This window comes from Sulfitobacter sp. (genome assembly GCF_036961165.1).
Classification (GTDB): Bacteria; Pseudomonadota; Alphaproteobacteria; order Rhodobacterales; family Rhodobacteraceae; genus Sulfitobacter.
In genome coordinates this window covers 1-43,655 of the sequence record NZ_JBALVJ010000033.1, presented here as the reverse complement: position 1 = coordinate 43,655, position 43,655 = coordinate 1, and the positions used below count along the sequence as shown (strand labels likewise).

Genomic DNA, 43,655 nt, shown 5'->3' with positions numbered 1-43,655 from the left:
GTTCGGGTTGGATACATCTTAGCACGCTGTCCAATTTTGCCGGACCACTTCAGGTTATTGACACCGATCCTGCGGGCATCCGAAAGCTTACTTTTCCTATTAGTTGCGAGTCATTAACTTTGTAATTCCCTGAGAAAGTCAGCCCTGCAACGTCAGCTCCTGCAATTCTTCCGTCTCTGAACACGAACATAGCCATTCCTTGTCCTGCCGCACCGGTCAAGTATGCAGTGTAAATTCCCTCAACTTCGCTCATTCTTAGACCTTACATCCATCCACTAACTATCTACTGGCAATTGGCGAAAACATATGCTGGCATTGGTGGGATTGAAAGACTTTAAGCAGATTAGCCCTTGGTGGTCGTTTTGAGCATCCTCGAAAAAGCTGGCATTCCTGCTTCGCGCATAATAAATCGATGTTGGCTCATTCCTACCGTTAGCTGCGCAAAGCACCAAGGTCCGGTTTGTGCCGCGATATTGCATCACATTTGTTCAAGGAGCTTTGCGGTGTGACGCGATATTATATGCTCTAAACTCGCGCAAATTTATGCGCGCATGAAACAGCCTAAGCCCCTGATATCTGGTGAACGAGGCGCAACGTTCCGCGCTTCCTACAACTTTATAAATAAGGCCCCCAGATAAAATCTGGACGCCAACTGTGTCCTATAAGTGAGAATGCGTCACGCCAAGCGTGGCGGTTTTTTCATGTCTGGCAGGACGTCGCCCAATAAAAAAAACGCCCCTAAGGGCGGTTTGGATATTCTCGCCAATTGAAGTCGGTTCAGGTCGTTTGGCCCATCATGCGCAACAAGTTACCCAGTCCGCTGGCTCCGGCGGGGCGGCGACGCGTTTTTTCACGCTGCGTGGTTACTGTTGCCAGTACCCGCTTAACAGCATTCAGACGCGCAAGCGCTCCTTGGCCGCCGGCGCTTGCTTGCATGCTTAAAATCTTTGTCTGTGTCTCAAGCGCGTTCGCGATGAGATCCAACTCGTCCTGGCTGACTTCCAGCTTCTTTGTCTTGTCGGTCATCTGCTTCGTCCTTCATATGTCTGGGGCAGATAGGCATTTATGAGTATATACGCTAGAGGGTGTCGTTCAGTTTCACGTGAGTGAGCGAAATATTTCGCGATTTAGCAGTTTCAACGCAAAGCTTTGAAAAGCGCAGGAAATATTAATGCTTTTCTCACGCCCAAATTAGTCTTTTCGTCCATCACGGGCAAAACGCATTTCTGTGACCGCTTTGTGAGCGGGTCGACACACCTGTGCTTGGGGGATATGGCGGCCCAAATGTGCAGCATGGAAGGGCGGTGAAATGGTTTCGTCTTTTGTACCGGGATTTTTGCTGAGTCTTTCGTTGATCGTGGCGATTGGTGCGCAGAACGCATTCGTTTTGCGTCAGGGGTTGCGGCGCGAGCATGTGTTCTGGGTTTGCTTGACCTGTGGGCTGTCGGATGCGGTGTTGATTGCTGCGGGGGTGGCGGGGTTTGGCGCGCTCGCCGAAGCCGCACCGTGGTTCGAAACACTGATGCGCTACGGCGGGGCGGCGTTCTTGATCGTCTACGGCTGGCGCAATGCTGTCAGCGCGTGGCGTGGGGGCGAAACTTTGCAGGCAGACAGCCATGCACCGGCATCCTTGCGCAAAACCGTTCTGACCCTTTTGGCTCTGACTTTTCTCAATCCGCATGTGTATCTCGATACGCTGGTGCTGCTCGGCTCTATCTCGGCGCAGTATGAGGAACGGCTTTCATTCGGGGCAGGCGCTGTGCTGGCCAGTGTCGTATTCTTTTTCGCCCTAGGCTATGGCGCGCGTCTGTTGCAGCCGATCTTTGCGAAACCGCTAAGCTGGCGCGTATTAGACGGTATTATTGCCTTAACGATGTGGGCCATCTCGGCGTCGCTTCTTTTTAACTAAGCCCTTGCATAGGTTCGCGTATTGCGGTCATCTCGCGGCATGGCAACACGCGATCCCCAACGTTCATTAGTCGGCATCTTTTGGATGCTTGTGACCGGTGGCTGCTTTATCATGGTCACTGCATTGGTCAAAACGATGGGGCCGCGTCTGCCTCCGGGCGAAGCTGCGTTTCTTCGCTATGCGATGGGCCTTGTTTTTCTGCTGCCATCGCTCGGCGCTTTGCGAGCAGCGCACCTGACGCGCCGCCAATGGACATTGTTTTCCTTGAGAGGGATCTTCCATGCGGGAGGCGTCATCTTGTGGTTCTACGCGATGGTACGCATCCCGATCGCCGAAGTGACCGCGATGAACTACCTCGCGCCGATCTACGTGACCGTTGGAGCCGCTCTCTTTCTGGGGGAACGCTTGGCCGCGAGGCGCATTGTCGCTGTGGTATTGGGGCTTGTCGGGGCGGCTATCATCTTGCGGCCCGGATTTCGGGAGGTCAGCTCGGGCCATTTGGCGATGTTGATTGCGGCGTTTGTCTTTGCGGGCAGCTATCTGGTGGCCAAGGTTCTTGTCGACGAATTGAAGCCGGGCATCGTCGTCGCGATGCTATCGGTTTTTGTCACGATCGGTCTGGCGCCCTTCGCGATCGCCGACTGGATCACACCGACGGGCCAAGAGTTGTTGTTTTTGGCCGCGGTTGCCGTTTTTGCCACGGCTGGGCACTATACAATGACGCTAGCCTTTGCGGCGGCACCTATGACCGTGACGCAACCGGTCACCTTTTTGCAGCTAATCTGGGCGACCTTGTTGGGCGCAATCTGGTTTGCCGAACCTGTGGACATCTGGGTGGTGATTGGTGGTGTGGTCATCCTTAGCTCGGTGACTTTCATCACATGGCGCGAGGCCATGCTAAGGCGGCCTGTTACACCGGATGCCTCAGCGACGAAGGGCTGATTTTTTATTGATTGACGGATCAATATAAAGCCTTCAGGTTCCGTGGCATGATTGAACAGCCTCGATTCTCATGCCGAAGCTAGGGATGGAACCTCTGCGCCGTGCCTCTTTGGTGCAGGCCACGATCGCGGAAATCGGGCGGGCGCAATCGCTTGACGTTACTGTGGGCCAGATCGCGAAGACGGCTGGAATGTCCACCGCCCTTGCGCACCACTACTTCGGCGGCAAGAACCAGATCTTCCTTGCTGCGATGCGGCACATTTTGGCGGAATATGGCGAACAAGTACGCCATCATTTGGCTGGTGCCAAAACTCCACGCGCCCGGGCCGATGCCATCATCATCGCAAGTTTTGACCAAACCTGTTTTGCGCCTGCAACGGTAAGCGCATGGATGACGCTTTATGCCGCCGCGCGCACACAGCCAGAAACCCAGCGCTTGCTGACGATCTATCAGTCACGTCTGCGCACCAATCTGACCCATGCCTTGCGCTCGATCAGTGACACGCCGCAAGCCCATGCCGAAGTGGTTGCAGCCTTAATTGACGGGCTTTACCTGCGTGCGGCCCTGTCGGACACCGGCTCGGGCGACGCCGCCTGTCAGGCTGCCCTCGATACCCTCTCTCATTTATTGGATACCCCCGCATGAGCCAGCCGAATATCCTGATCCTGATGGTTGACCAGCTCAACGGGACGCTGTTTCCCGATGGCCCGGCTGACTGGCTCCATGCGCCGAACCTCAAAAAACTTGCTGCGCGCTCGACCCGTTTCAAGAACGCCTATACTGCCTCTCCGCTTTGCGCGCCGGGGCGGGCGGCGTTTATGTCCGGCCAGTTGCCAAGCGCCACAGGCGTCTATGACAACGCGGCAGAATTCACGTCCAGCATCCCGACATACGCGCACCATTTGCGCCGCGCGGGCTATTACACCTGCCTGTCAGGAAAGATGCATTTTGTCGGCCCCGACCAATTGCACGGTTTCGAAGAGCGTTTGACTACGGATATCTACCCCGCTGATTTCGGCTGGACGCCGGATTACCGCAAACCGGGAGAGCGGATCGACTGGTGGTATCACAACATGGGCAGCGTCACAGGTGCGGGCGTGGCCGAGATATCTAACCAGATGGAATATGATGATGCCGTCGCCTATGAGGCCACGCGCAAGATATACGAGCTGTCGCGTGGGCTGGACAAGCGCCCGTGGTGCCTGACGGCGAGCTTCACCCATCCCCACGATCCTTATGTGGCGCGCAAGAAATACTGGGACCTCTACGAGGATTGCGAACACCTGCTGCCCGAGATTCCCGCCATGGACTATGATGCCCACGACGCCCATTCCAAGCGTATCTTTGACGCCAACAACTGGCGTGATTTCGACATCACCGAAGAAGATATCAAACGCTCCCGCCGTGCCTATTTCGGCAGCATCAGCTATCTCGACGACAAGATTGGCAAGATTTTGCAGACGCTGGAAGACACGCGGCAAGAGGCGATCATCGTGTTCGTCTCCGACCACGGCGATATGCTGGGCGAGCGTGGCCTGTGGTTCAAGATGAGCTTTCTTGAAGGCTCGTCCCGGGTACCCATGATGATTGCAGCGCCGCAGATGGAAGCGGGCCTGCTTAAGACACCGGTCAGCAATATCGATGTCTGCCCGACCCTGTGCGAACTGGCAGGCGTAGATATGTCAGAGATTGCAGAGTGGACGACAGGCACCAGCCTTGTGCCGATGGGGCAGGGCGTTGAACGGACCGATCCTGTGGCGATGGAATACGCAGCCGAGGCGTCTTATGCGCCGATGGTTTCGTTGCGTTATGGCAAGTGGAAATACAACCGCTGTGCGCTGGACCCCGACCAGTTGTTCGATCTTGAGGCTGATCCGCATGAGCTGCGCAATCTGGCAGAGGTGCCCGCGCATGCAGGCACACTGACGCAATTGCGCGCCAAATCGGAGGCCCGTTGGGATCTGGATGCCTATGACGCTGACGTGCGCAAATCTCAGGCCCGCCGCTGGGTGGTCTATGAGGCGCTGCGTTCGGGCGGGTACTATCCGTGGGACTACCAGCCTTTGCGCGATGCCTCCGAGGCGTATATGCGCAACCACATGGACCTCAACGTGCTCGAAGAGAATAAACGCTTTCCGCGCGGAGAGTGACAAATACCGGCAGCCCCGTTGGGTGCAGGTCTGCTGGGCATAAGAAAGCACCCGAAACAACCAATAGGGACGAAAATGTTAACCTCAATCATCTCCTTTGGAGCGATCCTTGCCTTCGCACTGGTGATCTTCTGCACCATCAAATGGTGGAATTTGACGCTGACGGGGACACAACCTGTGTCGCTGTTTGTGTTCATCGCCATCCTCTTCACGTCCGGCCTTGATGTCGGGCTGATCATGTTCCCTCTGGCGTTCGATTTCCCGCTTTACGCGGACACGGCGACAGAGCCTGCCTATGGCTTCACCAATCCGCTGGCGCTCGAGTTCGGCTTTTGGGGCTTTTTGATCTGGGCCTTCTACTTCCTGACCACATTCTACTTCTGTGCGATCGAACCGCGGGTCAAGTTCTTTGAAATTCCGGCCGTTAAGCTGCTGAACAACGTCGTGATCATCACGACCTGTGCCTTCACTGGCGCGTTGTTCCTGATCTACATGCCATACTATATCGCCGAAGTAGGCGATGGCGAGACGATCCTGCCGGTCTTCTACGTGATCTGTTTCCTTGTGATCCTCGTGGCGGCCTTCAGCTCGACTGACATCAAGTTCGTCAAAGTCCTCTCGGTCAGCTCGACCTTCTTGTTCTTTGCGCTAATCCTCTACATGTACCTCAATGCGGGCATGACAGTGGGTGATCTGGCGTCTTCGGGCAGCGATATCGGTGGTTACTTTACCAACCTGCACAAGTTCATCATCCCGCTGACAGACTACCACGAGTTCTACCTGTTCTGGTGGTTTGCGTGGTCCATCATGATCGGCCAGTTTGTAAGCCGCTTTGTGGGCGGTCTGAAGACATGGCAGCTGCTTGCGTCGCTGTTGATCTTCCCCTCCATCCCGCTTGGTCTGTGGTTCTCCGTTCTCTACTTCTACCACCTCAACGGGATCGGGACTGCTGGTTTGCCGAACTGGGCAATGACCATTGTTGGCATCGTGTTTGTGATCAACTCGTTTGACTCGCTGATCCGTCTGTACACGGACAACCTCAACCTCACGACAGAGCGTTTTGGTACAGTGTCCTATGTGCTGGCAAATGCGGTTGGCCTGTTTGTGCTGACACTGCTGTTCCAAAGCCAGTGGTTGCAGATCCAGTGGGTCGGCACCTTGGTGATCGGCATCTACCTCGCCGCTCTTGCCTATATGTTCTTCGTAAAACGTCACAAACTGTCCATCCTTGATGGGCAGGCCGCGCCGCTTAACTAACGCGTAGCTTCTGAAACCAAAGGCCCCGCGCGGATACGCCCTACGGGGCCGCATCTGACAAGAAAGAAACTCATGAACACCCAACCTACCGCCAGCCATTTCATCGACGGCGAATATGTCGAAGACACCGCAGGAACACCGATTGAGGTGATCTATCCTGCCACCGGTGCCGTCATTGCCACTGTCCATGCCGCCACGCCCGCGATCATCGAGCGTGCCATAGCCGCAGCAAAAAAGGCGCAGCACAGCTGGGCCGCGATGACCGGCACCGAGCGCGGCCGTATCCTGCGCCGCGCCGCTGACATTATGCGTGAACGCAACCATGATCTGTCAGTCCTAGAGACCTACGACACCGGCAAGCCGTATCAGGAAACCTCCGTTGCGGATGCGACTTCTGGAGCGGATGCGCTTGAATATTTCGGTGGCATGGCTGCAACCTTGACGGGCGAACACATCCAACTGGGCGAAGATTGGGTCTATACCCGCCGCGAAGCGCTGGGCCTCTGCGTTGGTATCGGCGCATGGAACTACCCCACGCAGATCGCTTGCTGGAAAGGCGCACCGGCGCTGGCCTGCGGTAACTCTGTTATCTTTAAGCCGTCCGAGACAACGCCGCTGTGCGCTTTGAAAGTGGCCGAGATTCTGCATGAAGCGGGTCTGCCTGCTGGACTTTATAATGTGGTCCAGGGCTTTGGCGACGTCGGGGCCGCACTTGTGACCGACCCGCGCGTTGACAAAGTTTCCCTCACAGGCTCGGTGCCAACTGGCCGCAAAGTTTATGCCGCAGCGGCTGCCGACATGAAGCACGTCACGATGGAGTTGGGCGGTAAATCCCCCATGATCGTGTTCGAGGACGCAGACATTGAAAACGCAGTCTCCGGCGCGATCTTGGGCAACTTCTACAGCTCTGGTCAGGTCTGCTCGAACGGGACGCGCGTGTTCGTCCACAAAGACATCAAGGAAGCGTTCCTCAAGCGTTTATCCGAGCGTCTGGCAAATGCGGTGATCGGTGACCCGATGGACCCCGCGACCAGCTTTGGTCCGATGGTTTCCAAGCAGCAGATGGACATCGCGCTGGGCTATATCGCCAAAGGCGAAGCAGAAGGTGCGCGGCTGGTTTATGGCGGCAAGGCCATCGAGGGCGAGGGTTTCTACATGCAGCCCACGGTTTTCGCTGATGTCACCGACGATATGACCATCGCCCGTGAAGAGATTTTCGGACCCGTCATGGCGGTGCTGGATTTCGAGGACGAAGCCGATGTTCTGGCGCGCGCCAATGACACAGAATTCGGTCTGGCCGCCGGTGTATTCACCCGCGATCTAAGCCGTGCGCACCGTGTTGCGGCAGGGTTCGAAGCGGGTACGTGCTACATCAACACCTACAACGATGCGCCCGTCGAGGCGCCTTTTGGTGGGGTGAAAGCCTCTGGTGTGGGTCGCGAGAACTCCAAAGCGGCGATTGAACACTACAGCCAGATCAAATCCGTCTACGTGCGGATGGGTGATCTGGAAGCTCCCTTCTAGCAGGGGGCGTGACCTGCCGGAGCGCTGGCGCACATTCCATTTTTGGAGATGGGTGCCAGCGTTCTAGCAGAAAATATGCGGCAGTTTGGGTCGAGGGGTGTTTGCCTTTCTGCTGAGAGGTGCTTGAGGGATCAATGTGACCCTCAAGTCACCCTGCCAAGTCTGGGTGCGATTCTGTGGCGCCTCAAGGACAAGCCCGGCTTTCGCCGGGGGCCTGCGGCCTCCTTGACCCGCCACAGAATCACGAGAGGTGAGTGAGAATTATGGAAGCTGATTATATCATTGTTGGCGCTGGTAGCGCCGGTTGCGCAATGGCGTACCGTTTGGGCGAGGCCGGGGAAACCGTGCTGGTGATTGAGCATGGCGGCACCGATGCGGGGCCGTTCATCCAGATGCCTGCGGCACTCAGCTATCCGATGAACATGAAGCGCTACGACTGGGGCTATATGTCTGAGGCTGAGCCGCATCTGGATGGGCGCAGTTTGGTTGTACCGCGTGGAAAGGTGATCGGCGGCTCTTCGTCGATTAACGGCATGGTTTATGTCCGTGGCCATGCGATGGATTATGACCACTGGCGTGACAGCGGCGCGGACGGGTGGAGCTATGCCGACGTGTTGCCCTATTTCCGACGCATGGAAACGTGGCACGACGGGGGCCATGGCGGTGACAGCTACTGGCGCGGCAAGGATGGCCCCCTGCATGTCAGCCGGGGCCCGCGAAAAAATCCACTTTTCGAAGCCTTTGTCGAGGCGGGGAAACAGGCGGGTTATGAGGCGACAGACGACTACAACGGCCAAAAACAGGAAGGCTTCGGCCCGATGGAGCAGACGGTGTACAACGGCCGCCGCTGGTCTGCGGCCAACGCCTATCTGCGTCCCGCGCTTAAGCGCGAGAACGTCTCGCTCACGCGGGCGTTGGCGCAACGCATTGTCATTGAAGATGGACGTGCTGTTGGGGTCGAGGTGCTGCGCGGCGGCAAAACCGAAATCCTGCGGGCGCGACGTGAAGTGATCCTTGCGGCGTCCTCTATCAATTCGCCAAAGCTGCTGATGCTGTCGGGAATTGGCCCTGCGGATCACCTCAAAGAACATGGCATTGACGTTGTCGCCGACAGGCCCGGTGTGGGTGGCAATCTGCAAGACCATCTTGAGGTCTATATGCAGATGGCCGCAAGCCAGCCGATCACGCTTTATAAGCACTGGAATGTGCTGTCCAAGGCGGTGATCGGCGCGCAGTGGTTGTTCTTCAAAAAGGGCATGGGCGCCTCGAACCAGTTCGAAAGCGCCGCCTTTATCCGCAGCCGCGCGGGTATTGCGTACCCCGACATCCAGTATCACTTCTTGCCCATTGCGGTGCGGTATGACGGACAAGCAGCGGCAGAGGGTCACGGGTTTCAGGCGCATGTGGGGCCAATGCGTTCGATCTCGCGCGGGCGTGTGTCGCTGCGGTCGGCGGATTCTGCCGACAAGCCTAAGATACTTTTTAACTATATGTCTGAAGAACAGGACTGGGAGGAATGGCGTCGTTGCATCCGCCTGACGCGTGAAATTTTTGGGCAGGAAGCGTTCAAGCCGTTTGTGAAGCACGAGATCCAGCCGGGTGCTGATGTGCAATCAGACGCTGAGATTGACGCCTTCGTCCGCGAGCATGCCGAAAGCGCCTATCACCCGTGCGGGACCTGCAAAATGGGCCGCGTGGATGATCCGGATGCAGTGGTGGATGCCCAAGGTCGTGTGATCGGGGTCGAGGGACTGCGGGTCGCAGACAGCTCGATCTTCCCGCGGATTACCAACGGAAACCTCAATGCGCCCTCGATCATGGTTGGCGAAAAGATCGCGGATCACGTATTGGGCAAGGAGCCTCTGGCTGCGTCAAACGACACACCCTGGATTCATCCGGAGTGGCAGACCCAGCAACGATAAAGGTTTATGAAACGGGCGTCTGATGGGCGCCCGTTAACTTTTTGTTAACCTTTTGCATGAAGCGTAATAGCTTGTTGGCATGAAGCCTGTGCACACGCAGTCCTGATGGCTGTTTCATTTTCATATATCGCGCGGCGCTGGCGGATAGCGCTTTTGTTCACATTAGGCATTGCTGCGCTGGGGTTTTCCGGTGGCAACCTGCAAGCGAACTGGAGTGGGGTTGGCTTAAGCGGGCCCATTCGTGTGATTGACGGTGATACCTTCGAAGTTGCGGGCATAAAGGTGCGGCTGCATGCGATTGATGCGCCCGAAAGTGACCAGATTTGCGAGACAAAGCAGGGGAAAGACTGGGCCTGTGGAGGCTGGGTTACAAAAGTGGTCTCTGACCGCTATTCTGGCGTGACCGCAAATTGTGAGGCATTGGACACGGATCGCTATGGTCGGACTGTGGCGCGTTGTACTGCCTTGGGCGAGGATGTGGGAACATGGTTGGTGCGTGAGGGCATGGCCTTTGCTTATCCGAAGTATGGCGCCGACTACGTGGCGTTGGAGCGTGAAGCAGCCGCACGTGATCGCGGATTGCACGCTGTCAAAATGCAAACGCCAGAACAGCACCGAAGACTGGGTAAGCCAGAGATCAAGCCGCTGGTGAATGGTAACTGCAAAATCAAAGGAAATATGACAGCCAAGGGGGACCGCATCTATCACGTTCCCGGTCAGAAGCATTACGACAAGACAAGAATCAGTCTGAACAAGGGTGAACTGTGGTTCTGCTCCGAAGCAGAGGCCCGCGCCGCAGGATGGCGAAAATCGCGGATTTAATCCACGCGGTAGGGCAGTATGTCACGTCGATCGGGGTCCACGATCAGATTGCGCTCCAACGGTGGCACGGCACGTTGATGGCAGGTTTTGCGCGCACAGATGCGGCAGGAGATGCCTATCGGCTCAAACGCGCTATCGCGGCTTAGGTCCAGACCATCGGCATAGACAAGCTGTGGAGCATGTCGCACCTCGCACCCCAGAGCGATGGCAAATCGCCGTGTTGGTGCGCCAAAGCGCCCAGCTGATTTGGAGATGTCCCGCGCAATAGAGATATAGCGAACTCCGTCTGGCGTCTCAGCGAGTTGGCGCAGGAACTGGCCCGGAGTCTCAAAAGCGCGGTGGACGTTCCACAGGGGGCAGGCTCCACCAAAGCGCGCAAACTGCAACCGCGTGGCAGAGTGGCGTTTGGTGATTGTACCGGCCTGATCAACGCGGACAAAGAAAAAGGGCAGGCCCTTGGCGCCGGGGCGCTGCAAGGTGGACAGCCGGTGGGCGATCTGTTCAATCGAAGCCCCGAAATGCTGGGCCATAACTTCGAGGTCATGGCGGCAGGTCTGCGCATGGGCCTGAAACGCACGGTAGGGCAGGAGCGCTGCACCGGCAAAATAGTTGGCCAGACCGATCTTGGCGATGTCGCGCGCGGCGGTCGAATGGAACCGCGCCAAATCCAGTGTGGCCTCAATCAGTGCGTCCTGTCTGGTCAGCGCGACCTGAAGCAAAAGCTGAAAGGTTTGGGTTTCGGGTTTGGCGCGGGCCGAGATGTGTAGAATTGCCCGTTCAGGCTCCAACAAACGCAGCGCATCCATATCGGTGAATGCGACGGTTAAACCAGCCGCTGCCAGCGCCTCAAGAGCAACCGAGCGAATGTGCGCAGGCGTAGCGGCGCGCTCTGCAAAATGCTCTGCGGTGCGGTCTACGGCATCAATATAATTGTCGCAGTAGTGGAAAAAGTCACGGACCTCTTCCCACGGGCTTGGTGTGGCGCGGGAATCCTCGCGCCCCAATGCTTCGTCCAGAGAGGCGAGCCGTTCATGCGCCTGACGGTAGCTTTGGTGCAGCGAGATAAAGGCCCGCGCAAGGCCCGGCGCATTCGAGGCGGTGAGCCGCACGTCAGCGACCGGAGGAACCAAGCCAGCGAAAAGAGGATCTGCAAGCACTTCCTGCATATCGCTCGCAAGCCGGTCGCTGTCGCCCGAACTAAGCTCGGTCACATCCATGCCAAATTCGGACGCTAGCGCCAAGACCACCGACGTAGATACAGGCCGGTTGTTATTCTCCATCTGGTTCAGATAGGGTAGGGAGACACCCAGACGGGCTGCAAAGTCCTTTTGAGTAAGGCTGACGCGCAGGCGCTGTTCGCGCAGCTTGCTGCCTGCATAAAGTTTTTGTATGGCCATCGGGCGCCCTTTGCAAATTAGCTGTGCGCCAAGACTAACTTTGCAAAGTCGCCCTCACAAGGGGGAGGTTGAGGCCTGTGCCAGACTCCGTTCACGGCGCATCACCACCAAAATCGACACAAGGCCGAGCAGCGCAGTGACCAGCATCATCCACAGCAGCGGGAATGCGCCTGATTCCGGTGTGAGCAAGACACCCACCCATGCGCTAAGGCCCGCACCGCCGCCGATCATGATCGCGCCACCAAGGCCTGATGCCGTGCCCGCCAGATGTGGTCGGACCGACAGCATGCCTGCCGTGGCATTGGGGATGGTAAGCCCATTGCCCAAGCCGACAAATGTCATCAAGCCAAAGAAGCTGAATGCTGTGCCGTAGCCTGCCGCGAATATCAGCAGCGATATCGTGCCACCAAAGGCATTGGCGCAACAGCCCCACAGGACCATCTGGTTCACGCCATATTTGTGGGCGAAGCGACCGGTCAGGAAGTTGCCGATGAAATAGCCCACTGCAGGCGCGCCAAAAAACAGGCCTAGTTTTTCAGGCGTAAGGCCAAAGACTTCTTGCCCCACGAAGGGAGCGCCGCCCAGATAGGCAAAGAACGCGCCCGAACTAAAACCGGAGGCCAATGCGTAACCCCAGAACCGCGTGCTGCGCAGAAGTTCGGGGTATTCGGCAAACTGCGCGGTGAGCGATTTGGTGGAAGTAATCGCAGTCTCGCCCATATCGCTCCAAGCCAACCAAAGGGTGGCCGCACCCATCAAGAACAATGCCCAGAAGACGGCCTCCCAGCCGAACCAGTGATCCAGCACGCCGCCAATGGCAGGGCTGATCATTGGGACCACGGCCATGCCCATCGTGACATATCCGATCATCGAAGCTGCCTGATCTTGTGCATACATGTCGCGCACCGCAGCACGGCTCAGCACCATCGAAGTGGCGATGGCGGCCTGCATCATCCGGAAGGTCAGGAATGCCTCGATTGAGGGGGCGTAGATACATCCCACGGTGGCAATCAAAAACAGGATCAAGCCCCAAAGGATCACGGGGCGACGGCCCAGTTTGTCCGACAACGGACCGACAAAAATTTGCAAGATAGCCGAAAATCCGAGGTAGACCGCCACAGAAAGCTGCATGACCGCGTAATCGGTTTCGAAATGGGCAGCCATGCTGGGCAGGCTCGGCAGGAACATGTTCATCACGCAAGCCGACATGCCGGCTAGCAAGATTAATGTCAAAATGTGTGGCGGGGTTCTCCGATCGCCGAGCTTTACCGGCTGGAGATCTTCTCTGATCTGTTGCATTGTTAACTATCTAGGTCGGCAATTTGGGCTTGTCGATAGGGCTTGGGTTTTACCGCGCGTAATTAGCTATTTTGCAATTTGCAGATAGGTCGCTGAAAATACTTTGCAAAGTTGCTAAATGGCACTTTGTCTCCTGCGGCCTCTCGGATACAAACGGCAAGATAATCCGTTGGGAGGAGCCGTCCATGAAAGATATTCTGCAACAGCTTGACGATCGCCGCGACACAGCGCGCCTTGGTGGGGGTCAGCACCGTATCGACGCTCAGCACGGGCGCGGCAAGCTGACCGCGCGTGAGCGTGTGCATCTTCTGTTGGACGAAGGCTCGTTCGAAGAGTTCGATATGTTTGTCACTCACCGCTGCACAGACTTCGGTATGGAGCAGGAAAAGCCAGCGGGCGACGGCGTTGTGACGGGTTGGGGCACCATCAATGGCCGCCTCGTCTATGTCTTTGCGCAAGACTTCACCGTTCTGGGTGGTTCGGTTTCCGAAACGCACGCCAAGAAGATTTGCAAGATCATGGATATGGCCGTTCAAAACGGCGCGCCGATCATCGGGATTAACGATTCCGGTGGTGCGCGCATCCAAGAAGGCGTGGACAGCCTTGCGGGCTATGGTGAAATCTTCCAGCGCAACATCGAAGCCTCCGGTGTTGTGCCACAGATTTCCGTGATCATGGGCCCATGTGCCGGTGGTGCGGTTTATTCCCCTGCGATGACCGACTTTATTTTCATGGTCAAAGACAGCTCTTACATGTTTGTGACCGGCCCTGACGTGGTTAAAACTGTGACCAACGAGCAGGTCACAGCAGAGGAACTGGGCGGCGCATCCACGCACACGCGCAAGTCCTCGGTCGCAGATGCGGCGTTCGAGAACGACGTCGAGGCGCTGGCAGAGGTCCGCCGCTTGGTTGACTTCCTGCCGTCCAGCAATCGCGAAAAGCCCCCTGTGCGGCCGTTCTTTGATGATCCAGAGCGGATCGAGCCATCGCTCGACACGCTGGTGCCAGAAAGCGCGAACACTCCGTACGACATGAAAGAGCTGATCCTGAAGCTCGCTGATGAGGGCGACTTTTACGAAATTCAGGAAGAGTTCGCCAAGAACATCATCACCGGTTTCATCCGTATCGAAGGCCGCTCCGTCGGTGTGGTTGCCAACCAGCCAATGGTGTTGGCGGGTGTGCTGGACATTGACAGCGCGCGCAAAGCTGCACGCTTTGTGCGTTTCTGCGATGCGTTCGAAATTCCGATCCTCTCACTCGTGGACGTTCCCGGCTTCTTGCCTGGCACTTCGCAGGAATACGGTGGCGTGATCAAGCACGGCGCGAAGCTGTTGTTCGCTTATGGCGAAGCGACTGTGCCGATGGTCACTGTCATCACCCGTAAGGCCTACGGTGGTGCGTATGTTGTGATGTCGTCCAAGCACATGCGCTCTGACTTCAACTATGCGTGGCCCACATCCGAGATTGCTGTGATGGGTGCCAAGGGTGCGACAGAGATCATTCATCGCGCGGACCTCAAAGACCCTGAAAAGATCGCCCAGCACGCGGCGGACTATGAAGCGCGCTTTGCTAACCCCTTCGTCGCCGCCGAGCGCGGGTTCATCGACGAGGTGATCCAGCCGCGTAGCACGCGTAAGCGTATCGCCCGCGCCTTCGCGAGCCTGCGTAACAAGAAGTCCAACATGCCGTGGAAAAAACACGACAACATTCCGCTGTAGGAGTACGGAATGCGTCCTGTCAATTCATTGATCAAGGTCACACAGGCGGGAACCGCCGCCTGTCTATCGTTGTTGTCTTTTAAAGGAGACAGCAATGACCAAAAATCATGGAAATTCTATCAAGGACGACGACACCTACGAAGCTTTGCGCGAACAGGGAGCGTCCAAGTCGAAGGCCGCCGCGATTGCCAATGCGCAGGCCAACGACCAGCAAGATCCATCAGTGAAGGGGGCCAGTCAGCCACCTTACGAGGATTGGACCAAGGACGATCTTTACTCGCGCGCGCAGGAGTTGGAGATCGACGGACGCTCGGACATGGACAAGGACGAGCTGATCAAGGCACTGCGCAACAACTGATTGCCGGAGCCCGCGTATGAGCCTTTGGTCGACACCCGGCTTCACCATCAGCCACGCCGACAGCGGCGCATTCGAGGGCGCTGGCTTGCGCCCCTTCTTCGAGTATCGCCAGCTTGGCGTGACCGAGGCAACCGATGGTAAGTTCGGCGCGCATGTGATCCGTGCCGTGACGGGTATGGAAAGCCCGGGCACGTGGCACACCCATGATCTGGATTTTCAAATGGTTTATGTCACCCAAGGTTGGGTGGTATTTGAATATGAAGGCGAAGGAGAGCACGTTTTGCGTGCCGGATCGTGCGTGTTGCAGCCATCAGGCATCCGCCACCGTGAGGTCCGCCACTCGGACGATATGGAATTGATCGAGATCGTCTCGCCTGCCGAGTTTGCTACACATACGGCGGAAGCGCCATGAGACTGCTTGCTGCCCTTGCAATGCTTGCTAACCCTCTGGCCGCCGCCGAAGTGCCATCTGGACAAGAGGTCACGCTTCACGAGGTGCTGGTGGATGCGCAGGAGACCGTCACATGGCTTCGCTTTCGCTATCTTGCGCCGCAAATCGCTGCTGGCGAGGGGCAGATCACGTATGACACGGCAGGCGAAGACATGCTGCACCTGTGCCAGACGTTTGCTATGGGGTACATGGCAGATTATGCGCTGACTGCCGACAAGATCGTGATCTCTTTCATGGACCGGATCACGGAATTTGGACAGCCCGATCCTGACGCAGTCCAGTATTTCGAGTCCTTCCGAGAGGAGGACGGTGTCTGCATATGGGACGATTTTTGATGTATACACAATATCTTGCGGCGCGGTATCAATCGCCTCGCACAGTTGCGACTTTGGAGTAACAGAATTTGGACACAGTTTTATCCACATATCAAGACGCTTCGGACTTGGGTATGATGCCCATAGGCCGTACATGTGTGCGGCCTGCATTAATTGCGGGAAATATGGCAGGTTTCGATAAACCGTCCCGTACAACAAGTTACAGGAGCTACAGATGTCGAAGAACATCAAATTGTTGGCAACTCTCGGCCTCATGGTCTTGGTTGCTGCCTGTGCACGCGAGCAGCAGGTCGAAGAATTTGTCGTGGTTGATCCAGAGCCGATCAGCCAAGAGCCCGTCTACACAGGCAAATACAAATAAGCGACAATCAGCAGGACGGGCGTTCGCGTCCGTCCTGACCCGCCCTCTCATCGCGGAGGGCGCAGCATGGCACTAGCTTACATGCTCAAACACCGAGGATTTCCGGGCCGTCTGCCCGGCACTGATTTTCAATTCACCCTCCGCCGCGCCAATCCCAAAGGCGCCACCGAACTCACCCGTCGTGAGCGCAGGTCGGATCGTCGTCCACCTGACCGCCGGGCGGACGAGGCGTTCTTTAAGGCGCTCTGGGAGCATTTCGGTGCTGAACCGTTCGAGCGGGGCAATCTGGACGTAGGCCGCTTGTCGTGGCTTTATGGCCGTGAGGTCATCCCTGCGACGGACCCTTTTGATGCTTCGGACTACGAAGCGATGCTGGTCATCGATTTGCACGCCGCAAAACAATCCTATCCGCATATTGTGGAAGATTGATCGGCATGTTTTTGCGCAGCCTCTTCACATATAGGCAGACCTTAGCCGACAGCCGCCGCGTGTGTCGCATGGGGTGTGCAGTGGCTCTGTTTGTGGCCAAGGTGACGATGGTGACGCGTCAGGGTAGCTGCTTTGTGCGTTTCCCGTCTCAAAATGAAACCCCCTCATTTGATGGGCAGCAGGCAAGTACCCCAGCCGCGCTGCCCGTCCTTTTGGGGTTGTTTGCACGGCAAGGGCGGGAACGTAACAACCGCCCGCGCGTTGGTACTGCGAACAACATTAAAAAGGGATTTAGGCAATGGGCTTTCCGAAATTTATTCTCGCGCTTACAGCAGCTGCAGGCCTTGCGGCTTGTGGTGACACATTGGGCGATCAGGCTCTTGGCGGCGCGGCTATTGGCGCAGGCGCAGCAGTCGTCACGAGTGGCAGCATTGCACAAGGCGCCGCTTTGGGCGCAGGGGCAAACGTTCTTGCCTGCCAGAGCAAACTGGTCAAATGCAACTAATCTGACAATCGGGCTTCGGCCCGCATTCGTACGAACAGCAAAACCCGCACAGGCATTACGCCTGCGCGGGTTCTGTCGTTTCACCAACCTCTTTCACCACCAAAAGGGACAAGCATATGTTCAATAAGATCCTGATCGCCAACCGTGGCGAGATTGCCTGCCGCGTCATCAAGACAGCGCGCAAAATGGGCATCCAAACCGTTGCGATCTATTCGGACGCCGACAAGCAGGCGCTGCATGTGCAAATGGCGGATGAGGCGATCCACATAGGCCCGCCCCCTGCCAACCAATCCTATATCGTGATCGACAAAGTGATGGCGGCGGTCAAAGCCTCTGGCGCGCAGGCGGTTCACCCCGGTTATGGCTTCCTCTCCGAGAACTCCAAATTCGCAGAAGCGCTTAGCGCGGCTGGTGTTGCCTTTGTCGGCCCCCCAGTTGGTGCCATTGAAAAGATGGGCGACAAGATCACCTCCAAGAAGATCGCTCAAGAGGCGGGTGTTAACACTGTGCCGGGCCACATGGGTTTGATTGCGGATGCGGACGAGGCGGTGAAAATCTCCAACCAGGTTGGCTACCCTGTCATGCTCAAAGCGTCTGCTGGCGGTGGAGGCAAGGGGATGCGGATCGCTTGGAACGACGAAGAGGCCCGCGAAGGCTTCCAATCCTCCAAGAACGAAGCGGCGAACTCTTTCGGCGATGACCGTATCTTCATCGAGAAATTCGTCACCCAGCCGCGCCACATCGAAATTCAGGTGCTTTGTGACGCCCACGGCAACGGCATTTACCTGAACGAGCGTGAATGCTCCATCCAACGCCGCAACCAAAAGGTTGTCGAAGAAGCACCGTCGCCTTTCCTAGATGAAGCGACGCGCAAAGCCATGGGGGAGCAGTCCGTCGCGCTTGCGCAAGCGGTGGGTTACACCAGTGCTGGTACCGTCGAATTCATCGTCGATGGAAACAAGAACTTTTACTTCCTTGAGATGAATACACGTTTGCAGGTGGAACACCCTGTGACCGAGCTGATCACCGGCGTTGATCTGGTTGAGCAGATGATCCGTGTGGCAAACGGTGAGCCTTTGTCGATCAAGCAAGAAGATGTGAAGATCAACGGTTGGGCCATTGAAAACCGTCTGTATGCGGAAGACCCATATCGTGGCTTCCTGCCGTCGATTGGCCGCCTTACGCGCTATCGTCCACCAGCCGAGATTGCCGCAGGCCCGCTGCTCGACAATGGCAAATGGCAGGATGATGCGCCCGCAGGCGAGACCGCCGTGCGCAATGATACCGGCGTCTACGAGGGCGGCGAAATCTCAATGTATTATGACCCTATGATCGCTAAGCTGTGCACATGGGCACCGACGCGCGGGGAAGCCATCGAGCGGATGCGTGTGGCTCTTGATAGTTTCGAAGTCGAAGGCATCGGCCATAACCTTCCTTTCCTGAGCGCTGTGATGGATCATCCGAAATTCGTATCCGGTGACATTACAACTGCTTTCATCGAGGAAGAGTACCCCGATGGTTTTGAGGGTGTGACGCTGGCCGAGGGCGAGCTTCGCCGTATCGCGGCTGCAACAGCTGCCATGCACCGTGTCGCTGAAATCCGCCGCGCGCGGGTATCAGGGCGTATGGACAACCACGAACGCAAAGTCGGCGCCGAGTGGAATGTTGCGTTGCAGGATCACAGCTTTGACGTGAGCATCGCCGCTGATCACGACGGCGCAACTGTTACGTTCGAAGACGGTACCGCGCTGCGGGTCTCAGGTAACTGGACACCGGGTGACCAGCTTGCCACGATGACAGTGGGTGACGCACCTTTGGTGCTTAAAGTGGGTAAAATCTCGGGTGGTTTCCGCATCCGCACCCGTGGCGCGGACATCAAGGTGCACGTGCGCACCCCGCTTCAGGCCGAAATGGCGCGCAAGATGCCTGTCAAAGTGCCGCCGGATACGTCTAAGCTGCTTCTCTGCCCAATGCCTGGTCTGGTTGTGAAACTGGATGCGGCCGTTGGCGACGAAGTGCAGGAAGGGCAGGCCCTTTGCACCATCGAAGCGATGAAGATGGAAAACATCCTGCGCGCGGAGCGCAAAGGCGTGGTGACCAAGATCAACGCCAGCGCGGGCGACAGCCTTGCGGTTGATGACATCATCATGGAGTTCGAGTGAGGCTTTGATGCTTCCCGCCGCTCATATCCAGATGGCTCCGTTGCTGTGCCGCGCCCGAAAGGGCGCGGGCAAAAGCTTGGATGTTCTGACAGGTATTAGTGAGCGGGATAGTAGCTCTCGATGCAGGACGTTGACGTCCGTTCGTGTGGCTGACAGCCATCATATCTTCGGGCTGGCTGCGGCTTACCCTTCCGGCGCTTCTTTTGCTTCGCGGATCTCGCGCTGGCGCATGGGCATTTTGTCGATGCTGCGGGTAATTTCGCGCACGCTCCAGGGGAAAGGTTTGCGTATCGCCACATTGCCGTCCTTGCCCACCAGCGTCAGCATGAAGCCACGCGGCCTCATCTTGAGCCTGATATCGCTGCGTGCGTCGGGATCCGTATCCACGATCACAACCACATCCCGCACGGACAGTTCCTCGGCCCTTAAATTGAGCAGCTCCATTTGTTCGATAAAGGCGGGGTCATCCACGCTATCGGCAAAGACGATCACGGGACGGTATTTCCACTTAAATTCGCTCAAATCTGTCTCACTGGCCTGCAGAACCATAAGCGGAAGGTCTGGACTGAACAGGGTCTGGGCCTGCCCGCTACCTGCGAAAACAGCAATTATAACAGCGCCTAACAACGATTTCATAAGCTCTCCCTTTACATCCTATATAAGCGCTATTGACGCGATTGCGAACGCGGTTTGCGCCATTTTTACCATTAAGCTCGCCGCAAGGGGTTTTGTCGCATGACTGCTGCAGTTTCCTTTTCACGGCTGCCCGGTGCAGCCCCATGGCGCAAAGGCATTGCACGGCTTATGGATATCATTCTTCACGTAGGGGCGCATCGCACCGGCTCGACCAGTTTCCAGCATTATCTGCGTGGCAATCGCGCGCGTCTATTCGCACAGGGCACCGCGCTTTGGGAGCCGGATATGTTGCGTAAGGGCCTATTCGACGGGTTATTTGCCAAACCGCGGATGCTAAACGGCCGTGACCTGCAACGTCGCGCTATGGGGCGCGTGCGGCTGCATGCTGCACAGGCCCAACGCGCTGGTGCTCAGCGCTTGTTGGTCAGCGAGGAAAATATGATCGGCGCGCCCCGCGCGTGTTTACGCGCCGGATTGCTTTACCCCGCGATAGGCGAGCGGATGGCGCGTTTGGATGCAGCCTTTGAAGGGCGGATCAGCCGCGTCGTGATGAGCATTCGCGCTCAGGATTTATGGTGGTCGTCTGTCGCAGCCTACGGTGTCGGGCGGGGCCATGCCGTGCCGGATGCGGTCCGAATCGAGCTGCTTGCCGCAGCGCCGCGCAGCTGGCGGGATGTGATCACGGATTTGGCCTGTGCCTTGCCGGAGGCTGAAATCAAGATTCTGCCATTTGAGCAGTTCGTCGGCCAAGCTGATAAGATGCTTGCCGAAGCGACAGGCCTACCTGCGCCGCAGTACTACGCGGAAAGCTGGCTTAACCGCTCACCCGACGTGGCAAAGCTGTGCGCCAAGATGGTACAAAACGGCATGTCACTGGCGGAGCTGCCCGCGCATTTGACCTTGCGCGAAGGGCGCTGGAACCCGTTTGACGTAGCACAGGCTGCCGCCCTGCGTGAAGCTTACGCAGACGATATGATGTGGCTCACCGCTGGTGCGGACGGGCTTGCAACACTGACAGAGGATCGCTCCCGCCAAAGAGCAGGCTTTAGCCTGTCGGCGGGGACACTGACAAAAGGACAGTCCCATGACCAACAAACCGACCCAAGCTTCCAAGGACGACTGGCGCAAACTGGCTGAATCAGAACTGCGCGGCCGCCCAGTCGAGGATCTGACGTGGAAAACGCTGGAAGGCATCGACGTTGCTCCGCTCTACACGGCCGAAGATCTGGATGATGTGTCCCATCTTGGCGGTATTCCGGGGCAGGGGCCTTACACGCGTGGCGTCAAGGCAACCATGTATGCAGGTCGCCCTTGGACGATTCGACAGTATGCGGGTTTCTCCACGGCTGAGGACTCCAACGCATTCTACCGCCGCGCTTTGGCTGCCGGTCAGCAGGGTGTTTCCGTCGCCTTCGACCTGGCCACCCACCGTGGCTATGACAGTGACCACCCCCGCGTTGAAGGTGATGTGGGCAAGGCGGGCGTGGCGATTGACAGTGTCGAGGATATGAAGATCCTTTTCGACGGTATCCCGCTCGACAAGGTGTCAGTCTCCATGACGATGAACGGTGCGGTGATCCCGATCCTCGCCAGCTTTATCGTCGCGGGTGAAGAGCAGGGCCATTCCCGCGCGGTGCTGTCTGGCACCATCCAGAACGACATTCTCAAAGAATTTATGGTGCGAAACACATACATCTACCCGCCAGAGCCTTCGATGAAGATCATTGCGGACATCATCGAATACACCGCCAACGAGATGCCGAAGTTCAACTCGATCTCGATCTCCGGCTACCACATGCAAGAAGCCGGTGCGAACCTTGTGCAAGAGCTGGCGTTCACGCTGGCTGATGGCCGCGAATACGTGCGCACGGCGATTGCGGCGGGCATGGACGTGGACAAATTCGCCCCGCGGCTGTCGTTCTTCTTCTGCATCGGCATGAACTTCTTCATGGAAGCGGCAAAGCTGCGTGCCGCGCGCCTGCTTTGGTCGCGCATCATGGAAGAATTCAAACCGCAGAACCCCAAATCCTCTATGATGCGCACCCACTGTCAGACGTCTGGTGTGAGCCTTCAGGAACAAGATCCCTACAACAACGTCATTCGCACCGCCTATGAGGCGATGTCGGCGGTGTTGGGCGGCACGCAGTCGCTGCACACTAACGCGCTGGACGAAGCGATTGCCCTACCCACCGAGAACTCCAGCCGCATCGCGCGCAATACTCAGCTGATCTTGCAAGAAGAAACTGGTGTGACCAACGTGGTCGATCCGCTGGCGGGTTCCTACTATGTTGAAAAGCTGACCCACGACATGGCCGAGGCTGCGTGGAAGCTGATCGAAGAGGTCGAGGAGTTGGGCGGCATGACCAAGGCTGTCGCCTCGGGTATGCCCAAACTGCGGATCGAGGAAGCTGCAGCACAGCGGCAGGCCGGTCAGGACCGTGGCACCGATGTGATCGTCGGCGTAAACAAATACCGCCGCGACAAAGAAGACGCGATCGACATTCTGGATGTGGACAACGTCGCCGTGCGTGACAGCCAGATCAAGCGTTTGAAAAGCATCCGCGCCAGCCGCGACGAGGCGGCTTGTAGCGCCGCATTGGCGGAAATGACCCGCCGCGCCAAAGAGGGCGGGAACCTGTTGGAAGCAGCCGTAGAAGCGGCCCGCACCCGTGCCACCGTGGGAGAAATCAGCATGGCAATGGAAAATGAATTTGGTCGCCACCGCGCAGAGGTGAAAATTCTGGCCGGCGTTTATGGCGCCGCCTATGAGGGGGACGAAGGCTTTGCCGCGATCCAGAAATCGGTAGAAGATTTCGCTGAAGCCGAAGGGCGTCGTCCGCGTATGCTTGTGGTCAAGATGGGGCAGGACGGCCACGATCGTGGCGCAAAGGTGATCGCGACCGCCTTTGCTGATATCGGCTTTGACGTAGATGTGGGCCCGCTATTCCAGACCCCTGCCGAGGCCGCGCAAGATGCCGTCGACAATGACGTGCACGTGATCGGCATTAGCTCTCAGGCGGCAGGGCACAAGACACTGGCGCCGCAGCTTGTCAAAGCGCTCAAAGAGGCGGGGGCAGAGGATATTCTGGTGATCTGTGGCGGCGTGATCCCGCAGCAGGACTATCAGTTCCTCTATGACGCTGGCGTAAAGGCGATCTTTGGGCCGGGTACCAACATCCCGAACGCGGCGCAGGACATCCTCAAGCTGATCCGTGAAGCGCGAGGATGATCTCCTTTGACCATATCGCAGTGGCGGGAGAGATACTCGCCGCTGCGACAAACCATGTGGAGGCCACCTTGGGCGTGCCGTTGCAGGCAGGCGGCGAACATGCGGTTTTTCACACGCATAACCGTTTGCTAGGGTTGGAGGACGGCCTGTATCTGGAAGCGATTGCGATCAATCCGCAGGCACCAACACCGGACCGACCGCGCTGGTTTGATCTGGACCGTTTTGAAGGCGCGCCGCGCCTGACTAACTGGATCTGCCGCTGCGACGATCTGGATGCCACGCTGGATCAATTGCCCGAAGGGTTTGGACGTCCCGTTGACTTACAGCGCGGCGATCTGCGCTGGCGCATGGCCGTCCCTGCAAGCGGCGTGCTTCCTTTTGATAATTGCGCGCCGGCACTGATCCAGTGGATCGGCGATGCCCACCCCGCACCGCGCATGGCCCAGCACGGATGCCGGATCAAGACTTTCACCATCCGCCATCCTGAGGCGACATCCTTGGCCGGGCTCCTCGCGCCGGTTCTTGCCGATGTACGCATCGCGTTCGAGGTCGGCCCGGTGCAATTACGTGCTGAGATCGCGACGCCAACAGGTCACACGACATTATGTTGATCCGCGCGGCCTCAATGGCCGACATTCCGCAGATCATGGACCTGTGGAACACTATGATACGCGATACCACAGCCACCTTCACTACTGTCGAGAAGACGGAGTCTGACCTGCATTCACTTCTGGTAGACCGGCAAGACGCATTTCTGGTGGCAGACGTGGAGGGGGCCTGCGCAGGGTTTGTGACATGGGGGCCGTTTCGGGCTGGACCTGGCTACGCCCATACGGCAGAGCACACGATCATCACAGGCGCACCGCGCCGAGGGATGGGCCGTGAATTGATGCACGCTGCTATGACGCAGGCAAAGGCGCAGGGTCTACACGTCATGATCGGCGGCATCAGTGGCGAAAATGCTCCTGCCATCGCGTTTCACCAGAGATTGGAGTTTGCAATGGCAGGCCAATTGTCAGAGGTAGGGCACAAGAACGGGCGCTGGCTTGACCTCATTTTGATGAGCAAACCTATCGACGCGTCCTGACAAAAGGACCTGCGTGCGTTAGGATAAGCCATGTCGATATGGACCCGCATCTCTGAAGCCCTCTCTGCCCTCACCTCTGGCGAAGGGCTTTCGGCTGTATTTGACCTTCTGCGCACACCGCCGGAACGTTCTGTTGCCTTTACCATCGCCGTGATCGCGCTGGGTGCGAAGATGGCAAAAGCCGATGGCCAAGTGACGCGGGACGAGGTGACAGCCTTTCGCGAGGTATTCCAGATCGGGGATGCGGATGCGCAAGGCGCCGCGCGGGTGTTCAATATGGCGCGGACGGACGTGGCCGGCTTCGACGATTATGCCCGCCGGATCAAGAGGATGTTCAGCGAGGATGCAAGCATCCTATGCGATCTGATGGAAGGTCTTTTCCACATCGCCATGGCGGATGGGATCTATCACCCTAACGAAAACGCGTTTCTGGAAGAAGTGGCCAAGATATTTGCCCTTCCCGAAGGCAATTTCGAGACATTGCGGGCGCGGTTTGTGCCCAATAGCTCTCCGTTGCCGCATAGCGTTCTGGGCATTGCGCCCAATGCCACACTTGCTGAAGCTCGCGCTGCGTGGAGCAAACTTGTTCGCGCCAACCACCCCGATGCATTGACCGCCCGCGGTTTGCCGGAAGAGGCGGTGAGGATGGCTGAAAAGCGGATGATCGATATCAACCGCGCCTGGGAGACCTTGTCGGGCAAGGCGGCATAATGCGGATTGCCACTTATAATGTTGAATGGTTCGCGAGCCTTTTCGACAGGAAAGACCGGCTTTACAATGATGACGGATGGTCTGCGCGCTGGCAGGTAACCCGCGCCCAGCAGACGCAGGCGCTTGCCCGTGTTTTCAACGCGCTCGACGCGGATGCCATCATGGTGATCGAGGCACCGGATGCAGGTGCGAGACATGATGCTGTCGCCGCGCTTGAACGGTTTGCGGCCTTTGCTGGCCTGCGCGCACGGTCGGCGGTTATGGGCTTTGCCAATGACACCCAGCAAGAAATCGCGATGCTCTATGATCCCGACGTTTTGACGGTGACACATGATCCGCAGGGAGAGGGCACCGGCGCCAAAGGCGCACGCGGCGCGCCACGCTTTGATGGGGTGCTGCGGATAGATCTGGACATAGACGCCTCAGAGGACCGTGTTGTTTTTTCGAAACCACCGCTGGAGCTAGCGGTAGAGACGGCAGGCGGCTTTGCGTTTCGGATGATAGGGGCGCATTTGAAATCCAAGGCTCCGCATGGCGCGCAGAATGATGCTGAGGCCATGCAGATAGCCATCTCAAACCGGCGCAAACAGCTTGCCCAAGCCATCTGGCTGCGCGCCCGAATTGAAAGCCACCTGTCCGACGGGGTGCCGCTGATGCTGTTGGGGGATCTGAATGACGGCCCCGGCTTGGATGCCTTCGAGAACCTGTTCGGGCGTTCTTCGGTTGAGATTATTCTTGATACCCAAGGGCCGCACCCGCTGTATGATCCGCATGCAGCGCGCGCGCTAGGGCAGCGTTTGGGCGCTATGCCGACCACGTCGCGCTTCTGGATCAGACCTGAAAAACGGTTTTTGCAAGCTTTGCTGGATTACATCATGGTTTGCCCAAACTTGCGCGCGCGCGAGCCGGTCTGGCGCATATGGCATCCGCTGGATGATCCCGACTGCTGGGCCAAGCCCGAATTGCGCGATGCACTGGTGACGGCATCGGATCATTTTCCTGTTACACTCGACATTGATCTGTAATTTGGTTTCTTGCGAACGCTCCCCTATATTAGGGGATATGAAACATATCGTTGCCCTCTCATTCGCCACTGTCCTCTTTGCAGCACCGGTTTATTCCGAGGAAGAACCCTCGCTCATGGAACGGGGTGCGCAGCTATTCTTTGAAGGATTGATGCAGGAAATGGCACCTGCGTTGGATGATTTGGCTGAGTTGATGGAAGAGGCCGGACCGGCTTTGCAGGAGTTTATCACCGAGATGGGACCGAAGCTGCGCAGCGTTCTGGAAGAGGTCGAAGACTGGAGCGTTTACAGCGCACCGGAAGTTTTGCCGAATGGCGGCATCATTATCCGCCGTAAACCTGATCTGCCGGAAGACGCGCCAGAAGACGCGTCGCCCGCTGAGCCTGAGCCGCAGGTTGACCTCTAGCGGTTTACGGTCTTCACGATTGCCTGCGCGCCAAGTGAGCTGGCCAGCGAGTTAAAGCGCGCCTCGGCGACCTCACCGAACAGGGGCATCATGTCTGGGCTTAACCGTAAATGGAGCTCTTTTTTCTTGGGGTACCAGCGCATTTCGCCCAGCTCTTCAAGCTTGTCCATCCACAGCATCGCGCCAAAACGCAGGGCCTTACCTAGAATTTCGGCTTCGGCACGGGTCTGTTCGTCCACCATATCAAACAGGTCGGCAAAGCGGATGTTTTCACGTTTATTGGAATAGCGGTGCATCAGCGCAACGCCCATGAAGATCCGTTCGGAGTGTTTAAGTCCGCCCAGATTGGCGCGCGTGGCGTTGTCGAAACAGACCTCTGCGCGGTAATCTGGGTGCGCGCGCCAGCTCACGTCATGCAGCAGGCACGCCGCTTTTATCAGGCGTTTGCGTGGCGCAGAGGCGGATTTGTAGATCGGCAGGATGAAGTTATACAGCATCCGCCCAAAGCCCGGCGAGCGTGCGTCCTTGTCTTCCGCAAAGCGGCATGCCTCGATCAAGGGATCGCGATCGCGCAGGCGCTGGGGCATTTGCTCATACAACATGCCTTCGCGGATGCCATAGCTTGAGATGGCAATGTCTTTGGGTTTGAACGTCTTGACCAGACGGGACAGTACTTCGCACGCATAGGGCACGAGGATCGCGCGGGCCGAAGATACGCCGGCCTCAACGCGCAGGGTGTCCATGTCGGACTTGCGTATGAAATCAACGGTTTCGCGCACCGATTTGCGTGTCATGCGGTATTCATGCAGGACGTGCAGCGGATAGCCACGGCGGATCATGTCGATCCGTGCAATCGCGCGCCAAGAGCCACCCACAAGGAACAATCGATCACGCTGGCTGCCCATCTTATCGGCCAGGCCATTCATCGTTTCCTTGATATGGGCTTCGCGTGCTTTGGCTCCGCCCTTGATATCGCGCAGCTTCAGCGGTCCCAGCGATGACGTCACACGGCGTCCGACCCGTCCACCGGAAATCTCCGCCAGCTCCAGCGATGAGCCGCCAATGTCACAGACCAGACCATAAGCACCGGGCCAGCCCAAAAGCACACCTTGTGCGGACAGGCGGGCTTCTTCCTCGCCATCAATGACCCAGATCCGCAAGCCGGTCTCGGCGCGGACTTCTTCGCAGAACGCGCGTCCGTCTTTCGCGTCACGCACCGCAGCGGTAGCCACTACAGTCAGCTCTGACAGGCCCATGCCCTCGGCAAGTTTCTTAAATCGGCGCATCGCCGAGAGCGCGCGCACGCGCCCTTCGGGCGACAGGTGGCCGGTGTCAGCCATACCGGACCCCAGCGCACACATGATCTTTTCGTTGTAGAAATACGCGGGTGATCGCGCCGCCCCGTCAAACACCACCATCCGGACCGAGTTCGACCCGACATCAACCACGCCCACACGGCGCAATGCACGCGCACCAGGGTCCTGAAATAGGGGCTTTCCGAACATGCCCAGATCGGCAACGCCGGTTTCAGGGACTGTTGCGGGCTGTGGTGTTGGATCGGTCATGCGCGCTCCGGCTAGAGGGGCGGAAAGTTGGGGCAAACTGGCCCATACCCGCCCCCGCGTCAATCAATAACCCTAGCGGAATGCGCGCGTTAATCTTCGGTGTGGGTGAGCTTTGGCACATCTGACGCGCCGGCAGAGCCGCGACCGGAAAGCGAAGGGTTCTCCATAAAGAAGCGGTGGCAGCTAAAGGCAAATTGCCCTTCGGGAAGCGGCGGGCGGGTAAAGCTACCATCGGGTGCCATCACCCAGCTTTGCGCAATGTCAGCCAGATTGGCCGCCATGATCTGGCTAGTGATTTGGGCCTGTACGGTGGCATTCTCGATCTCGATCAGGGTCTCGACACGGCGGTTGAGATTGCGGCCCATCCAGTCCGCAGAAGACATGAATACCCGCGCCTTTTTGTGGGGCAGCCCGTAGCCGTTCCCAAAACAAACGATGCGGCTGTGCTCTAGAAAGCGACCTACGATAGATTTCACGCGGACGTTTTCCGACAGTCCCTTGATCCCCGGCCGCAGAGCGCAAATTCCCCGTATCACGAGGCTAATCTGAACACCTGCGTTGGAGGCGGCGTAAAGTGCGTCGATCACCTCGGCGTCGACGATGCTGTTCATCTTGGCCCAGATCACCGCAGGTTTGCCCGCGCGCGCGTGGTCAGCCTCGGCGGCGATCATTTCCAGCAGACGCGGTTTGAGCGTGATGGGCGAGATCGCCAAATTGTCCAGATGCGCGGGCGGGGCATAGCCCGACAGGTAATTGAACACTTTGGTCGCGTCGCGGCCCAGTTTTTTGTCACAGGTGAACAGCGACAGATCGGTATAAATGCGCGCCGTAATCGGGTGGTAGTTGCCGGTGCCGTAATGGGTGTAGGTCACTAGTTCACTGCCCTCACGGCGCACCACGGTCGAGATTTTGGCGTGTGTTTTGAGATCAATAAATCCGTAGACCACATGCGCGCCTGCGCGTTCCAGCCTGCGCGATTGGCGGATGTTGGCAGCCTCGTCAAAGCGGGCCTTCAGCTCGACCAGAGCCGTCACGGATTTGCCATCCTCCGCTGCCTCGCACAGCGCTTCGACGATGGGGCTATCGCGAGATGTGCGGTAAAGCGTCTGTTTGATCGCAACCACATTGGGATCACGCGCGGCCTGCTGCAAAAAACGCACAACCATATCGAAGGTTTCATAAGGGTGGTGCAGTAGCATATCCTTGGAGTGGATCGCCTTGAACATATCGCCGTCGTGGTCTGTCACCCGCTCGGGGATGCGCGGAATGAATTGCGGCCACAGCAGATCGGGGCGGTCATCACCTACAAGCTGGGCCAGATCATCAATGCCGATCATCCCCTCGATTTCGATAACGTCCTGCGGCTTTGCGCCCAGTTCGCCCATAATGGTGGCAAGCAGTTTGGCGGGCGCGCCTGCGGAGTGGGTCATGCGCACCACTTCGCCACGGCGGCGGCGTTTGAGCGCAACCTCAAATTCGCGCACAAGGTCTTCGGCCTCGTCCTCGACCTCCAGATCGCTGTCTCGCAGCACGCGGAATTCGAAATGTGCCTTCAGTTTATAGCCCGGAAAGAGGTCTGGAATCATCAGGACCAGCAGCTCTTCGAGCGGTAAAAAACGTTTGCACCCGTCAGGTGCGGGAAGCGAGACAAAGCGGTCAATCTGTGCGGGGATCGGTAGCAGCGCTTGCAAGGGCTTCTTGTCGCGGCTGCGCTCGAGCTGGAGCGCGAGCGCAAAGCCCGTGTTGGGCAAAAACGGGAAGGGGTGCGCGGGATCAATCGCCAGTGGCGAGAGGACCGCAAAGACCTGATTGAGAAATACATCATCCAAAGCCGTCTTGTCTGACGCGCTTAGATCATCCAGCCCTTCAAGCATGATGTTTTGGTCGTCCATCTCACGCAGCAGGTCTACCAGCACGGCTTGCTGGCGCAGCATCAGCGCGCGGGCGTCTTGATTGATCAGCACCAATTGCTCTGCAGGTGTAAGGCCATCGGCGGCAGGTGTGGTGTTACCTGCTTGCGCAAGCTCGCGCAGGCCGGCGACGCGGACAGTATAGAATTCATCAAGATTATCGGCGGAAATCGACAGGAAGCGCAGCCGTTCCAGCAATGGCACGCGTGGGTTTTCGGCCTCTTCCACCACGCGCCAGTTAAAGCGCAGCCAGCTTAGTTCACGGTTCTGAAAGCGGGCAGGGCTGCCCAGATCCAGATCAGGCAGCTCAACAGGTGTATCATAAGGCGCAGTAAGGAAATCGGCATCGGACATGGGTGTACTTATCCAACATAAATGTAACGGTAATAAGACAGGAGTGTCGGTACTATCGCGCTTCTGTCTCGGCTTTGTCCAGCACTTGCGCGGCCAGCGCACGGGTGATGGGCCGTTTGCGTGCAAGGCTTTCGCGGTCAAGTGCCGCGACAAAGCGGTTGGCGGCAGCAAAGGACCGGTCCATCCGGTTGAGCAGGTAGGGGATCACGTCTGACGGCGGTACCAATTGCCGGTCGGCCAGCAGCTTAACCAGCACAGTGGACAAAAGCGCGTCATCCGGCGCATCGATAGAGACTTCGAGCGCGCCTTGCAGGCGGCTGACTAGATCGGGCAGCGTCAGCCCCCAATGCGCCACAGTGCCAACGCCAGTCAGCAGCAGGGAATGGCCCTCGGCCAGAACCATGTTGTGCAGATGAAACAAGGCTGTCTGGGCCTGCGGATCACCCGCGATCCGGGGAATGTCCTCTACCGCGACGCTGGACTGTGCCAGGTCGGGCACAGCTTCGTCGCGCAGATCAACGGCGCGGATAAGGCGGGCTTGGGCTGCATCTGTCCAGACATGTGTCAGGTGGCTTTTGCCCGCGCCCTCGGGTCCGGTAAGTACCATCTTGCCGCCCGCCCAGTTGCGCCAGTTCTCGATCATGGCCACGGCCATGGTATTGGACGGCGCGACCAGAAAGTCATCGCGTCCCCGCGCGGTACGTACCGGCAGATCAAACCCTAGCTGCATCGCCATATTAAAGCATGTCTTCGTCTGGAATTGAGATATCTTGTTCGGTGCCACGGTACAGCAGGCTTTGTTGGTATTGCTCGACCCCGAAGCGCGCAATCACGCCGAACGCGGCAGCGACAGGCACTGCAACCAACATGCCGACAAATCCAAAGAGCGTTCCGAATACGGACAAGGCAAGGATCAGCCAGACAGGGTGCAAACCGACCGAATTACCGACGAGCTTTGGGGTCAGAACATTGCCCTCGATCACTTGGCCGATCACGAAAACGCCGCCCACCAGTCCGATGGAAACCCAGTCACCCCAGAATTGGAACAAGGCCAGACCAAGCGCCAGCGCACCACCGATCAGCGCGCCAAGGTATGGGATGAACGTGACTAGCCCTGCAATAAACCCGACCACGAGACCAAATTGCAAGCCCACCAGCATCAGCGCGATGGCGTAATAGGTACCAAGAATTAGGCAGACCGTGCCCATGCCGCGAATGAACGAAGCAAGCGTTTTGTCGACGTCGCGGGCCAGGTTGCGGATCACTTGTGCATGGTCCCGCGGCAGCATCCCGTCAATGTGGGCAATCATCCGGTCCCAATCCAGGAGCATGTAAACCGCCACAACCGGCACGATCACAAACAGCATGATCACATTGATGATCCCCGCAGCCGAGCTGAGCGCAGTGTTCAAAAGCTCTCCACCGCGTTCCTGCACAGCTGTCCCCACTGAATTCAGAGAGTTGCGCAAGGTCGATCCATCCTCAAGGATGGAGGGGAACCGTTCGGTTAGCACGGCGGTAAAGCGTTTGGTTAGATCGGGAGCAATATCGAACAGGTTCACGGCCTGCGAAATCAGGGTCGGGATAACCAGCAATGCCATGATGACAAAGATCAGGATCGCGAGGACTGTGATCACTGCTGTCGACATCGCACGGCTTAGGCCCACACGCTCTAGCCGGTCGGCAACCGGATCGAGGAAATAGGCAATCGCACTGCCCAGCACAAATGGCAAAAGCACATCGCCCATAAACCACAAGATCACCAGAAACACAGCCGCGGCCATGCCCCAATACTTAATCTGGTCTCTGATCGGCAGGGCCATTTCTCTCTCCTGAGTGTTGTTTCACACATCGCCCATGGGCGGTCCGGTTTCAAGGGTTAGCGCACGAATTGCGGCGCTAACCCGCGCAGTGGGGCAACATTGGATGCATGTAGTGCACAAACGCGGCCGATACCGAGAATGCCCGCGCAAAGGGAGGCGTGCCCTTTCTTGATGGTAGGATCTTTGTGCGTTTGGCTGGACACAATGCGGGTCGCTGCCGCAACTTGCCTGACAATCAAAAGAAAATCTGATGCCCAGGCTACCAGAACCGGACACGCAACAAGTGCTGCACCAGATGGCCTGCATCCTGAAGGCATCTTCCTATGATGAGGTCTGGGCGCGGTTACTGGTGTGGGTGGAGTTTTTTGGAATCACTGCGGTGCGATACGGGCTGACACGCTCACGCTACGGGATGTCTTTGGGGGATTTGCAGGACATCCTGTTCCTGTCGACGGTGGGTGAGCAGGATTTCATCGATTACATCGAGACAGGTCTCTATCGCCGTTCGCCTCATTATCGATGGATGGCGGAAAACAACGGAGCGGTCTCTTGGGGGTGGTTTCTGGAGAAGGCAAAGGCTGGCCGCTTGCTTCCGGACGAACATGCATTTTTGGCGGAGATGGAGCAGGTGGGGCAACCGGCGGGGTATTTGCTGAACTTTCCGTCGGATACGACGCGCCTCAAGGGGGGCTTGGGCATGATGGGGCAGCGAAACTGGTCTCAGGCGCATATGGATGCGCTGTGGGCACGGTGAGGCGATCGAGGCGATGTGCATTGCAGCACATCTCAACATCACCCGCATGCCGTTGCCGTCAAAACGCAACCCCCTGCGCCCGCGCCAACGTGAAATGCTGGAGTGGATTGCGGACGGAAAATCCATGCAGGATATCGCAGTTCTTACCGAACTTTCTGTGACAACGGTGGAGAAGCACCTGCGGGGCGCACGCGATGTGCTTGACGTTGAGACCGCTGCCCAGGCAATTGCCCGCGCGGGGTTGTTGGGCCATTCGTATGTTGTCTCTGAGGAGACAGCTTGACACTGCGCGCGGGCGCGGCACGTTAGGGCAAGCCTGACAGGAGCCGCCCATGCGCACCCCCTTTGATACTGAACTGCAAACCCGCCTGATGCGTTATGCCGCCATCGACACGCAATCAGACGAAGATAGCCACGCGCAGCCCTCCACAGTATGCCAGCTTGATTTGAGCCGCGTTCTGATCGCCGAGCTTGAGGCAATGGGCGCTAGCGATGTACGGTTGACCGACTATGGCGTGGTGCTGGCAACGATACCGGGTAATACGGACGGGCCGGTGATGGGTCTGTGCGCCCATGTGGATACCGCGCCGCAGTTCAATGCAACAGGTGTAAAGCCACGGCTTATTCAGGGATATAACGGCGGGGACATCTCCTTTCCGGACGCGCCTGAGCGGCGGTTGGGGCCGGATATCTCATCCCATCTTGGCGATTGCGTTGGCCATGACCTGATCACGGCTTCCGGCACAACGCTGCTGGGGGGCGATGATAAGGCTGGCGTTGCAATCATTATGACAGGGGCCAAGCATCTGCTTGATCATCCCGAGGTCCCGCGGGGGGAACTGCGCCTTGCTTTCACGCCAGACGAGGAAATCGGGCGCGGCGTCGACCCGCGTCTGCCTGCCGACATGGCCTGCGACTTTGCCTATACGTTTGATGGATCGAAACCCGGTGAAGTAGAGCACGAGACGTTCTCGGCCGATCGCGGGATTGTCACCGTCACAGGCGTGTCGATCCACCCCGGTTGGGCGAAGGATAAGCTGGTGAATGCCATGCATCTGGCCGCGCGTATCATCGAAACCTTGCCGCAAATCACCATGACGCCTGAAACCACAAGCGGGGACGAAGGGTTCATCCACGCGACCGACATCAGCGGAGGCGCCGCCGAGACCCGCATCGGTTTTATCATTCGTGATTTCGAACGTGAGGGGCTTGAGCAGAAGGGCGCAATCCTGCGCGTAGTCTGCGATGCCGTCGCCCTGACCGAGCCGCGGGCAACCATTACCTGTGAGATTACACCCCAGTACCGCAACATGCGCTATTGGCTGGAGAATGACATGACGCCTGTACATCTGGCCCATGAGGCGGTGCGTGATGTGGGGTTGGAGCCGATATCTGTCCCGATCCGCGGCGGCACCGACGGCTCGCGCCTTACAGAGATGGGGCTGCCGTGCCCCAATATCTTTACCGGCATGCAAGAAATACATGGCCCGCTGGAATGGATATCGGTGCAGGACATGGGCAAGGCCACTCAGGTGGCACTGCGATTGGTGGCGCGGGCGGCGGGGGCTGTGGAGTGAGGTGCTAATCCCGTTACCTCCCAAGGATATTTCTGGCCAGAAGGATTAGGGGTGGGATGATGATTGTATTGGGCGCATGTTTGGCTTAGGCAAATCGCAAAGTTGAATGAGGATTGCCCCATGCGTTTGAGCCGTTATTTCCTGCCCGTTCTGAAAGAGACACCTTCCGAGGCGCAGATTGTCAGCCACCGCTACATGCTGCGTGCCGGCATGATCAAGCAGAATGCTGCCGGGATTTATTCGTGGTTGCCGTTGGGTTTCAAGGTGCTGCGCAAGCTCGAAAACATCGTTCACGAAGAGCAAATCCGCGCAGGCCATGTGCCGATGCTGATGCCAACGTTGCAGTCAGCGGACTTGTGGCGTGAAAGCGGCCGCTACGACGATTATGGCGAAGAGATGCTGCGGATCAAGGACCGTCAGGGCCGCGATATGCTATATGGTCCGACCAACGAAGAGATGATCACCGATATCTTCCGGTCGCATGTCGGGTCTTACAAAGACTTGCCACTGACGCTTTATCACATCCAGTGGAAGTTCCGCGACGAGATGCGTCCACGTTTTGGCGTGATGCGCGGCCGCGAGTTCTTCATGAAGGACGGGTACAACTTTGACCTGACCAAAGAGGATGCGATGCATGCTTATAACCGCCATCTGGTGAGCTATCTGCGCACCTATGAGCGGATGGGTTTGCAGGCGATCCCGATGCGCGCGGATAGCGGTCCTATCGGGGGCGATGACACGCATGAGTTCCTTGTGCTGGCAGAAACCGGTGAGTCCGAGGTGTTCTATGACAGCGCTGTGACCGATCTGCGCTTTGGTGACCGTGCAATTGACTATGACAGCCATGAAGAATGTGCTGCCGTCATGCAAGAATTCACGTCGAAATACGCCCGCACGGATGAAACCCATGACGAGGCGTTGTTCAACGAGGTACCAGAAGAGCGTCGCCGTGTGGCGCGCGGTATTGAAGTAGGGCAGATTTTCTACTTCGGCACCAAGTACTCAGAAACCATGGGTGCAAAGGTGCAGGGGCCTGACGGAAAAGTTGTGCCAGTACATATGGGCAGCCACGGTATCGGGGTCAGCCGCCTGTTGGGCGCGATCATCGAGGCAAGCCATGATGACAAGGGTATCATCTGGCCCGAAGGGGTTACGCCCTTCCATTGCGGCATTGTGAACCTCAAGCAGGGCGATGCCGAAGCGGATGCCGCCTGTGAATCGCTGTACAACAGCCTTGTGGCGCTGGGTCTCGACCCTCTGTACGACGACCGCAACGAGCGTGCTGGTGGCAAGTTCGCGACGATGGACCTGATTGGTCTGCCATGGCGGATCACGGTTGGACCGCGCGGCCTGAAAAATGGCGTGATCGAGCTGACGTCGCGCCGGACAGGGGAGAGCGAAGAGCTACCGCCCGAACAGGCGATTGAGCGGATCGCTCAGATCTACAAAGGTCTGTCCGTGCACGGTATCTAAAACAAATTTGCGGGGCGGGGGTGGACCCCGGACCGTTTTGCGCCATCCTTGGTGAAACCACAGGAAGATTGGCAATGGGCAAGTTTCTGACGTTACTAGCTGCGGTTTGTGTCGCAACGGGCGCTTCGGCGCAGGGCGTAGAGCAGGGTAGCAAAAATGCGCCTCAGTTCACCCCCGCGTGGCCCACACAGACCCGTGCCCCTGCGTTACAAAGCGGTGTATCCTTGCAGATTGAAGTATTGGCCGACGGGCTGGAGACCCCTTGGGGTGTCGCGGTGTTGCCGGAGGGCGGGTATCTAGTGACCGAACGGTCGGGGGCGCTGAGGTTGGTGCGCGATGGCACTTTCAGCGCGCCGATCCGCGGTGTGCCTGAGGTGCTGGCTCAACGGCAGGGCGGGTTGCTGGACGTGGCGCTGGCCGAAGATTTTGACACCAGCCGCGTGATTTTTCTGACATATGCAAAACCGATGGGGGGCGGCTTGTCCGCCACGGCTGCTGCGCGGGGCGTTCTGAGCGCGGATGGGACGATGCTCAGCGATGCTCGTGACGTGTTTGAGCAAGATCCTCCGTCACCCAACGCAATGCACTTCGGCTCCCGCGTGGTGCCATTTGGCGGGTACCTCTACATCACCACAGGCGAACATTTCAGCAATCGTGAGCGGCAGTTCGCACAAGATTTGGACAAGACCTACGGCAAGGTTCTTCGGGTCAACCCAAATGGCGGGGCCGCAGCGGGTAATCCCTTTGACAACGATCTCTGGAGCCTTGGACATCGCAATGTGCAAGGAGCCGCAGTACGTCCTTCTGATGGCAGCCTCTGGACGCTTGAGCATGGTCCTGCGGGCGGAGATGAGCTGAACCGTATCACTGCCGGGGCTAACTATGGCTGGCCTGTGGTCAGTTACGGAGTGAACTACAACGGCTCACCCGTCGGCAGCGGAGAGGCGCGGCGCGCGGGTTTTATCGAGCCGCAATACTACTGGGATCCAGTGATCGCGCCGGGGGGATTTGCCTTCTATCAAGGTGCTATGTTTGACGGGTGGGAGGGCAACGTGTTGGCCGCCTCGCTCAATCCCGGTGGTCTGGTCAGGCTTGTGTTGGACGGCGACCGCGTGGTCGGGGAAGAGCGGTTTTTGGCGGGCGAGATACGTGTGCGCGACGTCGAGATTGACCGCGATGGGGCCATCTTGATCCTCGATAACTCGGACGGGCGGCTGCTGCGGCTGACGCCGAAGTAGGCTGTGGTTCAAGTGCGATGCAAAGTGGCAGGCTGCGAGAATGAATATCAAGCTTATCCAATGTCGGGCACCCGCGCGAAGTTCTGCCCTTGCGGTGTCGGCATTCGCGCCGATTTCGGATTTAACCAATCTGGGCGTGATATGGCGGATCACCGCAACTCTCGGCATTTTGATCTGCGGTGCTTGCCGAGGCTGATGAAAACAGTCAGTTTTGCGGTGTTATTGAAGGGCGTGTAGAGTATGATGCCCGTATGTATTTGAACAAATGAGCGCGCCAAGCGTGGCATTGGTCAAGGTGGTGTATCGAATATGATCTTGCGCAGTATCGCTTTGGCGGGTGGGCTTGCCGGTGCGGCCGCTACCTCGCAATTCCCCGAGTTTTCCCAGCAGTACATGCAGCGCCTGGGCGGTGCGGTAGATGCGCTGGGCGAGGTCGTCGCGGATTTTGATGCCTCCGCCACAGCCTCTGATCTAGGCCGTGATGAAGCTTTGGCGCAGATGCAGGGCACCGTGTTCCTCGAACGGCGCAGCGCTGATATGGCCCGCTCTATTGCGCGCTATGAACGGTTAAGCAGTGATCTGGTGGCGCTTGAGGGGCAGGGCCCTTTCATGCGCGCCTATAACGCGGCGCGCTTCACCGACCAAGAAATAGCTCAATCGGCATGGCAGGCCTATCAACCTGCCGTTCCTGTGAGTTTTGCCGGCCTCATTTTTGCAGGTGTGGGTTTTGTTCTGGGCAGCATGGGCTTTGCACTGTTGTTGGGCCTGTTGCGGGTACCATTCCGGCGCGGGCGTCCAGTATAAGCTATGTCGTTGTCACCGAAGATTAAGAACATGGATTTCATGGTGCCGGAAAATCCAACCCTTACCCATAGGCAGCGCTTTGCGCAAACGAGACTGGCGCAATTGGTCTAAGCCTTGACCCTGCGCGTGCAAAGCCTCACCTTGCGCAAAACGCGAAAAGCGCCCAATTTCGAGCAAGGACCATCATGGCCTCAAGTACCCCTCCCTTTGCCCCGTTTGAATGGATGATCGCATGGCGCTACCTGCGCGCGCGCCGTGCCGAAGGTGGGGTGAGCGTGATGACATGGATCAGCCTGATCGGGATCACGTTGGCGGTCTTTGCACTGATTGCAACGCTTGCCGTACGCTCCGGATTTCGGGCAGAGTTTGTCGACACCATTCTGGGCGCTAATGCGCATGTGACAGTCTACGATATGGGTGTGATGCAGCCCAATGGCGTTGTGGACCGTAACATCCGCGACTATGATGCGCTTGCCGCACAGATCGCTACGGTGGACGGTGTGACCCGCGTTGCTCCGATTGTGCGCGGTCAGGTCATGGCGACCTTTCAGGGCAACAATGCAGGAATGGAAGTCTATGGCATCACCGCCGAGAACCTTGCCACCATCCCGCGTATTGCCAACCCGCAAACCGCCCAAGGTGATATCGCCCGCTTTAACGAGGGGATCGCCATTGGCTCTGGCATTGCGCGCAGTCTGAACGCGCAGGTGGGCGACCTTATCCGTTTGATCTCTCCCGATGGGGTCAAGACCGCGTTTGGCACGTCGCCGCGGGTGAATGCCTATGAGGTGACCTATATCTTCACTGCCGGGCGCTATGACATCGACCGCACCCGCGCCTACCTGCCATTGGCCGAGGCGCAAAGCTATTTCAACGCCGAGGGGGCGGTGAACGAACTTGAGGTAATGGTCGCAGATCCTGACAATGTGGATGATCTGAGCGCCAACATTCTTGCCGCCGCCGGAGATACCGCGCTGATCTGGACATGGCGCGAGGCATCTTCGGGCTTTCTCAATGCGCTGGATATCGAAGATAACGTGATGTTCGTCATCCTCTCTGTGCTGGTGCTTATCGCGGCGATGAACATTGTCTCTGGCCTAATCATGTTGGTCAAAAACAAGGGCCGCGATATTGGCATCTTGCGCACGATGGGCATGTCCGAAGGCTCCATCTTGCGCGTGTTTTTCATCTGCGGCGCGTTTACCGGTATTATCGGCACGGCGCTGGGCGTGATCCTTGGCTGTCTGTTCGCGCTCTATGTGGATCAGATATTTGGCATGGTGAACTGGCTGTCGGGGGGCAACGCTTGGGACCCTTCGATCAGGGGCATCTACTTCCTACCGGCCAAGCTTGAGCTTGGTGATGTGCTGTCTGCTGTGGGGTTGTCGCTTGGGCTATCCTTTATTGTAACTATCTTTCCTGCCCGCCGTGCGGCGCGAATGAACCCTGTTGAGGCGCTGCGTTATGAGTGATCCTGTCCTGCGCCTGTCTGGCATCACTAAAGGCTATAACCACGGCAAGCCCAATGAAGTCACCGTGCTGCGCGGCATCGACCTTCAGCTTGCCCGTGGTGAGGTCGTGGCCCTTGTCGCCCCGTCTGGTGCGGGCAAATCTACACTGCTTCACATTGCCGGCCTGCTGGACACGCCAGACGCCGGCACGGTTGAGATTGGGGGCATCGATATGACCGGAAAGCAGGATGGCACGCGCACGGCTGTGCGGCGCCGCGATGTGGGCTTTATCTATCAGTTCCATCATCTGCTGCCTGAATTTTCTGCGGTTGAGAACATCGTTCTGCCACAGCTTGCCAACGGAATTGCACGCAGCGCAGCGCTGGCGCGCGCGATGGAGCTGCTTGATCAAGTCGGAGTAGCACCACGCGCTGACCACCGTCCCGCCGCGCTGTCAGGGGGCGAGCAACAGCGCGTTGCCTTCTGCCGTGCGCTGGCCAACAGCCCCAAGCTGTTGCTGGCGGACGAGCCGACCGGCAACCTTGATCCCGAAACATCCGAGACGGTTTTTGCCGCGCTGATGGCTCTGGTGCGCAATACGGGGCTGTCCGCGCTTATCGCCACGCATAACCTTGAACTGGCTGCGCGGATGGATCGCCAAATCCGGTTGGATCAGGGTATTCTGAGCGCGAACTAAAGCGTGCCGGTTCGCGAATTCCGCATATCGTCAACGTAGTGTCACCATATTTGCGAGGTATGCTCAGACCAAAACAGTAACAAATAGGCCCCGACATGTCCCCGATCCTTGCGATGCTTCTCAGCGCACTTGGCCCGCTGATGGTCACCTTTGTGAACTTCAATGACGACGATCCTGATGAAGCGGAAGTTGAAGAGGGTGTAACCGCTACATCTACGGGTGACCCCGTCGAAACGATCGATGTTATGACCTTCATTGATAACGCTCGCGGCACTGATGACAATGTGGGCTCCGCTTTCGGTAGCCGTGGCACCGATCAGGACGAAGAGTTTGTAGCCGAAGCGGATACCGCTGTGAGCCACGATGCCTCGGGCGGCGCTGACAGCCTGACGGGCTCCATGCTCAACGATACGCTTGTGGGCGGTGACGGGGCAGATGTGATCGACGGAGGCGATGGCGATGATGCGCTCTTCGGAGCCTTCTCACGCGAAACGCGCGCTGATGACGAAGCGGCGGACACGCTGGGCGGCGGTGATGGAGACGACACGCTGTTCATGGGCGATGGCGATACCGGCAATGGCGGCGAAGGCCGCGATGTCTTTGTTGCCACTCAGGACGCGGTTGAAGTGATCCAGATCAGTGATTTCAATCTCGATGAGGACACCATTGCGATCGAAACCGAAGCGCCCGAAGACGCTAGTATCACCGAACAGGTGGTCGAGGACGGCGGACTGCGGATTGAATTATCCACGGGCCTAAGCTTGCGGTTAGAAGGTGTCAGCGCCCCGCTGACCTCTGGTAGCCTGCAATTCGTACCAGTGGAGCCGCTAGAGCAAAGCTGATCCGCTTGACGCGCAGCCCTCATGCTGGTCTGTCTCAAGGGTCCCTTACTCGGAGCCTATCAGATGCCCATGATATCCCTAGACGAGATCGAGAAAACTGTGCGCCGCGCTTTGAGCGCGCATGGCGCAGACGCCTTTGCGGCCGCAGAAGTGTCCCGCGCGGTGCGAGCAGCAGAGAGTATCGGTAACAAGATTTGCGGGCTCTACTATGTTGAAAGCTATTGCCAGCAGCTACGCTCGGGGCGGGTGTCGGGAACGGTTACGCCAAAGGTCAGCACGCCTCGCGCAGGTACGGTCGTGGTTGATGCTGGCTTTGGGTTTGCCCAGCCGGCGTTTGCCCATGCCTTACCGGTGGCGTTGGACGCCGCACGCCGTGCCGGTGTTGCATCCCTTGCTGTAGCGCACGCACATACCTGCACGTCGCTGGGATATTTCACCCAACAGATCGCACATGCGGGGATGATCGGGATCGGCTTTACCAATGCCTCGCCCATCGTTGCAGCTCCGGGCGGCCAGACCCGCGTCATCGGCACCAATCCGATCGCGTTCTCCGTGCCTGACGGGAAGGGCGGCACGGCCATGCAGTTCGACCAATCCACCACCACAGTGGCACTCGGCAAGATCACCATGGCCAAAGCCGCAGGGGACAGTATCCCCGAAGGCTGGGCGCTGGATGCCGACGGCAATTCCACCACGGACCCCGATGCCGCGATCAAGGGTTCGCTGGTCTCTCTGGGTGGCTACAAAGGTTGGGGTTTTGGCCTCATGGCCGAAGTGTTGGCCGCGGCAATGACGGGCTCGGTGCTATCACGCGATGTCAAACCGCTCAAAGCGCCCGAAGGCGCGCCGCATGATCTGGGCCAGTATTATCTGCTGATTGATCCATCTGTCGCATCAGATTTCGGGGAAAAAGTGCAGGCATTGGCCGACCACATCGCGCAGGACGAAGACGCGCGGATGCCTGGGCAAGGCAAGCAGACAATGGACCCAGTTGAAGTTGGGGACGATACTTGGGCACTCATCACATGTCTTGCCGCCGGTTAACTCAAAGGCAGATACGCTTAAGGTCCACACCGTCCCACGGCAGGCCCACGTCATAGGCGGGGCTATGCGGCAGCGGGGCGACTGGCATTACCTGAGACACCAGCGCATGCAACCGACTGGTCCGCGCGCCTTGCGGCTGGAGCGCGCGACAGCAGACAAACTCCTCAACGATGGAACCTTGCTGCTCATATCCGAATTCAAGGAACTTTCGGTCTTTGAGGTCAAACAGATAGGGGTCATCGCTTTGGCTGTGCTCGGTCGCGGCCTTGAGCGGGGAGTAGCCTGTAAGCTTGCGGTTCTGCCATTGCCACACATGAGTCAGTTCATGGCTGAGCAGCATGGCCGCGACCAATCCGATGCGGTCGGGGTGGTCGGGCAGATAGTCCTCCAAAAACCAGTCTTTGTCGAATAGCACGCGGTTATACAGCGCCACTGCCGCCGGTTTGGTGGTGATCACGGTCTCTTTTGGTGGATGGGGCGGAAAGATTAGCTCGCGACATGTCGTGCGGGGGCGTGGCTTGCGCCGGAACGTCACCGCACGGGTCGGCGCCCCGTCATGCAGGCGCACGCGGTCATAGTTGAGCGTGGGGCCGTGGATGGTGGCGGCAAAAGCGCGTTCCGTATCGGTTAGCGGACGGCCACAGGCGGCAAGGAAAAGTAGCAGGATGAGGGTGATACGCATGGAGCTATTAAGGCGCTGCTCCGATTTCTGCACAACCCCAAATTTGCGCACCAAAGGGCTGATCCCGCGCAACCCGCAACGCAGCCAATTTTCTGCGCGGATGTTCGGATTAATTGACACAGATCAGCGCGCGGTCTGAAAGGTCAGTCCAAACTTAAAGAGACTCAGGAGGATTTAGCATGAAACTTATAATCGCAACCGTTGCCACACTGCTGCTTTCACCCGCCATTGCGCTGGCCCAAGACGCGGACGTGGGCGCTGCTTTGTATGATCAACACTGCGCGGTCTGTCACGGCTTAGAAGGGCGCGGCAAGGGGCCGTTGGCTGCGGCGCTGATCTTGCAACCACCCTCGCTGCGCGACTTGACCGAGCGCCACGGCGGCTTCCCCACCCGCCGCGTAGTGATGCGCATCGACGGCAGCGACCCGCAGGTAAGCCACGGATCACCGATGCCGGTCTACGGAGAGTTCTTCGCGGGCGACGATACCATCCTCAAATCCGAGAGCGGCCAGCTCATCCTGACCAGCCGCGCAATTGTGGATTTGGTGGCGTATTTGCGGGGGATACAGGAGTAGGAGAAACACCCGCTCCATTTTATTCAGCGCACAGCTTGGATTCAAGTTTGAAGTGCGACGGTTGATTTAATGGCCGCAAGTTCTTCGGCTATGGCTTCGGCGGGAGTTCTCCATCTTAGTGTCTTACGAGGACGGTGGTTCATCATGCGTGCGACGTCGTTCAGGGCGGTTTGACTGAGTGAAGTGGTCCTGCTTTTTAGGACAGTTTTGCGGCTTGGCTAAGATGCATC

43 protein-coding genes and 1 pseudogene are annotated in these 43,655 nt (G+C 57.9%); 34 read left to right on the top strand and 10 right to left on the bottom strand.

Annotated elements, in window-relative coordinates:
• Nucleotides 1-777: 777 nt before the first annotated feature.
• Nucleotides 778-1,026 (bottom strand): hypothetical protein, encoded by a 249-nt coding sequence (locus V7730_RS14110; protein WP_335748239.1) that lies wholly within the window; start codon nucleotides 1,024-1,026, stop codon nucleotides 778-780.
• Between the two features lie 283 nt (nucleotides 1,027-1,309).
• On the opposite strand from V7730_RS14110, the gene V7730_RS14105 reads away from it, so the two are divergent.
• The 8 genes from V7730_RS14105 to V7730_RS14070 all read left to right on the top strand — a co-directional run bounded on the left by V7730_RS14105 (nucleotide 1,310) and on the right by V7730_RS14070 (nucleotide 10,527).
• Nucleotides 1,310-1,909: a LysE/ArgO family amino acid transporter gene (locus V7730_RS14105; protein WP_335748238.1), complete on the top strand. Its 600-nt coding sequence runs from the start codon at nucleotides 1,310-1,312 to the stop codon at nucleotides 1,907-1,909.
• 39 nt (nucleotides 1,910-1,948) lie between these two features.
• Entirely contained in the window at nucleotides 1,949-2,851 is a 903-nt protein-coding gene (locus V7730_RS14100; RefSeq protein WP_335748241.1) for a DMT family transporter, read from the top strand.
• Nucleotides 2,852-2,921: 70 nt separating this feature from the next.
• On the top strand, nucleotides 2,922-3,497 hold the full coding sequence (gene betI, locus V7730_RS14095; RefSeq protein WP_335748237.1) for a choline-binding transcriptional repressor BetI: 576 nt from the start codon (nucleotides 2,922-2,924) through the stop codon (nucleotides 3,495-3,497).
• Nucleotides 3,494-5,002, top strand: a complete 1,509-nt coding sequence (gene betC / locus V7730_RS14090; RefSeq protein ID WP_335748236.1) for a choline-sulfatase — start codon at nucleotides 3,494-3,496, stop codon at nucleotides 5,000-5,002. Before betI ends, betC begins: the two co-directional genes overlap by 4 nt.
• A 75-nt stretch (nucleotides 5,003-5,077) precedes the next feature.
• Nucleotides 5,078-6,259 carry a BCCT family transporter gene (locus V7730_RS14085; RefSeq protein ID WP_335748235.1) on the top strand — a complete coding sequence of 394 codons (1,182 nt, stop codon included), beginning with the start codon at nucleotides 5,078-5,080 and terminating at the stop codon, nucleotides 6,257-6,259.
• A gap of 72 nt (nucleotides 6,260-6,331) precedes the next feature.
• Nucleotides 6,332-7,783 carry a betaine-aldehyde dehydrogenase gene (betB, locus tag V7730_RS14080; protein ID WP_335748234.1) on the top strand — a complete coding sequence of 484 codons (1,452 nt, stop codon included), beginning with the start codon at nucleotides 6,332-6,334 and terminating at the stop codon, nucleotides 7,781-7,783.
• Between the two features lie 263 nt (nucleotides 7,784-8,046).
• On the top strand, nucleotides 8,047-9,705 hold the full coding sequence (betA, locus tag V7730_RS14075) for a choline dehydrogenase (protein WP_335748233.1): 1,659 nt from the start codon (nucleotides 8,047-8,049) through the stop codon (nucleotides 9,703-9,705).
• Nucleotides 9,706-9,810: 105 nt separating this feature from the next.
• Nucleotides 9,811-10,527 carry a thermonuclease family protein gene (locus tag V7730_RS14070; protein WP_335748232.1) on the top strand — a complete coding sequence of 239 codons (717 nt, stop codon included), beginning with the start codon at nucleotides 9,811-9,813 and terminating at the stop codon, nucleotides 10,525-10,527.
• On the opposite strand, the gene V7730_RS14065 is transcribed toward V7730_RS14070, so the two are convergent.
• Nucleotides 10,524-11,924 carry a helix-turn-helix domain-containing protein gene (locus V7730_RS14065; RefSeq protein WP_335748231.1) on the bottom strand — a complete coding sequence of 467 codons (1,401 nt, stop codon included), beginning with the start codon at nucleotides 11,922-11,924 and terminating at the stop codon, nucleotides 10,524-10,526. The two genes, V7730_RS14070 and V7730_RS14065, sit on opposite strands and share 4 nt — an antisense overlap.
• Nucleotides 11,925-11,978: 54 nt before the next feature.
• Nucleotides 11,979-13,223: a multidrug effflux MFS transporter gene (locus V7730_RS14060; RefSeq protein ID WP_335748230.1), complete on the bottom strand. Its 1,245-nt coding sequence runs from the start codon at nucleotides 13,221-13,223 to the stop codon at nucleotides 11,979-11,981.
• A 185-nt stretch (nucleotides 13,224-13,408) separates the two neighbouring features.
• Here V7730_RS14060 and V7730_RS14055 point away from each other — a divergent pair, with 185 nt between their 5' ends.
• The 8 genes from V7730_RS14055 (at nucleotide 13,409) to V7730_RS14020 (ending at nucleotide 19,542) form a co-directional block, all read left to right on the top strand.
• Nucleotides 13,409-14,941 (top strand): acyl-CoA carboxylase subunit beta, encoded by a 1,533-nt coding sequence (locus V7730_RS14055; RefSeq protein WP_335748229.1) that lies wholly within the window; start codon nucleotides 13,409-13,411, stop codon nucleotides 14,939-14,941.
• Nucleotides 14,942-15,035: 94 nt separating this feature from the next.
• Nucleotides 15,036-15,299: a DUF7218 family protein gene (locus V7730_RS14050; RefSeq protein WP_335748228.1), complete on the top strand. Its 264-nt coding sequence runs from the start codon at nucleotides 15,036-15,038 to the stop codon at nucleotides 15,297-15,299.
• A 16-nt stretch (nucleotides 15,300-15,315) separates the two neighbouring features.
• Nucleotides 15,316-15,711: a cupin domain-containing protein gene (locus V7730_RS14045; protein ID WP_335748227.1), complete on the top strand. Its 396-nt coding sequence runs from the start codon at nucleotides 15,316-15,318 to the stop codon at nucleotides 15,709-15,711.
• Entirely contained in the window at nucleotides 15,708-16,085 is a 378-nt protein-coding gene (locus V7730_RS14040; protein WP_335748226.1) for a DUF6497 family protein, read from the top strand. The genes V7730_RS14045 and V7730_RS14040 overlap by 4 nt, the downstream gene beginning before the upstream one ends.
• 214 nt (nucleotides 16,086-16,299) lie before the next feature.
• On the top strand, nucleotides 16,300-16,446 hold the full coding sequence (locus tag V7730_RS14035) for a hypothetical protein (protein WP_335748225.1): 147 nt from the start codon (nucleotides 16,300-16,302) through the stop codon (nucleotides 16,444-16,446).
• Nucleotides 16,447-16,527: 81 nt separating this feature from the next.
• Nucleotides 16,528-16,875 carry a hypothetical protein gene (locus V7730_RS14030; RefSeq protein WP_335748240.1) on the top strand — a complete coding sequence of 116 codons (348 nt, stop codon included), beginning with the start codon at nucleotides 16,528-16,530 and terminating at the stop codon, nucleotides 16,873-16,875.
• A gap of 298 nt (nucleotides 16,876-17,173) precedes the next feature.
• The gene (locus V7730_RS14025) at nucleotides 17,174-17,380 is read left to right on the top strand and encodes a hypothetical protein (RefSeq protein ID WP_335748224.1); all 207 of its coding nucleotides are present in this window, start codon (nucleotides 17,174-17,176) and stop codon (nucleotides 17,378-17,380) included.
• A 116-nt stretch (nucleotides 17,381-17,496) separates the two neighbouring features.
• Complete coding sequence (locus V7730_RS14020; RefSeq protein ID WP_335748223.1) at nucleotides 17,497-19,542, top strand: acetyl/propionyl/methylcrotonyl-CoA carboxylase subunit alpha; 2,046 nt, start codon at nucleotides 17,497-17,499, stop codon at nucleotides 19,540-19,542.
• Nucleotides 19,543-19,725: 183 nt separating this feature from the next.
• On the opposite strand, the gene V7730_RS14015 is transcribed toward V7730_RS14020, so the two are convergent.
• A complete protein-coding gene (locus V7730_RS14015; RefSeq protein WP_335748222.1) occupies nucleotides 19,726-20,178 on the bottom strand; it encodes a DUF4174 domain-containing protein in 453 nt (150 codons plus the stop codon).
• Between the two features lie 99 nt (nucleotides 20,179-20,277).
• On the opposite strand from V7730_RS14015, the gene V7730_RS14010 reads away from it, so the two are divergent.
• From V7730_RS14010 to V7730_RS13980, 7 genes are read left to right on the top strand one after another with little or no spacing between them, the layout of a single operon-like run.
• Complete coding sequence (locus V7730_RS14010; protein WP_335748221.1) at nucleotides 20,278-21,315, top strand: hypothetical protein; 1,038 nt, start codon at nucleotides 20,278-20,280, stop codon at nucleotides 21,313-21,315.
• On the top strand, nucleotides 21,263-23,407 hold the full coding sequence (scpA, locus tag V7730_RS14005; protein WP_335748220.1) for a methylmalonyl-CoA mutase: 2,145 nt from the start codon (nucleotides 21,263-21,265) through the stop codon (nucleotides 23,405-23,407). Before V7730_RS14010 ends, scpA begins: the two co-directional genes overlap by 53 nt.
• On the top strand, nucleotides 23,404-24,018 hold the full coding sequence (locus V7730_RS14000; RefSeq protein ID WP_335748219.1) for a VOC family protein: 615 nt from the start codon (nucleotides 23,404-23,406) through the stop codon (nucleotides 24,016-24,018). The genes scpA and V7730_RS14000 overlap by 4 nt, the downstream gene beginning before the upstream one ends.
• Nucleotides 24,012-24,494, top strand: coding sequence for a GNAT family N-acetyltransferase (locus V7730_RS13995; protein ID WP_335748218.1), 483 nt, complete (start codon nucleotides 24,012-24,014; stop codon nucleotides 24,492-24,494). The genes V7730_RS14000 and V7730_RS13995 overlap by 7 nt, the downstream gene beginning before the upstream one ends.
• A 30-nt stretch (nucleotides 24,495-24,524) precedes the next feature.
• Nucleotides 24,525-25,205, top strand: coding sequence for a molecular chaperone DjiA (locus tag V7730_RS13990; RefSeq protein WP_335748217.1), 681 nt, complete (start codon nucleotides 24,525-24,527; stop codon nucleotides 25,203-25,205).
• Nucleotides 25,205-26,230 carry an endonuclease/exonuclease/phosphatase family protein gene (locus tag V7730_RS13985; protein ID WP_335748216.1) on the top strand — a complete coding sequence of 342 codons (1,026 nt, stop codon included), beginning with the start codon at nucleotides 25,205-25,207 and terminating at the stop codon, nucleotides 26,228-26,230. The genes V7730_RS13990 and V7730_RS13985 overlap by 1 nt, the downstream gene beginning before the upstream one ends.
• A 37-nt stretch (nucleotides 26,231-26,267) precedes the next feature.
• Nucleotides 26,268-26,636, top strand: coding sequence for a hypothetical protein (locus tag V7730_RS13980; RefSeq protein ID WP_335748215.1), 369 nt, complete (start codon nucleotides 26,268-26,270; stop codon nucleotides 26,634-26,636).
• Here the strand turns inward: V7730_RS13980 and V7730_RS13975 are convergent.
• From V7730_RS13975 to V7730_RS13960, 4 genes are all read right to left on the bottom strand, one after another.
• Nucleotides 26,633-28,201, bottom strand: a complete 1,569-nt coding sequence (locus V7730_RS13975; protein WP_335748214.1) for a Ppx/GppA family phosphatase — start codon at nucleotides 28,199-28,201, stop codon at nucleotides 26,633-26,635. The two genes, V7730_RS13980 and V7730_RS13975, sit on opposite strands and share 4 nt — an antisense overlap.
• Nucleotides 28,202-28,290: 89 nt before the next feature.
• Entirely contained in the window at nucleotides 28,291-30,465 is a 2,175-nt protein-coding gene (locus V7730_RS13970; RefSeq protein ID WP_335748213.1) for an RNA degradosome polyphosphate kinase, read from the bottom strand.
• 52 nt (nucleotides 30,466-30,517) lie between these two features.
• Nucleotides 30,518-31,201, bottom strand: a complete 684-nt coding sequence (locus tag V7730_RS13965) for an HdaA/DnaA family protein (RefSeq protein WP_335748212.1) — start codon at nucleotides 31,199-31,201, stop codon at nucleotides 30,518-30,520.
• Nucleotide 31,202: 1 nt separating this feature from the next.
• Nucleotides 31,203-32,288, bottom strand: a complete 1,086-nt coding sequence (locus tag V7730_RS13960) for an AI-2E family transporter (protein ID WP_335748211.1) — start codon at nucleotides 32,286-32,288, stop codon at nucleotides 31,203-31,205.
• Nucleotides 32,289-32,538: 250 nt separating this feature from the next.
• Here V7730_RS13960 and V7730_RS13955 point away from each other — a divergent pair, with 250 nt between their 5' ends.
• From V7730_RS13955 to V7730_RS13910, 10 genes are all read left to right on the top strand, one after another.
• A complete protein-coding gene (locus V7730_RS13955; RefSeq protein ID WP_335748210.1) occupies nucleotides 32,539-33,042 on the top strand; it encodes an autoinducer binding domain-containing protein in 504 nt (167 codons plus the stop codon).
• On the top strand, nucleotides 33,023-33,325 hold the full coding sequence (locus V7730_RS13950; protein ID WP_335748209.1) for a helix-turn-helix domain-containing protein: 303 nt from the start codon (nucleotides 33,023-33,025) through the stop codon (nucleotides 33,323-33,325). The genes V7730_RS13955 and V7730_RS13950 overlap by 20 nt, the downstream gene beginning before the upstream one ends.
• A 49-nt stretch (nucleotides 33,326-33,374) precedes the next feature.
• Complete coding sequence (pepT, locus tag V7730_RS13945) at nucleotides 33,375-34,619, top strand: peptidase T (RefSeq protein ID WP_335748208.1); 1,245 nt, start codon at nucleotides 33,375-33,377, stop codon at nucleotides 34,617-34,619.
• A 120-nt stretch (nucleotides 34,620-34,739) separates the two neighbouring features.
• On the top strand, nucleotides 34,740-36,092 hold the full coding sequence (gene proS / locus V7730_RS13940; protein ID WP_335748207.1) for a proline--tRNA ligase: 1,353 nt from the start codon (nucleotides 34,740-34,742) through the stop codon (nucleotides 36,090-36,092).
• Between the two features lie 74 nt (nucleotides 36,093-36,166).
• On the top strand, nucleotides 36,167-37,330 hold the full coding sequence (locus tag V7730_RS13935; RefSeq protein ID WP_335748206.1) for a PQQ-dependent sugar dehydrogenase: 1,164 nt from the start codon (nucleotides 36,167-36,169) through the stop codon (nucleotides 37,328-37,330).
• Between the two features lie 309 nt (nucleotides 37,331-37,639).
• A complete protein-coding gene (locus tag V7730_RS13930) occupies nucleotides 37,640-38,134 on the top strand; it encodes a DUF2937 family protein (protein WP_335748205.1) in 495 nt (164 codons plus the stop codon).
• 185 nt (nucleotides 38,135-38,319) lie between these two features.
• Nucleotides 38,320-39,606, top strand: a complete 1,287-nt coding sequence (locus V7730_RS13925) for a lipoprotein-releasing ABC transporter permease subunit (protein ID WP_335748204.1) — start codon at nucleotides 38,320-38,322, stop codon at nucleotides 39,604-39,606.
• Complete coding sequence (locus tag V7730_RS13920) at nucleotides 39,599-40,282, top strand: ABC transporter ATP-binding protein (protein ID WP_335748203.1); 684 nt, start codon at nucleotides 39,599-39,601, stop codon at nucleotides 40,280-40,282. Before V7730_RS13925 ends, V7730_RS13920 begins: the two co-directional genes overlap by 8 nt.
• Before the next feature lie 95 nt (nucleotides 40,283-40,377).
• Nucleotides 40,378-41,124, top strand: coding sequence for a hypothetical protein (locus V7730_RS13915; protein ID WP_335748202.1), 747 nt, complete (start codon nucleotides 40,378-40,380; stop codon nucleotides 41,122-41,124).
• A 63-nt stretch (nucleotides 41,125-41,187) separates the two neighbouring features.
• Nucleotides 41,188-42,168, top strand: coding sequence for an Ldh family oxidoreductase (locus V7730_RS13910; RefSeq protein WP_335748201.1), 981 nt, complete (start codon nucleotides 41,188-41,190; stop codon nucleotides 42,166-42,168).
• Nucleotide 42,169: 1 nt separating this feature from the next.
• Here the strand turns inward: V7730_RS13910 and V7730_RS13905 are convergent, their stop codons facing one another.
• Complete coding sequence (locus tag V7730_RS13905) at nucleotides 42,170-42,850, bottom strand: hypothetical protein (protein WP_335748200.1); 681 nt, start codon at nucleotides 42,848-42,850, stop codon at nucleotides 42,170-42,172.
• Between the two features lie 179 nt (nucleotides 42,851-43,029).
• On the opposite strand from V7730_RS13905, the gene V7730_RS13900 reads away from it, so the two are divergent.
• On the top strand, nucleotides 43,030-43,425 hold the full coding sequence (locus V7730_RS13900) for a cytochrome c (protein ID WP_335748199.1): 396 nt from the start codon (nucleotides 43,030-43,032) through the stop codon (nucleotides 43,423-43,425).
• Nucleotides 43,426-43,466: 41 nt separating this feature from the next.
• On the opposite strand, the pseudogene V7730_RS22660 reads toward V7730_RS13900, so the two are convergent.
• Nucleotides 43,467-43,610: pseudogene (locus tag V7730_RS22660) on the bottom strand (IS30 family transposase); the annotation flags it as partial.
• Between the last annotated feature and the right edge of the window lie 45 nt (nucleotides 43,611-43,655).

Coding starts and splice junctions, on each gene's coding strand:
- V7730_RS14020 (WP_335748223.1), top strand. CDS start 17,497: ATGTTCAATAAGATCCTGATCGCCAACCGTGGCGAGATTGCCTGCCGC.
- V7730_RS13905 (WP_335748200.1), bottom strand. CDS start 42,850: ATGCGTATCACCCTCATCCTGCTACTTTTCCTTGCCGCCTGTGGCCGT.
- V7730_RS13955 (WP_335748210.1), top strand. CDS start 32,539: ATGCCCAGGCTACCAGAACCGGACACGCAACAAGTGCTGCACCAGATG.
- V7730_RS14035 (WP_335748225.1), top strand. CDS start 16,300: ATGTCGAAGAACATCAAATTGTTGGCAACTCTCGGCCTCATGGTCTTG.
- V7730_RS14105 (WP_335748238.1), top strand. CDS start 1,310: ATGGTTTCGTCTTTTGTACCGGGATTTTTGCTGAGTCTTTCGTTGATC.
- V7730_RS13980 (WP_335748215.1), top strand. CDS start 26,268: ATGAAACATATCGTTGCCCTCTCATTCGCCACTGTCCTCTTTGCAGCA.
- V7730_RS13950 (WP_335748209.1), top strand. CDS start 33,023: ATGCGCTGTGGGCACGGTGAGGCGATCGAGGCGATGTGCATTGCAGCA.
- V7730_RS14040 (WP_335748226.1), top strand. CDS start 15,708: ATGAGACTGCTTGCTGCCCTTGCAATGCTTGCTAACCCTCTGGCCGCC.
- scpA (WP_335748220.1), top strand. CDS start 21,263: ATGACCAACAAACCGACCCAAGCTTCCAAGGACGACTGGCGCAAACTG.
- V7730_RS14070 (WP_335748232.1), top strand. CDS start 9,811: ATGGCTGTTTCATTTTCATATATCGCGCGGCGCTGGCGGATAGCGCTT.
- V7730_RS14010 (WP_335748221.1), top strand. CDS start 20,278: ATGACTGCTGCAGTTTCCTTTTCACGGCTGCCCGGTGCAGCCCCATGG.
- V7730_RS14110 (WP_335748239.1), bottom strand. CDS start 1,026: ATGACCGACAAGACAAAGAAGCTGGAAGTCAGCCAGGACGAGTTGGAT.
- V7730_RS13915 (WP_335748202.1), top strand. CDS start 40,378: ATGTCCCCGATCCTTGCGATGCTTCTCAGCGCACTTGGCCCGCTGATG.
- V7730_RS14015 (WP_335748222.1), bottom strand. CDS start 20,178: ATGAAATCGTTGTTAGGCGCTGTTATAATTGCTGTTTTCGCAGGTAGC.
- V7730_RS14045 (WP_335748227.1), top strand. CDS start 15,316: ATGAGCCTTTGGTCGACACCCGGCTTCACCATCAGCCACGCCGACAGC.
- V7730_RS13935 (WP_335748206.1), top strand. CDS start 36,167: ATGGGCAAGTTTCTGACGTTACTAGCTGCGGTTTGTGTCGCAACGGGC.
- proS (WP_335748207.1), top strand. CDS start 34,740: ATGCGTTTGAGCCGTTATTTCCTGCCCGTTCTGAAAGAGACACCTTCC.
- pepT (WP_335748208.1), top strand. CDS start 33,375: ATGCGCACCCCCTTTGATACTGAACTGCAAACCCGCCTGATGCGTTAT.
- V7730_RS13960 (WP_335748211.1), bottom strand. CDS start 32,288: ATGGCCCTGCCGATCAGAGACCAGATTAAGTATTGGGGCATGGCCGCG.
- V7730_RS14030 (WP_335748240.1), top strand. CDS start 16,528: ATGCTCAAACACCGAGGATTTCCGGGCCGTCTGCCCGGCACTGATTTT.
- V7730_RS14085 (WP_335748235.1), top strand. CDS start 5,078: ATGTTAACCTCAATCATCTCCTTTGGAGCGATCCTTGCCTTCGCACTG.
- betI (WP_335748237.1), top strand. CDS start 2,922: ATGCCGAAGCTAGGGATGGAACCTCTGCGCCGTGCCTCTTTGGTGCAG.
- betB (WP_335748234.1), top strand. CDS start 6,332: ATGAACACCCAACCTACCGCCAGCCATTTCATCGACGGCGAATATGTC.
- V7730_RS14050 (WP_335748228.1), top strand. CDS start 15,036: ATGACCAAAAATCATGGAAATTCTATCAAGGACGACGACACCTACGAA.
- betA (WP_335748233.1), top strand. CDS start 8,047: ATGGAAGCTGATTATATCATTGTTGGCGCTGGTAGCGCCGGTTGCGCA.
- V7730_RS13990 (WP_335748217.1), top strand. CDS start 24,525: ATGTCGATATGGACCCGCATCTCTGAAGCCCTCTCTGCCCTCACCTCT.
- V7730_RS13995 (WP_335748218.1), top strand. CDS start 24,012: ATGTTGATCCGCGCGGCCTCAATGGCCGACATTCCGCAGATCATGGAC.
- V7730_RS13985 (WP_335748216.1), top strand. CDS start 25,205: ATGCGGATTGCCACTTATAATGTTGAATGGTTCGCGAGCCTTTTCGAC.
- V7730_RS13925 (WP_335748204.1), top strand. CDS start 38,320: ATGGCCTCAAGTACCCCTCCCTTTGCCCCGTTTGAATGGATGATCGCA.
- V7730_RS13975 (WP_335748214.1), bottom strand. CDS start 28,201: ATGACCGATCCAACACCACAGCCCGCAACAGTCCCTGAAACCGGCGTT.
- V7730_RS14025 (WP_335748224.1), top strand. CDS start 17,174: ATGGGCTTTCCGAAATTTATTCTCGCGCTTACAGCAGCTGCAGGCCTT.
- V7730_RS13910 (WP_335748201.1), top strand. CDS start 41,188: ATGCCCATGATATCCCTAGACGAGATCGAGAAAACTGTGCGCCGCGCT.
- V7730_RS14100 (WP_335748241.1), top strand. CDS start 1,949: ATGGCAACACGCGATCCCCAACGTTCATTAGTCGGCATCTTTTGGATG.
- V7730_RS14000 (WP_335748219.1), top strand. CDS start 23,404: ATGATCTCCTTTGACCATATCGCAGTGGCGGGAGAGATACTCGCCGCT.
- V7730_RS13965 (WP_335748212.1), bottom strand. CDS start 31,201: ATGGCGATGCAGCTAGGGTTTGATCTGCCGGTACGTACCGCGCGGGGA.
- V7730_RS13970 (WP_335748213.1), bottom strand. CDS start 30,465: ATGTCCGATGCCGATTTCCTTACTGCGCCTTATGATACACCTGTTGAG.
- V7730_RS14055 (WP_335748229.1), top strand. CDS start 13,409: ATGAAAGATATTCTGCAACAGCTTGACGATCGCCGCGACACAGCGCGC.
- V7730_RS14060 (WP_335748230.1), bottom strand. CDS start 13,223: ATGCAACAGATCAGAGAAGATCTCCAGCCGGTAAAGCTCGGCGATCGG.
- V7730_RS13930 (WP_335748205.1), top strand. CDS start 37,640: ATGATCTTGCGCAGTATCGCTTTGGCGGGTGGGCTTGCCGGTGCGGCC.
- V7730_RS13900 (WP_335748199.1), top strand. CDS start 43,030: ATGAAACTTATAATCGCAACCGTTGCCACACTGCTGCTTTCACCCGCC.
- V7730_RS14065 (WP_335748231.1), bottom strand. CDS start 11,924: ATGGCCATACAAAAACTTTATGCAGGCAGCAAGCTGCGCGAACAGCGC.
- betC (WP_335748236.1), top strand. CDS start 3,494: ATGAGCCAGCCGAATATCCTGATCCTGATGGTTGACCAGCTCAACGGG.
- V7730_RS13920 (WP_335748203.1), top strand. CDS start 39,599: ATGAGTGATCCTGTCCTGCGCCTGTCTGGCATCACTAAAGGCTATAAC.